This is a genomic window from Saccharothrix sp. ST-888 (genome assembly GCF_000955975.1).
Classification (GTDB): Bacteria; Actinomycetota; Actinomycetes; order Streptomycetales; family Streptomycetaceae; genus Kitasatospora.
In genome coordinates this window covers 1-57,671 of record NZ_JYJF01000033.1, presented here as the reverse complement: position 1 = coordinate 57,671, position 57,671 = coordinate 1, and the positions used below count along the sequence as shown (strand labels likewise).

Sequence of the window (57,671 nt, the reverse complement as noted above, 5' to 3'; positions counted from 1 at the left end):
GCGGAGGCGGTCTGCAGACCGGAGAAGGTCGAGCCGGTGCGCAGCGAGGCGATCTGGGCCTGGCCCTGGCCGCCGTCGGTCGCGGCCCACCAGCCCTTGTCGGCCACGCCCGGGTCGACGCCGACGCCGATCCGGTCACTGCTGGTCACGTCGGAGGACGGCAGGTCGCCCGCGTCGCCGGCCTTCTTGGCGTCGGCCTGGCACTTGGCGATGGCGTCCTTGTTCAGCGGCTTGCCGTCGTTGTAGCAGGTCGGCCCGGCGTGGATGGAGGACCGGCCGACCACCAGGGTGGCCAGCGGGTGCTCGGGCTTGCCCTGGTTGCTGGCGTACGCGACGGAACCGACGACCGTGCCGGCGCCGATCACGACAACGGCGCCGACGGCGGCGATGACACGGGTGCTGAGGCTCATGGGCATGAATCTACCGGGCAGCGCCGATCAAGGTGCGCGCGGGTGGCCAAGTCTCCCCCGCCCGTGTCATGTGCCGCTGGTCGGGCGGCCGAACCGGGGAACGGAGCTCTCCGGAGGCCGACGGGGGCGGTCGGGACACGGCGGAGGCTTCCGTGACGCGCGGGCCCGGGCCACCGGCCGCCTAGGCGACCCTGGGGCGGGCCGCGGGGCCGCGCAGGCCGACCTTGAGGAGCGCCCGTACGGTCCACAGGAGCATCAGGCCGACCAGCCCGGCGGCCACCGAGAGGCCGAGTACGCCGTCCAGCGGCAGCAGGATGCCGACCGCGCCGCCCGCCACCCAGGCGAGCTGGAGCAGCGTCTCGGAGCGGGCGAAGGCCGAGGTCCGCACCGCCTCGGGGACGTCCCGCTGGATCAGCGCGTCCAGGGCCAGTTTGCCGAGCGAGGCGGCCACCCCGGCCGCGCCCGCCACCACGGCGACCGTCGGCAGGCCGTACCAGAGCGCCGCCGCCCCGGCGGCCAGGGCGGCCAGCAGCAGCATCACCGTCACGGTGGCCTCCGAGCCCCTGGTCCGCAGCCAGGAACCGAGGACCGAGCCGAACGCGTTGCCGGTCCCGGCCGCGAGGGCGACGATGCCGAGGCTCACCGTCGGGGCGAGGCCGCCCACCGGGTCCTCGCGCAGCAGGAAGGCCAGGAACATCACCAGGAAGCCGACCAGCGCGCGCAGCGTCGCCATCGCGCGCAGGGCGAGGATCACCGACGGGCCGACGGTCCGCAGGGTCGCCTTCTCCGGCAGCACCGTGATCCCGTCGGGCAGCGCCGGGCACTCCTCGTCGGCGTGCAGGACGGCGCGCTGCTCGCCCTTGGCGGAGTCCACCTCGTGCGGCAGGTGGAAGGCCATCAGGGTGCCGATGACGAAGACCAGGAAGGCCCCGCGCAGCGGCCAGCCGGGCCCGATCAGGTGCAGCAGTCCGCCGAGGCCCGCCGCCAGGCCGGTGGCCAGCAGTCCGGCCAGGGTCACCCGCGAGTTCGCCTTCACCAGCGACAGCCGGCGCGGCAGCAGCCGGGGCACCACCACGCTGCGCACCACCCCGTACGCCTTGGAGGCCACCAGGACGCCGAGGGCCTCCGGGTAGAGCGCGAGGCCGCCGTCGGCGACCGTGCCGGCCATGGTCCACGCCAGGACGGCGCGGACCAGCATCGACATCGCCATCGCGGTGCGGCGGCCGTGCGGCATCCGGTCGAGGAGCGGGCCGATCACCGGGGCCAGCAGGGCGAACGGGGCCATGGTGATCAGCAGGTAGAGCGCCACCCGGCCGCGGGCCTCGCCGGTCGGGACCGAGAAGAAGATGGTCGAGGCCAGCGCGATGGTGATCAGCATGTCGCCGAAGGAGTTCAGCGCGTGCAGCTCGATCAGCTTCGCCAGTCCCGACTCGCCCGCCCCCTCGGCGGCCGTCGCCCGGCGGATCCGGCGGCCGGTGCCGTGCACCAGCCGACCGGTGCGCAGCCCGGCGGCGGAGGCGCCACGGACCAGCAGGCTGCGGCGCCGGTCGAATCCCGCGAAGGGCTCGTCCTCGCCGGCGAACGGCTCGCCCGCGAACGGCTCGCCCGCGAACGGCTCGCCCGCGAACGGCTCGCCCGCGAACGGCTCGCCCGCGAACGGCTCGCCCGCGAACGGCACCGGCGCGGGCGGCTCGGGCGCGGGCGGCTCAGGTACGACCGGGGTAGCGGCGGGCGGCGAGGGCGGGAGATCTACTGCGGGCGGGGCGGATCCGTCCTCCGGCTGCGGCTCGGCGCCGTCCGCAGGGGGGACCTGGAGCTGCTGTCGCGGCACGCCGGCCGGCTCCGGGGCCCGGCCCGGGGTGCCGTTGGCCTGCTGGTCGTGCAGTGCGTGCTGCGACGGGGTCTCGTCCGCCACGTACGTCATCCTGCCCGACAAACCCCCACCGTACGAGGGAACCGGTGCCAATCGGCGCGGCTCTGTCAGGAGCTGGGCACCGGACTGTCGGAGGGGGCCGACCGGCGGGTAGCCTGCACATCGCGGGTGCGCAACCCGGTGGGCGGCGCGGTCGGTCCCCACGAGGGTGCCGAGTCGCGCAGAATGGGAGCACGGTACCCAGCGGGGCCGGAACTCGCGGCATGGTCCGGTGAAGGTTCTCGGAGCCTTCTTTCGGGAGCATCTCCCGGAGAGCTCTCCGAATCCGACCGCGACCGACGACCGCGACGGACGACCGCGCGGAGCGGGCGACGGAACGCTGGCAAGGGACCGACGGCCATGGACCGTCGGCCATGGACCGCAGGCAACAGAACTGGGAGAGAATCGACGCCGTGAGTGCTGCGATGCGAAGCCGTACCCCCGACCGGCTCTGTGCCGAGGCCGTCGAACTCGCCCGCCAGGCCGCTGACGACGCCGTCGGCGCCGAGATCGTGGGCGCACACCTCGGGGCCCAGGCGGACGCCGACCGGGTGGTGACCCACACCTTCGAGTGCCTGGACGCCGCCTACCGCGGCTGGCACTGGGCCGTCACCGTGGCCCGCGCGCCGCGCGCCAAGAACGTCACCCTGGACGAGGTCGTCCTGCTGCCCGGCCAGGACGCGGTGCTCGCCCCGCAGTGGGTGCCGTGGAGCGAGCGGCTGCGCCCCGGCGACCTCGGCCCCGGCGACCTGCTGCCGACCGGCGCCGACGACCTGCGCCTGGAGCCCGGCTGGACCGGCGAGGACGAGCCCGCCCCGAACTCCGCGGTCGCGCTGGCCGCCGAGGAGGACGTGGTGGTCGCCGACACCGGCGTCCAGCCCGCGCCCGCCCGGGCCGAGATCGGCGCGGTCGCGGAGGAGCTCGGCATGGGCCGCCCGCGCGTGCTGTCCCGGTTCGGCCTGCACCTGGCCGCGGACCGCTGGGAGACCGCGTACGGTCCGCAGACGCCGATGGCACAGGCCGCACCGGCGCACTGCAGCAGCTGCGGCTTCCTGGTGCCGATCGGCGGTTCGCTCGGGCAGGCGTTCGGCATCTGCGGCAACGAGTTCGGTCCGGCGGACGGCCAGGTGGTCTCGCTCGCCTACGGCTGCGGCGGGCACTCGGAGGCCGCCGTGCTGCCGGCTCCGCCGGTGCCGTCCGAGCTGATCCTGGACGAGCTGAAGGTCGAGCCGCTCCAGCTGCACCCCGACCGCTCCAGCGGCTCGGTCGAGCCGGACGCCCCGGCCGAGGAGCTCGGCCACTCCTGAGCCCGGCTTCCGAGGTGAGCCGACAGGGGCGCGGGGAACTGCACGGAGGGGAACCGCGCGAATTCGGAAGGCTGCTGCCGTGAACCGCGCCCGGTGGGCAGAGCTGCACCCCGCTCGCGTCCGGTGGGGCGGTGCACCGTGCTCCCCGAGGTCCGGTACGGGTCCGTGTCGTCCGTTTCGCGCAGTTCCTTGCGCCCCTGGGGGCGTTGCCCCGTTGCGCTGAGGGAGCCCTGGTCGGTGGGAGGGGGCTGGGCGGGGGAGAATGCCCACCGTACGCAGGGCAGGGTGCAGACGGCGGAAGGCGGCAAGGCCAGTGGAGCCTCGGATCATCGGCAGCGGTACGGACGAACAGGCCCCCGATGTCTTCGACACGGCCGGGCTGCGCCACCGGGTCCTGCAGGCGTGGACGGCCGCACCCGCACGGTTCCGGGAGGACGCCAACGCGGAGGAGGAGCTGGCCCTCGGCGGCTACCGCGACCGGCTGATCGTCGAGCTGGCGCAGAACGCCGCCGACGCCGCCGCACGGGCCGGTGCCGCCCCCGGACGGCTGCGGCTGACCCTGCGCGACGGCACCCTCGCCGCCGCCAACACCGGCGCGCCGCTGGACGCCACTGCGGTCGAGTCGCTCTCCACCCTGCGGGCCTCCGCCAAGCGCGCCGAGCGCCCCGAGGACTCCTCCACCGTCGGCCGGTTCGGCGTCGGCTTCTCCGCCGTGCTCGCCGTCACCGACGAGCCCGCCGTGCTGGGTGCCCACGGCGGCGTCCGCTGGTCGCTGGCCGAGGCGTACGCGCTCAGCGAGGCCAGGACCGAGCTGGCCGAGGAGCTGCGCCGCCGCGAGGGCCATGTCCCGCTGCTGCGGCTGCCGTTCCCCGCCGAGGGGGCCGCGCCCGCCGGGTACGACACGGTGGTGGTGCTGCCGCTGCGCGACACCGCCGCCGAGGACCTGACCCGCCGGCTGCTCGCCGAGATCGACGACGCCCTGCTGCTCACCCTCCCGGGTCTGGCCGAGGTGGTGGTCGAGACCCCGGACGGCACCCGTACGCTCACCCGGGCCGCCGCCCCGCAGCGGCCCGACGGCATCACCACCGTCACCCTCACCGACAACGGCGCCGAGACCGTCTGGCAGACCGTCACCCTCGCCGGGGCCACCGCCCCCGAGCTGCTGGCCGACCGGCCCACCGAGGAACGGGCCCGCCCGTACTGGACGGTGACCTGGGCGGTCCCGGTCGGCGCGGACGGGGCCCCGCAGCCGCTGCGCACCCTGCCGGTGGTGCACGCCCCCACCCCGAGCGACGAGCCCCTCGGCGTGCCCGCCCTGCTGATCGCCGGGTACCCGCTGGACCCGACCCGGCGGCATGTCGCGCCGGGACCGCTGACCGACTTCCTCACCGAGCGGGCCGCCGACGCGTACACCGACCTGCTGCGCGCCCGGGGCGCGGACCTCGGTTCGCTCTCGCTGGTGCCGGGGCCGCTCGGGCAGGGCGCGCTGGACAACGCGCTGCGCTCGGCGATCATCGGGCGTCTCCCCGGTACGCCGTTCCTGCCGCACCCGGCGCCGGTGGAGGAGGGCACGCCCGCGCTCCGTCCGCGCGACGCGACGCTGCTGGAGGGCGCGGACCACTCGGTGGTCGAGGCGCTCGCCCCGATCTTCCCCGGGCTGCTCCCGGCCGGGCTGGAGCGCCGCAGCGAGCTGCGGGTGCTGGGGGTGCGCCGGGTGCCGCTGGCCGAGGTGGTGGACCAACTCGGCGGCCTGGAGCGGGAACCCGCCTGGTGGCGCAACCTGTACGCGGCGCTCGCCGGGGCCGATCCGGAGGCGCTCGGCGCGCTGCCGGTCCCGCTCGCCGACGGCCGTACGATCACCGGGCCGCGCCGCGTCCTGCTGCCGTCCGACGCCGCCGACTGGGCCGGGTACGAGGGCTACCCCGACGCCCTCGCCGACGCCCTCGGCATGCTCGACCTGCGCCTCGCCCACCCCGAGGCCGCCCACCCGCTGCTGGCCCGGCTCGGCGCCGGAACCGCAACCCCCGCAGGGGTGTTGGACACCCCCGAGGTGCGGGCCGCCGTCGCCCGTTCGCTGGAACTCGGCGAGGACGACTTCGACGCCGCCGTCGATCTCGCGGACGCCGTCCTGGCCCTGGTCAAGGCTGCCGAGGCGACGCCCGGCGAGCACCCCTGGCTGGCCCGGCTCGCCCTCCCCGACGACGAGGGCGAACTCACCCGCGCCGGTGAGCTGATCCTCCCCGACAGCCCGCTCGCCGCCCTGGCCCGCGAGGACGACGCCGGGTACGTGGACGAGGACCTGCTGGAGCGCTGGGGAGCCGAAGTTCTCGCCGCAGCAGGCGCGTTGAGCACCTTCGTGCTGGTCCGTGCCGAGGACGTGGTGCTCGACCCGGACGACCTGGAGCGGCTCGACCCCACCGCCCCCGCCGACCGCGCCGCCGGCGGCCGTCCCACCGGCCTGCTGGACGAGGCCCCGGACGGTCTCGCCGAATGGTGCGAGGACGCCCTGGAGGCCCTGCACATCGACGACGGCGGGGAGTTGGGCGTACCGCCGGTCGCCGCCGAGCTGCTGGCCGTCCGCGACCTGGACCTGATCGACGACGACGCCTGGCCCGAGGCGCTCGCGCTGCTGGCCCGTCCGCCGTACCGCGACGCGGTGGTCAACCCGGTGCGCACCCTGCTGCCGGACGGCTCGTACACCGACCTGCCGCCGTACACCGCCTGGTGGCTGCGCGACCACCCGGTGCTCGGCGGCCGCGAGCCCGCCGGGCTGCGCGCGGCCGGGGCCGACCCGCTGCTGCGCGGCCTCTACGAGGAGGCCCGCACCGGCCTGGACGAGCCCTTCCTGCACGCGCTGGGCGTACGCACCACGCTGGCCGCGCTGCTCGCCGAGCCGCACGGGCCGGACGAGCTGCTGGACCGCCTCGTCGACCCGTCCTCGCGCGTCTCGCACCGCCAACTGCACGGCGTCTACAGTGCGTTGGCCGCGCTTCCGGCCGATCGGGTCGAGCCGCTGGACGAGGTACGGGCCGTTCCGCCGCTGGACGCGGACACCGGCCGCCGCCCCGACGGCACGGTGATCGTGGACGCCGCCGACGCGGTCGTCGCGGACGCCCCCGACCTGGTCGAGCTCCTGCACGACCACCCGGTGCTGCCCGTCGCCCCCGAGCGGGCCGCCGAGCTGGCCGAGCGCCTGCACGTCTCGCTGGCCAGCGAGGTCGCGGGCGGCCGGGTCCTCTCCGAGGGCACCCTGCACCGAACCCCGGCCGTGGTACGGGAGTTGCTGCCCGGCTGCCCCGCCGTGTACGAGGAGCACGAGGACCTGCTGGTGGTCGGCCCGGACGGCGAGGAGGCCGCGATCGGCTGGCGCTGGGACACCGCCGCCACCGCACCCGAGCTCCCGTACGACCCCGAGGACACCGAAGCGGCCGACGAGGACGACGAGTTCGAGGTGCCGCCGGTGCCCGGACTGCTGCACGCCGCCACCCCCGAGGGCCTGGCCGCCGGGCTGGCCTGGTCGGTCGGGCAGTGGCACCGCCGCTTCGAGATCCTGGCCGCCCTCGCCGAGCCCGACCGGGCCTACGAGCTGCTGGCCGCCCGGGACTTCGAGTCCTGAGCCGCGCGCTGGGCTCGGAGCCGGTGGTACGTCAGTACCGTGGTCCCGAGCCCGGCGGCGGCCGCCAGCACCAGCCACCACCTCGGCTCGCTGGTCTCCGACCCGCCGGCCACCAGCCACAGGCTGAGCAGCACCAGCAGCGTCACCACCAGCCCGCCGCAGAAGGCGATGAACGCCTCCAGGTCCCCGTCCCGCTCCGCCATCGCGCCCCCTTGTTCCCACAGGATCCTTCCAATCCGGGGCGAGGGGTAACCCTCGGGAGCGTGGGGAACTGCGCGAACGGGGGCTGGGTTGGGTCCGGTTGATGTTTAGTGGGATGCCGGCGGGGGTCAGGGCGCGTCGGTCCGGCGGACGATGAAGCGCCAGACGACTTCCAGCAGGATCCCCGCGATCACGGCGATGCCCACGCCGACGAACGGGTCCCGGGTGCCCACCAGGGAGAGCTCGAAGAAGCCGGACAGCCACGGCACCCACAGGACCAGCGCGAAGGCCGCCGCCATCGTGCCGATCAGCGTCAGCCGCCACCAGTTGTAGGGCCGGGCCACCATCGCCAGTACCCACATCGCCACCAGGAAGAGGGTCAGGGTGGCCACACTGGTGTCGGCCTTCAGACCGGTCGCGTGGTCGGCCCGCGCCAGCATGTACGCGGTGAAGGTGGCCGTACCGGCGATCACGCCGCCCGGCACCGCCAGCCGCAGCACCCGCCGGACGAATCCGGTCCTGGCCCGCTCGTTGTTGGGCGCCAGGGCCAGGAAGAAGGCGGGGATGCCGATGGTCAGCGAGCTGAGCACGGTGGAGTGCCGGGGCAGGAACGGGTACGGCACGTGGCAGATCACCACCAGCAGGGCCAGCAGCACCGAGTAGACGGTCTTCACCAGGAAGAGGTTGGCCACCCGCTCGATGTTGCCGATCACCCGGCGGCCCTCGGCGACCACCGAGGGCAGGGTGGCGAAGCTGTCGTCGAGCAGCACGATCTGGGCCACCGCCCGGGTCGCCTCGCTGCCCGACCCCATGGCCACACCGATGTCGGCGTCCTTGAGCGCCAGCACGTCGTTGACGCCGTCGCCGGTCATCGCCACCGTGCGCCCGCGCGCCTGGAGCGCGCCGACCAGGTCGCGCTTCTGCTGCGGGGTGACCCGGCCGAAGACCGTGGTCCGGTCGGCGACCTCGGCCAGCTCGGCGGACCCGCTCGGCAGCGTACGGGCGTCCACCGGGTGCTCGGCGCCCGGCAGACCCAGGTGGGAGGCGACCGCGCCGACCGAGACCGCGCTGTCGCCGGAGATCACCTTGGCCTCGACCCGCTGGCTCTCGAAGTACCGCAGGGTGGCGGACGCGTCCTCGCGCAGCCGCTGCTGGAGCACCACCAGGGCGAGCGGGTCCAGCTGCCCCGCCGGGTCGGGCGCGTCCAGCGGGAGCGGTGAGCGGCCGAGCAGCAGGACCCGCAGGCCCTTGGCACCCAGCTCGTCCACCTCGCCCAGGGCGGGGTGGTCCGCAGGCAGCAGGACGTCGGGCGCGCCGAGCAGCCAGCTGGCCTCGGTGCCCTGCGGCTCCAGGAACTGCACCCCGCTCCACTTGCGGGCCGAGGAGAACGGCACGGCCTCCAGCACCCGCCAGCCGTCCTCCCCGTCCGGGCCGCCGTAGGCGTCGATCACGGCCCGCATGGACGGATTCGGACGGGCGTCCGCGCGGCCCATCGCGCCGAGCGCCTGCCGCAGTGCGGCCGGTTCGGCCGGGGCGCGCCGGAGCCGGGATTCGTCGGGGGCGGCGGTGCCCGGGGCAGCGGTGCCCGGAGCGGAACTGCCCGGGTCGGCGGCGGCCGGCGCCGGGGCGAGCGGGCGCAGCTCGACCACGTCCATGCCGCCCTCGGTGAGGGTGCCGGTCTTGTCCAGGCAGACGGTGTCCACCCGGGCCAGGCCCTCGATCGCGGGCAGTTCCTGCACCAGGCACTTCCGGCGCCCCAGCCGGACCACGCCGATCGCGAAGGCCACCGAGGTCAGCAGCACCAGGCCCTCGGGCACCATCGGCACGATGCCGGCCACCATCCGGCGGACGGCCTCCCGCCAGTCGTGCCGCTCCACCGCCAGCTGGCTGACGATCAGGCCGATCGCCGCCGGGACCAGCAGATAGGTGATGAACCGCAGGATGCTGTTGATGCCGCTGCGCAGCTCGGAGCGGACCAGGGTGAACCGGGTCGCCTCCTCGGCCAGCTGCGCCGCGTACGCCTGGCGGCCGACCTTGGTCGCGGTGAAGGCGCCGGCCCCGGCCACCACGAAGCTGCCGGACATCACCGGGTCGCCCGGGTGCTTCAGTACGGCGTCGGGTTCGCCGGTGAGCAGGGACTCGTCGATCTCCAGACCGTCCGCCTCGGTGACCAGGCCGTCCACCACGACCTTGTCTCCGGTGCCGAGCAGCACGGTGTCGTCCAGCACGATCTCGGCCACCGCGATCTGCCGGGCGGCGCCGTCCCGGCGGACCTGCGGTCTGGCCTCGCCGATCAGCGCCAGGCTGTCCAGCGTCTTCTTGGCGCGCAGTTCCTGGATGATGCCGATCCCGGTGTTGGCGACGATCACCAGGCCGAACAGCCCGTCCTGGATCGGCCCGACGACCAGGATGATCGCGAACATGATGCCGATGATCGCGTTGAAGCGGGTGAACACATTGGCCCGGACGATCTCGCGGACCGAGCGGCTGGACCGGACCGGTACGTCGTTCACCTGGCCGCGCGCGACCCGGTCGGCGACCTCCGCCGCCGTCAACCCGCTCCGGTGGCGGGGGCCGAGACCGGAGGAGTGGGCGCCCGGGGCTGTCTGACCCTGGCCGGTCGGGTCCGCTGTCTCGTCCGCCGGATGCGTCATGGGACCGACTGTAGGCGGGCGATTTGTCCGATGCGCCCCCCTGTGGGGCGATTCAGTCCAACCGAGTGGCGGGGGGCTCGGTGTCCTGGGCGGCCGCCTCGCTGCGCCTGATGGCGTCCCGGCGGGCGCGGCAGTACCAGAGCCCGATCAGCCCGAGACAGCCGCCGGCCAGGCAGATCCAGGGCCAGTTGCCGTGCCCGTTCCGGTCCAGCGTGCTGTGGAACGGCAGCAGCACCAGGAAGGCGACGAACCACAGCACCGTGCCACTGCCGACGATCATGACGTCGTTCGCTTCGAGCGGCGGAGGAGAGGGGCGCAGCGGGGTCTTGGGCATGGCCCCAAGCGTACGGGGGAGGCGGTCGGGAGGAGGAGAGGCGGGTGGGCGGTCCGATCTTCGGCCAGCCGGTCACCGGTGATCGGCTGCCTGGCCACCGGTGACCGGCTGCCGACCGGCCGGTGATCGTAAGGGATGCCTTCTACGCGCGAAGATGGCGCGTGCACGACCGAGGAACACATACTTGAGGCTCCGGTTAGCTCCGGCGTGTTGCCTTGACCGCGCGGCGCTCCCGGCGGACCCGGCCACCGTCGCACCGGGTACCCCTCCTCCTCCGCCCCCACCCGATGAGGACCACCCGTATGTCTCCGCTGGCCCAGCCGACCTCCAAGTCGCCCGAGCCTCCCCAGGACGCCGCGCTCTCCCCCAAGGGCGCCGTGGACCGCTACTTCCGGATCTCCGAGCGGGGCTCCAGCCTGCCGCGCGAGATCCGCGGCGGTGTCGCCACCTTCTTCACCATGGCGTACATCCTGGTGCTGAACCCGATCATTCTCGCCAGTGCCACGGACCTCAACGGCACCCATCTGAGCAGTGGCCAGCTGGTCACGGCGACCGCCCTCACCGCCGGTCTCACCACCCTGCTGATGGGTGTCATCGGCAACGTCCCGATCGGCCTGGCCGCCGGACTCGGCGTCAACACCATCGTCGCCCTCCAGCTCGCACCGAAGATGACCTGGCCCGACGCCATGGGCATGGTCGTGCTGGCCGGTTTCGCGATCATGCTGCTGGTGGCCACCGGCCTGCGCGAGCGGGTGATGAGTGCGGTACCGCTCGGCCTGCGGAAGGCCATCGCGATCGGTATCGGCCTGTTCATCGCCCTGGTCGGCCTGGTCGACTCCGGCTTCGTCAGCCGGATGCCGGACGCCGCCCACACCACCGTCCCGCTCCAGCTCGGCGGTAACGGTCACCTCAACGGCTGGCCGGTGCTGATCTTCATCCTGGGCCTGCTGCTCACCCTGGTGCTGCTGATCCGCAAGGTGCCCGGCGCCATCCTGATCTCCATCGCCACCATGACGCTGGTCGCGGTCGTCATCGACAGGATCGCGACGATCCCGGCCCTGCACTGGGGTCTCACCGTCCCGGCCTGGCCGGGGAACCCGGTCGCCGCGCCGGACTTCGGCCTGGTCGGCAAGGTCAGCCTGTTCGGCGGCTTCCACCAGGTCGGTGTGCTGACCGGGGTGCTCTTCGTCTTCACCGTGCTGATGTCCTGCTTCTTCGACGCGATGGGCACCATCCTCGGTGTCGCCGACGAGGCGCACCTGCTGGACGAGAAGGGCGACCTGCCCGGGATCAACAAGATCCTGATGGTCGACGGCGTCGCCACCGCCCTCGGCGGGGCCACCTCCTCCTCCGCCAACACCTGCTTCGTGGAGTCCACGGCGGGCGTCGGCGAGGGCGCCCGTACCGGCTTCGCCTCGATCGTCACGGGCGGGCTCTTCCTGGTCGCCCTGTTCCTCACCCCGCTGGCCACCATGGTCCCCGCCCAGGCGGCCACCCCGGCGCTCGTCACGGTCGGCTTCCTGATCCTGGCGAACTCCATCCGGGAGATCGACTGGAGCGACTTCACCATCGCCATCCCGGCCTTCCTGACCATGGTGATGATGCCGTTCACGTACTCGATCACCAACGGCATCGGCTTCGGCTTCATCACCTTCTGCATCCTGCGCCTGGCCGCCGGTCGCGGACGGTCGGTGCCGGTCGCGCTGTACGCGGTGGCGGCGGTGTTCGCCTTCTACTACCTGATGCCGGCCCTCGGTCTCTCCTGACCGAACCCGCGTCCGCAACGTTCGAGCCCTCCTCCGAGATCCGGGGGAGGGCTCGAACGTTCCCGGGCAGCTACGGCTGAGCTACCCCAGATAAGGGTGTTCCCGATGGTCGAGGAAGTGGTCCAGCCGGAGTCGTTGCGTGTGGTGGATGGGCAGGTCGTCGAGCTGGCCGACCGCGACGAATCGGAGGTCCGTTGACTCGTCCGAGATCGCCAGTGATCCGCCTGTCACTCGGGCCGTGAAGCAGATGTTGAACTGCTGGCGTACTTCACCGTCGGTGTAGGCGATCACGTGCCCTGGGTCGGTGTAGGTGCCGACGACCCCGGTGATCTCGACCTCCAGCCCGGTCTCCTCGCGGACCTCCCGGACGGCCGTCTGCGGCAGCGACTCGCCGAGATCCATGGTTCCGCCCGGAAGTGCGTAGTTCCCGCTGTCCCCCCGGCGTTGCAGCAGGATGCGTCCGCTGTCGTCCGTGACGACCGCGCTTGCCGCGACCACCAGGGAGTTCGGTTTCGGGGCCTGGGGATCGTCGTAGTACTCGGCGCGTGCCACGTTCATGCCTCCTCGACCGGCCGGGTCTCGGCCCCTACGGCGCGACGCCTGGCCCATGCGCTGAACTGCCTTCCTCCGGCGGGAATCGAGGAGAAGTGAGGGTGATCAGGCGGCCCCGGGTGGGCAGGTTGCGGTGTTACTACTGCGGCCCGGCTTTGGCCAAGGCTCTGGCGCGGTTCATCGTGGTCGGCCGTGAGGTGGTGGCGGTGCACCGGCATCACCCCCGGCGGCCGGGTGAGGTGTCGGCGTGAGTGCGGAGGATCGGCGGTCGGACTTCTTCGGGCCAGGCGCGGAGAAGCGGGTGGCTGAGTTCCTGAAGCGGGATGGGCGGTTGGAGCTGACGTTCACCATGTCGGGCGAGCCGCATGCGGTGCGCGTGCGCCCGGCTGAGAGGGCGGTGGGCTGAGTGCTGGTGGCCTGAGTGAAGCCAACTGAAGACTTGCCGGACCACCCCTTTTCCTTGGCGGGTGCGGGGTGGCCCGGTGGGCGTCAGCCCGGTGACGATGGTGCCGGGGCTGTCGGCATGTCCGTACACGGATTCCCGTTCTGGGCCTGTGACCAAGGGGAGTTGACGGTCAGTTGGACGGGGATGGTGACTTCTTCGGGGAGCCGGTGGAGGGCCTGGCGCCGGATGTGTGGCTGTGGGTGCGGGGGCTATGTGGCTGGCCGGCGTGAAGCGCTCGGTGCGGCACGGGAGTTGAACGGGCTGCTGGCCGGGTACGGGGTGGAGCGGTGGCAGTTGGAGCTCCCGCCCGGCGACCTGGGAATCCGGCTGCCAGAACGTTCGGTAGTACGGTGCGTTCGCCGGGTCCGGGACTTCCAGCAGGGGGACGCCGCGCCGCTCCGGCAGGCGCTTCAGCTTCTCGAACCGAAGCCTGGGGCGAATCGCCCGTAGCGGGTGCGCAGCGTCTTGTCGGCGAGCGTGCGGTTCCGGTGGGCGAGCCTGTGGACCTGCAAGGTGAAGTGGTGGCCCGACCAGGGGTGGTCGGCGGAGGCGCGATCCCAGAAGAACTCGGTCAGGCCGTAGTCGCGGACCATGTTGTGATCGTCGAGGACGGCCTCACCGAAGTCCGGGCCCAGGATGGCGGTGACGCGATCGGGAGAGTCCGTCGGGCGCGCGCCGAGCACGGTGCCGGTGGCGACGACGTCCATGTAGAACGCCAGGGAGTACGGGGTCAACCGCTGTTCCTCGATGCAGGTCGGTCGAATGCGGTGTGCGGGGGCGTCCCCCGGTCACGGGCGTCGCCTGGGACCTGCCGTGAGACCCGGTCCTCAATGTTCCGGAGCCCTCGTCCCGGCCGGCCTGGCGCGAACGCTACTCCACCCTGCGGACGGAGGTCCCCGGCACTGCTTCACGTCCGGTGGCCGACCGGCGCCGGTGGTCCGGTGATCGTCGCGCGGGGTGGGGGTCGGGTGGGTATCGGGCGGATATCGCAGGGGTGATCGTTCTGGGGATCGGACGGGCGATTGGTCGGAGATTTGTGCGAACCCGGTGAGAGTCCGGGAGTTGGGGCCATCCGGGGGCTGTTGCGTGTGCATGACCATGGTTGGATGAGCCGGCCCGGGGTCGGGCGGGTGTCCTGTGCTGCGCGCCCCGGTGATGTGAAGTCGACGTGATGCCGGGATGTGCGTACTGCCGTCGGGGCCCGCGTGCACCATGGGACGGACAGATCCGGGGGACTTCACAGCACTGCTGACACCACTGTCGGAGGGCACCTTGCGCATCCTGCTGATCGCCAGCGCGTTCAACAGCCTCACCCAGCGCGTTCACACCGAACTGCGGGACCGGGGCCATGCCGTCGGCGTCGAACTCGCTCTCGGAGAAGAGGCGGTGCGGGCCGGGGTGGCCCGGTTCCGGCCCGAGCTGATCCTGGCGCCGATGCTCACCCGGGCGATACCGGAGGACGTCTGGTCGCAGCACACCGTGCTGATCGTGCATCCCGGTCCCAAGGGCGACCGGGGCCCGTCCTCGCTGGACTGGGCGATCCACGAGGAGGCGTCCCAGTGGGGCGTCACGGTGCTGCAGGCCGTCGCCGAGATGGACGCCGGGCCGATCTGGGCCTCGGTGCCGTACTCCGTACCGCGCTGCGGGAAGAGCGAGTTGTACCGCAACGAGGTCTCCGACGCGGCCCTCGAAGCGGTCCTGCTGGCGGTCGAGCGCTTCGAGATCGGATGGTTCGCCCCCGAGCCGCTGGACTACGGACGCTGGGACGTCCAGGGGCGGCTGCGCCCGTACCACGCCCAGGAGTTCAGGCGGATCGACTGGGCGGTGGACGACACCAGGACGGTGCTGCGCAAGCTGCGGGCCGCGGACTCGCAGCCCGGCGTGCTGGACGAGCTGTACGGGCGTGAGTACTTCCTGCACGGCGGGCACGCCGAGGACGAACTGCGCGGCGTACCGGGCACCGTGCTCGCCACCCGGGACGGCGCGATCTGCCGGGCCACCGTGGACGGGGCCGTCTGGATCCCGCAGCTGCGCCCGCGCCGCACCCCCGGCGGGCCCGCGACCTTCAAGCTGCCGGCCGCCCAGGTGCTGGGCGGACTGCTCTCGGAGGTGCCGGAGCTGCCGCTGTCGCCGGTGGCGGCGGCCTGGCGGGACACCTGGTCGGAGATCCGCTACCGGGAGGAGGGGCGGGTCGGCTACCTCGAATTCGCCTTCCCGAGCGGGGCGATGAGCACGGAGCAGTGCCGCCGCCTGCTGGCCGCGTACCGGGAGGCGGTGGACCGGCCGACCTCCGTCCTGGTGCTCGGGCCTGGCCGGGACTTCTTCTCCAACGGCATCCATCTGAACGTGATCGAGGCCGCCGCCGACCCCGCCGAGGAGTCCTGGCAGAACATCAACGCCATGGACGACCTGGTCGAGGCGATCCTCACCACCGGCGACAAGCTCACCGTCGCGGCGCTGGCCGGGAACGCGGCGGCCGGCGGCCTGATGCTGGCGATCGCGGCGGACGAGGTGTGGTGCCGGGAGTCGGCGGTGCTCAACCCGCACTACCGGCTGATGGGGTTGTACGGCTCCGAGTACTGGACGTACACCCTGCCGCGCCGGGTGGGCGGCGAGTGGGCGGCCCGGCTGGCCACGGCCGCGCTGCCGGTCGGCACCCGGCAGGCCCGGCTGCTCGGCCTGGTGGACCGGACGAAGTCCGGCAGCGCGGCCGAGTTCCGGTCCTGGACCGTGCGGCAGGCCGAAGCGCTGGCGGTCGGGCCGGAGTTGGAGGCGCGGCTGCTGGAGAAGAAGCGGCAGCGCGCGGAGGACGAGGCGGCGAAGCCGCTCGCGGCCTACCGGAAGGAGGAGCTGGCCGAGATGCGGCGCAACTTCTGGGCCCCGGACGAGCCCTACCACGCGCTCCGCCGGGCCTTCGTGCACAAGGTCTGCCCGGTTGCCACGCCGGAGCACCTCCGGGGCTGACGGAGCGAGGGGCGCGGGGAACCGCGCGGGACGGAGGACGGCCGGCGGTAGCGCCCTGCGTGGGCCGGTACCGGTCGGCGCCTTCCGCCTCGCGCGGTTCCCCGCGCCCCTGATCGCTTCCTGCCGTTGCGGGACTACCTGCGGAGCGGCGCGGCCCGGCCGGTGAGGACGGGCTGCCGCTTCGCGCTCTTGCTGGGGGCGACGGCGAAGGCGAGTGCGCTGGCGAAGACGTACGTGCCGAGTCCCACCGCGAGCGGGAAGATGAACTCCAGCGCCACGACGCCGCTGGCTGCGGAGTCCTGGCCGGGGTCGAGGTGCACCGAGACGGCTGCCATGCCGGTGTAGTGCATCGCGCAGACCGCCACGCCCATCACGGGGGCGGCGGCCGCCACGGCGAGCGTGCCCTCGATGTTCAGCGCGGCCCAGAGCGCGGCGGTGGCCGCGACGACCGCGATGGCGACCGAGGCCCCGACCGTGACGTGGTCGTACGAGAGCGAGCCGGGCAGCCGCATGGCCGCCATCCCCAGATAGTGCATCGCCGCGACCCCGAGGCCGGTGAACACCCCGCCCGCCAGCACGGCGCCGAGCGGGCGCTTGCTGTAGCCGATGGTGAAGATGCCCACGCCGACCACGCCGACCGCCACCAGCAGGCTGAGCGTGGTCAGCGGCACGTTGTAGCGGATCTGGACGCCGGAGACGGTGAAACCGAGCATGGCGATGAAGTGCATGCTCCAGATGCCGAGCCCCAGCGAGAACGAGGCGAACGTGAGCCAGTTCCGGCGGGTCGACCCTTCGGTGAGCAGAGCCCAGCGGGTACTGCGTAGCGCCAACAGCGAGCCGATACAGGCGACGACGTACGAGATCGCCGGTGTCAGCCAGCCGTAGACAGCATGGTTGATGTGACCCAAGAGGAACTCCCTGGACGGGGGTGCATGCCGGTGTGCCGTGTTCCTGACAGCGGGCACAGTAACGACGCGTCCGGATGTGGGCAAGGTTGGTGTTTTCGGTGAACTCCCAGTTCAGAGGGGTTACTTCACGATCAGCACACGAGCCGTGGGCGAAGCTCCACGGGATTCCCAGGCTTGCCCCGTGAGGTAAAGGCCCGGCGGGGGAGTCGTGCCGCAGCCCGTAGGGCGGCCTGGGCGGCAGGGCGGACGGCAGGGCGGGGACGGGTGGCCGGGCGGTCGTTCGCGCCGTAATCAATTTTCTTTAGCGAGGGTAATGACGTAGGCTAAGGACATGCCCGAGATGTCCGAGGAGGACCTCGCAGCTGTGAGCCAGCTGCGGTCGTCCGCGATGCGCCTTGCCCGACGACTGCGACACCAGCGTGTCGAGGAGTCGCTGAGCCCTACCGAGATGGGGGTGCTCGGCACCCTGGGGCGGTGCGGCCGGGCCACGCCCGGCGAGCTCGCCAGGCGTGAGCACGTGCAGCCGCCGTCCATGACCAGGATCATCGCGATGCTGGAGGAGAAGGGGCTGGTGCAGCGCGAGCCGCACCCGGAGGACCGCCGCCAGGTGGTCGTCAGCAGTACCGAGCAGGCCGACGCGATCCTCGCGGAGAGCCGTCGCCGCCGGAACGCCTGGCTGGCCGAGCTGGCCGAGGGGCTCAGCGAGGAGGAGTGGGCGGTGCTCAAGGGGGCCGCTCCGGTGCTCTACAAGCTGGCCCACCTCTGAGCGGGCCCGGCGCCCGGCCCGGGGGCCGGGGCTGAGCCGCGTCGACATCGACACATCGGGACCGAACGAAGGAGCACCGCATCACCGCAGGACCGAAACCTGACACCAGCCGCGCGGCGATCGTCCTGCCGACCGCCGCGCACCGAGGGGAGACCACCGTGACACCGCCGGCCGCAGTCAGCGCCGCCGCCATCCGAATCGACGACTCCACCACCGACCAGGCGGCCGCCACCGCTGCCTCCGCCGAGAGCCAGGCTCCCACGCCCGTGGGACTGCCCGGCACCGGCGACGACGACCCCGACGAACGCACCGCGGCGGCCTCCACCGCCGCGCCGAGCCCCGCCGACGCCGCCGCTTCGAGCGGCCGCACCGGTTCGACCGGCCACGAAGGCCCGACCGGCCCGACCGGGGCGCGTTTCACCCGGCCCGGAGGGATGTTCTCCTCCCTGCGGATCCGCAACTACCGCTACTACTTCGCCGGCCAGGTGGTCTCCAACACCGGCACCTGGATGCAGCGCATCGCCCAGGACTGGCTGGTGCTGAGCCTGACCGGCAGCCCGTTCGCGGTCGGTGTGACCACTGCGATGCAGTTCCTGCCCATGCTGCTGTTCGGCATCTACGGCGGTGTGCTCGCCGACCGGATGCCCAAGCGGCGCCTGCTGGTCGTCACCCAGGGTGTGATGGGCCTGCTGGCCGCCGGACTGGCCGTGATGACCGTCAGCGGTACCGTCACGCCCTACTACGTCTACGCCTTCGCGCTGCTGCTCGGCCTGGTGACCGTGGTGGACAACCCGACCAGGCAGGCGTTCGTGAGTGAGATGGTCGGTCCCAAGGACCTGGCCAACGCGGTCAGCCTGAACGCGGCCAACTTCCAGACCGCGCGGCTGGTCGGCCCGGCGGTGGCCGGTCTGCTGATCGCCGCCGTGGGCAGCGGCTGGGCCTTCGCGGTCAACGCGCTCTCCTTCGTGGCCGTGATCGGCGGCCTGCTGGCGATGCGCGGCAGTGAGCTGCGGCCGGTCGCGCCGATCGCCCGCGAGAAGGGCCAACTCCGGGAGGGGCTCCGGTATGTGAAGGAGCGTCCGGAGCTGCTCTGGCCGATGGTGCTGGCCGGTTTCATCGGGACCTTCGGGTTCAACTTCGCGACCGTGCTGTCGGGTTTCGCGTACGACGTGTTCAAGGTGGGCGCGGGCGAGTACGGCCTGCTGAACACCGGGATGGCGGTCGGCTCGCTGGTCGGCGCGCTGCTGGCCGCGCGGCGTGGCGCGCCCAGGCTGCGGAGGCTGGTCCTGGCGGCGCTGCTGTTCGGCGCGCTGGAGGTGCTGGCGGCCTTCGCGCCCGGGTACTGGACCTTCGCGGCGCTGCTGCCGCTGATCGGCGTCTTCGGCCTGACCTTCAACACCTCGGTGAACTCGATGCTCCAGCTCGCCACCGAACCCGAGATGCGGGGACGCGTGATGGGCCTGCTGGTCCTGGTGTTCACGGGCGGTACGCCGATCGGCGCCCCGCTGGTCGGCTGGGTCACCGCTGCGTACGGGCCCCGGCTGGGCCTGCTGGCCTGTGGTGTGGTGTCGGCGGCGGCCGCCGCCGTGGTCGGCCTGGTGCTGGCGCGGGTGGCCGACCTCCGGGTGCGGGTGGACCTGCACCCGGGGCGCGGTGGGAGAGTCGTCGCGGTGGTTCCGCGTACCATCCCGAAGCAGCGCCTGGCGACTGCCTGCTGACGGTGAGTCGGATGTGAGGTGGCCTCCGGTGCCGGATCAGACCCTGATCTCCAGGATCTGCCCGCGCCAGAGGCCGCTCGGCTGTTCGACCTCGAAGGTTTCGGTCGGCGTGAAGCCCAACTCCAGGTACTGGCCGACCAGTCGGCGATCCCCGTCGGCGTAGCAGTCCACCCGGACCAGCCCGATCCCCCGGCGCCGGGCCTCCGCCAGGGCGTCCGCGATCAGGGCCGCGCCGATGCCAGACCCCTTGCGGCTGCGGTCGGTGACCAGGTTGCGCACGTACAGCTCGCGCTCGTCGGCCACGGTGGCGTGCTTGTTGGCCTGCTCGGAGACCACGCAGCAGCCGATCACGGTGCCCTCCTCGTCCTCGGCCAGCCGGACCAGGAAGGTGTCGGCGTCGCCGGTGTAGGCGTGCACCCGCTCGACGGCGGCGGGAAGGCTGGACCACGGCTGGTCGCCCCACTGGCCGGTGCGGCCGAGCGAGACCAGCCAGGCCACGGCGCCGTCGAGCAGGTTCAGTACGTCGGCCGTGTCGTCGGGGCCACCGGTGCGAATCTTCATGCGAACGTTTCTACCCGTTCGGGGGCGGTGCACGGAAGAACTTTCGGGTCGGGGTCGGGGCCGGGCCGTCGGCCGAGGTGGGGCCGAGGTGGGGACCGCTCAGGGGTGTCGGGGGCGGGGAGCGCCGGTCCGGCGGGGAGGATGAGGCCATGAGGCTCTTTGTGGCAGTGGATCCGCCGGTGTCGGCGGTGCAGGAACTGGCGGACGCCGTGGCGCCGTTGCGGGAGTTGCCCGGTGCGGACCGGCTGCGCTGGACGGGTGTCGACGGCTGGCACCTGACCCTGGCCTTCCTCGGCGAGGTCCCGGTGACGGAGGTCCCGCAGCTGGAGGAGGTGCTCGCGCGGGCGGCGGCCGTGAACGGTGCGCACCGGTTGCGGATCGCGGGCGGCGGCTGCTTCGGCGACCGGGTGCTCTGGGCCGGGATGGACGGCGAGACCTGGGCCCTGCGCAGGCTCGCGGAGTCCGTCCGGGAGGGGATCGGCGAGCTCGGCCTGCAGACCGACGAGCGCGGCTTCCACCCGCACCTGACGCTGGCCCGCGCCGGGTCCAGCCACGGGCGCAGCCGGGCGGTACGGCGCTCCGCCCCCGGGGAACTGCAGGGCATGGCGGCGGCCCTGGAGGACTTCCGGGGGAGCGAGTGGGAGGCGGGCGAGCTGCGGCTGATGCACAGCACCCTCGGCTACGGGCCGACCAGGTACGAGCAGGTACGGGCCTGGCCACTGGCCCGGTGGGAGGCCTCCTCATAGCGGCGCAGGGGGCCACAGGGGCAGCGGGTTGTCTTCAGGGGCGCGGGGAACTGCGCGAATCCGGAAGGCGACTGCCTTGGGCCGGACCCCGCGGGTCAGTTGCACCCTGCCCCCGAGTGTGGCGGTGCAACTGATCCACCGGAGGTGTGTGCGGGCCCGTGCCTTCCGTTTCGCGCAGTTCCCCGCGCCCCTGAAGACACCCCCGCGCCCCTGAGAACGACCCGGCCCTCAGGGAGTCAGGGGATCGCCGCGCAGTTCGATGGACTGTGGTGCGGTGTCGCCGAGTTCGAGCAGGATCAGCTCGTTGCGGCCGGTCCGCAGCAGCGGCTGCGGGCAGTACAGGGCGCGTTGCGGGCCTCGTTCGTCGTACCGGCCGAGCAGGAAGCCGTTCACCCAGAGGTAGCCGCGCTGCCCGCCGGGAACGGCCAGGTAGGTGTCCCCGGTGGCGGCCAGCTCCAGGATGCCGCGGGCCAGCCCCGACTCGTCGGTGTCGAAGGCGAGTTCGGGCAGCGGCGCGGCCAGGTCGAAGACCTCCGCCCGGCAGCCGTGCAGGTACTGCCGTTCGTGCCGGACACCGCCGGTGATGCCCTTGCACTCCCCGCCGCGTGGGCCGTAGTTCACCCGGCCGAGCGAGTCCACCAGCAGCTCGACGAGGGCTCCGCCCGCCACCCGGACCGGCTCCTGCGCCACCCCGCGCGCCAGCTCGGCGACCCGCTCGCCGTCCACCAGCAGTACCGCCCGATCGTGCAGTCCCTCGACGGTGAGCGGGAGTTCGGGCCGTGGGGCGGGGGTGCGGAAGCTGTACCTGACCAGGCCGTGCTCGATCCCGAGCTCCTCGAAGGAGGGCGGGACGGCGGACTCCACCGGCGCGCCGAACGGGATCGCGGCCCGCCCGGTCAGCGGGACCGTCGCCGGCTCCAACAGGTCGGGCAGCGCCGGGAGGTGGGGCGGGACGGCGGAGCGGAACCGGGCCTGTTCGGGGTGCTCCGCCGCGAACTCCGCCAGGACCCGGCGGAACAGTTCGTACTTCGGCGTCGGCGCACCGCGTTCGTCCAGCGGGGCGTCGTAGTCGTACGAGGTGGTGACCGGCTGGTACGGCGACTGCGTCCAGTCGGTGGAGTTGAACGGCGGGTCGGCGTGGTTGGCCCCGGCGCCGGTCCCGAAGTTGCTGCCGCCGTGCGCCAGATAGAGGTTGACCGAGGCGCCCGCCGCCAGGATCCGGCGCAGCGTGTCGGCGGCGTCGGCGGCGTCCCTGGTGTGGTGCGGCTCGCCCCAGTGGTCGAACCAGCCGTTCCAGTACTCCATGCAGAACGGCGGGTCCTGCGGCCGGTGGCGGCGCAGCGTCTCGAAGGCCGCCTCGGGTTCGGACCCGAAGTTCACGGTGGCGAGGACCCCGGGCACGGTGCCCCCGGTCAGCATGTGGTCCTCGGGACCGTCCGAGGTGAACAGCGGTACGGTGACGCCCCGCCGCCGCAGCCCGTCGGCCAGCTGCCGCAGATAGCCGGCGTCGCTGCCGTAGGAGCCGTACTCGTTCTCCACCTGCACCATGAGCACGTTGCCGCCCCGGTCCACCTGCCGTGCCACGACGGCGGGCAGCACGGCGTCGAAGAAGCCGTCCACGGCGGACAGGAACTCCGGGTCACTGGTCCTGGCCCGCCGTCCGACCCGGGCGGTCAGCCAGCCGGGCAGGCCGCCGTTGTCCCACTCGGCGCAGATGTACGGGCCGGGCCGGACGATGGCCCAGAGCCCTTGGCGGTCGGCCTCGTCCAGGAAGCCGGCGAGTTCGGCCAGCCGCCGGAACTCGCCGGGCCTCGGTTCGTGCAGGTTCCACGGGACGTAGGTCTCGACCGTGTTGAGGCCCATCGCGCGCAGGGCCGCCAGCCGCTGCGGCCACTGCTCGGGTCGGGTGCGGAAGTAGTGCAGGGCGCCGGAGAGGATCCGCAGCGGACGGCCGCCGAGGCGGAAACCTGCGGAGTCGTAGGTGAGCATGCGCCCAGCCTGCGGGAGCGGCGGGCCGGAAGCCATGGACAAAGCCCCGGGGCGTGTTGGACTGTCGAGGCCGACCGCATCGGCGGGAAGGGCGGCAGCACGAAGGGCGGCGACGCGAAGGGCGGCGACGTGGAGCGGTGGTGGCAGTACCTGACGCCGGGGCCGGCCCAACTCTCCACCGGCCTGGCCTGCCTGGGCGTCGGAAGGCAGCACGGCCGGCTGCCGGTGGTCGGCCCGCGCACGCTGGACCACTGGGTGGCCGTGGTGGTGACCGGCGGCCGGGGCTGGTTCGCGGGCGGCGACGGCGTACGCCAGCCGGTGCGCGCCCCGGCTGTGCTCTGGTTGCGCCCCGGCGTGAGCCACCACTACGCGCCGGACGGGGACGGCTGGTCCGAGTCCTTCGTCGACTTCACCGGCAGCGCCACTGCGGGCTACGCCGAACTGGGCCTGCTGCCCGATGTCCAGGTCACCCCGCTGACCGGGGTGGCGGCGGCTCAGCGGGTGATCGGCAGGATCGCGGCCGCCTGCCGGCGCGGCGGGCCGCTGGCCGGGGTGGAGGCGGGCGCCGGGGTGCACGAGCTGCTGGTCGAACTGGGCCGCCGGCGGGCCGACCTGGACCCGGACAGCGAGCCGGTGCTGGAGCTGCTGCGCCGCAACGCCTGCCTGCCGCTGTCGGTCGCCCAGCACGCCCGCCGTGCCGGGCTGACCGTCGCCGAGCTGCGGCGCGCGGTGCAGGCGGGCGGCGGGGTCGGACCGAAGGAGTACCTGCTGACCGTCCGGCTGGACGAGGCCAAGGAACTGCTGGCCGCCGGCGAGCTCCCGGTCGCGGCGGTGGCCCGCCGGGTCGGCTACGAGGACCCGGCCTACTTCACCCGGATCTTCACCCGCCGGGTCGGCCTGCCGCCCTCGGTGTTCCGGGCCCGGCGGTACCGGGGGGACGGCGAGCTGCGGGCGGTACGGCGCCGGGAGCCGGCCGAGGAGCCCGCGCGGTCGTCCGGGCCGGAGCGGGGGAGTGCCGAGGCTCCCGGAGCCACCCGGTAACCTCGATGAACGTGGACCCCAAGACTCGTATGCGGATCGTGTCCGGCGCGCTCGTACTGCTGCTGGCAGTGGTGCTGATCAGGTCGCTGGTGAACTGGTAACCCTCAGCACACCCCCCCCCGGGGCCGGCCGCGCACGGCCGGAGTCGCCCGGGGCAGGAGACGACCGGACGGCGGCGCGGTTCCCCGCGCCGCCGTCCGGCTACCCGTGGCAGGGCAGTGGTTACAGCTTGCCGACCACGTAGTCGATGCAGGTGGTGAGGGCCTGGACGTCCGCCGGGTCGATCGCCGGGAACATCGCGATGCGCAGCTGGTTGCGGCCCAGCTTGCGGTACGGCTCGGTGTCCACGATGCCGTTGGCGCGCAGCGCCTTGGCGATCGCGGCGGCGTCGATCGACTCGTCGAAGTCGATGGTGCCGACCACCTGCGAGCGCTCCTCGGGCTTGGCCACGAAGGGCTGCGCGAAGGGGGACTTCTCCGCCCAGGTGTACAGGATCGAGGAGGACTCGGCGGTCCTGGCCACGGCCCAGTCCAGGCCGCCCTGGCCGTTCAGCCACTCCAGCTGGTCGGCCAGCAGGAAGAGGGTGGAGAGCGACGGGGTGTTGTAGGTCTGGTCCTTCGACGAGTTGTCGATCGCCGTCGGCAGGTCGAAGAACGGCGGGATGTACCGGCCGGAGGCGGCGATCTCGGCGGCACGCTCCAGGGCGGCCGGGGAGAAGGTCGCCAGCCAGAGCCCGCCCTCGGAGGCGAACGACTTCTGCGGGGCGAAGTAGTAGACGTCGGTCTCGGTGATGTCGACCGGCAGGCCGCCGGCGCCCGAGGTGGCGTCCACCAGGACCAGCGAGCCCTCGTCCGCACCCGCCGGGCGGCGGATCGGCATGGCGACACCGGTCGAGGTCTCGTTGTGGGTGAGCGCGTACACGTCCACCCCGGGCTCGGCGGTGGCGGTCGGGTGGGTGCCGGGATCGGTCTTGATCACCGACGGCTCGGCCAGCCACGGCGCGGCCTTCACCGAGGAGGCGAACTTGGAGGAGAACTCACCGAAGTTGAGGTGCTGGGACTTCTCGCGGACCAGCCCGAAGGCCGCGATGTCCCAGAACGCGGTGGAGCCGCCGTTGCCGAGCACGACCTGGTACCCCTCGGGGAGGGAGAACAGGCTGCTCACGCCTTCGCGGACGCGCTTGACCAGGTTCTTGACCGGGGCCTGGCGGTGCGAAGTGCCCAGCAGGGAGGTTCCGGTGGCGGCGAGGGCACTCAGTGCCTCGGGGCGCACCTTGGACGGGCCGCAGCCGAATCGGCCGTCAGCGGGCAGATGTTCAGCGGGGATCTGGATCTGAGCCACGGGCGCAGCCTAGTGCTTCGCCCTGGGCGCGCAAGGCGCTTGTCCGCCCGCTGAGATGTGATCTTTCCCTGGTCGGGCGGGTCCGGAAGGCACTTCCGAACCCGCCCGAACGAGTGATATGCCGTCAGCAGACCGGCGACCCGTCAGTGGGCGATCGACTCCCAGCCCTCGATCTCGCGCGGGCTGCGCGGGCCGGGGCCGATGTAGCGCGCGGAGGGGCGCACGAGGCGTCCGGTGCGCTTCTGCTCCAGGATGTGCGCCGACCAGCCGGCCGTGCGGGCGCAGGTGAACATCGAGGTGAACATGTGCGCGGGGACCTCGGCGAAGTCCAGCATGATCGCGGCCCAGAACTCCACGTTGGTGGCCAGCACGCGGTCGGGGCGGCGGTTGTGCAGCTCCTCCAGTGCGGCCTTCTCCAGCGCCTCGGCGATCTCGAAGCGCGGCGCGCCGAGCTCCTTGGCGGTACGGCGCAGCACCCGGGCGCGCGGGTCCTCGGCGCGGTAGACGCGGTGGCCGAATCCCATCAGGCGCTCGCCCTTGTCCAGCGCCTGGCGCACGTAGCCGGCGGCATCGCCGGTGCGCTCGATCTCCTCGATCATGCCCAGCACGCGCGAGGGCGCACCGCCGTGCAGCGGGCCGGACATCGCGCCGACGGCGCCCGACAGGGCCGCCGCCACATCCGCGCCGGTCGAGGCGATGACCCGGGCGGTGAAGGTGGAGGCGTTCATGCCGTGCTCGGCGGCGGAGGTCCAGTACGCGTCCACGGCCTTGACGTGCTTGGGGTCCGGCTCGCCCCGCCAGCGGATCATGAACCGCTCGACCACGGTCTCGGCCTTGTCGATCTCGCGCTGCGGCACCATCGGCAGGCCCTGGCCGCGCGCGGACTGCGCGACGTACGAGAGCGCCATCACCGCGGCCCGGGCGAGGTCGTCGCGGGCCTGCTCGGCGGAGATGTCCAGCAGCGGCTTGAGGCCCCAGACCGGGGCGAGCATGGCCAGCGCGGACTGCACGTCGACCCGGATGTCACCGGAGTGCACCGGGATCGGGAACGGCTCGGCGGCCGGCAGGCCCGGGTTGAACTTGCCGTCCACCAGCAGGCCCCAGACGTGCCCGAAGGAGACATGACCGACCAGGTCGTCGATGTCCACGCCTCGGTAGCGCAGTGCGCCGCCTTCACGGTCGGGCTCGGCGATCTCGCTCTCGAAGGCGACTACTCCCTCAAGCCCGGGTACGAAATCGGACATCAGACGGCTCCCTCAGTGATCCGGTCCGACGGACGCCATGGTGGGGCGGTCCCGTCGGGTGACCGATGGTGGTTGGCACTCGGTGCCAGGGTGGCAGGCACGGAGTGCATTACGCCATACACCACCACGGTGATGTTTCCCCTAGGGCCACATCCAACCCGGTTCCGGGGCTGATATCGCCAGCGGACATTCCGGAGAGTTCCGGACGATTCCGGACATACTCCCTGAGTGGCAGGCGGCGCCGAGACGGCGAGACACCTTATCTCCCACCCGGGTTTCCCCGGACGTAGCGGTACCCGGCGCTTGTCGTACGGGATGATGTTGGCGTGCCTACCGCGGAACGCCACCCGACATCCCTGACCACGCCGAGCGAGGACCGGCCGGGTCCGGACCTGACCGTGATGCGCAAGCATTACCAGCACGAGGGCCTGGGCGAGGAACAGCTCGCCGCCGACCCGGTCACCCAGTTCACCCGGTGGTTCCACGAGGCCGACGAGGCCGGTGTGGTGGAGCCGAACGCCATGGTGCTCTCCACCGCGGACGCCCAGGGCCGCCCGAGCTCGCGGACCGTCCTGCTCAAGGGCTACGACCGGCGCGGCTTCGTCTTCTTCACCAACTACGGTTCGCAGAAGGGAAGTGAACTGTCCGTCAATCCCCATGCGGCGCTGCTCTTCCCGTGGGTCGCGATCGCCCGCCAGGTGCAGGTGGCCGGCCGGGTGGAGAAGGTCGGCCGGGACGAGACGGCGGCCTACTTCCGTACCAGGCCGCACGGTTCGCAGCTCGGCGCCTGGGCCAGCGAGCAGTCCAGCCCGGTGGGCAGCCGGGAGGTGCTGGAGCAGCGATACGCCGAACTGGAGCGCCGCTACCCGGAGGGTGAGGGCGTGCCCGTTCCGCCGTTCTGGGGCGGGTACCGGGTGGTCCCCGAGCGGGTGGAGTTCTGGCAGGGCCGGGAGAACCGGCTGCACGACCGGCTGCGGTACGTCGCCGAGGGCGGCGGCTGGCGGGTCGAGCGGCTCTGTCCGTAGCCCGTCGGCAGGCCGCTGCCGACCGCTGCCGTGATCATGGCTGGTCTACGCCAGTTGCAGTAGCCCGGTGGTCCGCCGATGCGATGGAACGGCCGGTCGGGCCGGTGTTTCTCCCGGCCTTTCCCCTAGGCTCGGATGCCGGCGGCCCGGGCGCGCGGCTATAGCTGATGCCGTCAGTCGCAGTAGTGCGATTCGCTCGACATACTGAACCAATTCACTCGGACGGGTTAATTACGGGGAAACCGCAGGCGCCTCTCGGGATACTCGCCGTTGGGTGGACCAGGGCGAGGGGAGGGCTTCTGTGTTTAACCCGACCCCTCACCGTTCCACTCGCAGAAACGAGACATCACATGGTCGCCGCACTCGTCACCGGGCCAGCTGACCGCGAGGCCGTCGAGGAGCCAGCCCCACGGGCCTCGCTCGCCTCCCTCGCCGCTCTGGGTACCGACAGGCTCACCTCCGATCTGCACCGGGTGCTGCCCGGCGGTGATTCGGGCCGACTCGCCGTGGCGGCCTTCAACTCCTCGATCTGACGGGCTGATACGGCCGGCAGACGCTGATGTCCCCCTTGACGGTCCCGTTCTCCCAGTTCGTCCTCAAAGTGCACAGCCGGTGCGATCTCGCCTGCGACCACTGTTATGTGTACGAACACGCCGACACCAGCTGGCGCGGCAAACCGCGCGCGGTCTCCGAGCGAGTGCTGGTGGCAGCGGCCGAACGGATCGCCGAACACGCCAGGGTGCACCGTCTGCCGGCTGTCCACGTGGTCCTGCACGGCGGCGAACCCCTGCTGGCAGGCCCGGCCCTGCTGCGCCGGGCCGCCGAGGAACTCCGCCGGGCCCTCCCGCCCGGCTGCGCCCTGGATCTGCGGATCCACACCAACGGCGTGCTGCTCAGCCGGGCCTTCTGCGACCTCTTCGCCGAGCTGGAGATCAAGGTCGGGATCTCGCTCGACGGCGACCGGGCCGCCAACGACCGGCACCGCAGGTTCGCGGACGGGCGCAGCAGCCACGCCAAGGTGATCGCGGCGGTCGAGCTGCTCCGGCTCCCCGAGTACCGGCACCTCTACGCCGGGCTGCTCTGCACCATCGACGTGGAGAACGACCCGGTCGCCGTCCATGACGCACTGGTCGCGCTCGAACCGCCCCGGATCGACTTCCTCCTCCCGCACGCCACCTGGGACCAGCCGCCGAAGCGGCCGTCCGGCGCGGGCCGAGTGCCCTACGCAGACTGGCTGATGGCCGTCTACGACCGCTGGACGGCCCAGGGCTGTCCCGTCCCGGTGCGCACCTTCGACTCCGTGCACCGCACCCTGCGGGGGCAGTCCAGCCTCACCGAGTCGCTCGGACTCGACCCGGCCGACCTGGTCGTGATCGAGACGGACGGCACGCTGGAGCAGGCGGACAGCCTCAAGACCGCCTACGACGGCGCACCGGCCACCGGCTTCGACCTCTTCACCCACACCCTGGACGAGGTGGCCGCCCATCCCGGGATGGTGGAGCGCCAGTCCGGGCTGGCCGGGCTGTGCGAGGAGTGCCGTTCCTGTCCCGTGGTCCGCTCCTGCGGCGGTGGCCTCTACGCGCACCGCTACCGCAGCGGACGGGGCTTCGCCAATCCCTCCGTCTTCTGCGGGGACCTGATGAGACTGATCACCACCATCCGGGACCGGGTGGCGACCCGCGCCGTCGTACCCGCCCAGAGCGCACCGGTCGAACCGGTGCTCACCGAGCGCCAGTTGGACGAGCTGGCCGGCGGACACGGCAGCGCGTCGACGGTGGCCGCCCTGGCCGGCGCCCAACTCGGCGTCACCCGGCGGCTGCTGGCGGCGCTCGCGGGCGAGCCCGGCGAACCCTGGTCGCTGCTGACCGAGTTGGACGCCCGTGCCCCCGAGGCACTGGACGCGGTGCTCGCCCACCCCTATGTCCGCGCCTGGGCGGTGCGCTGCCTGAGCGGCGAGCCGGGCGCCGACCTCGGATCGCTCGCCGAGATCGCGGCCGCCGCGGCGCTGCGGGCCGGCCTGGACTTCGAGCTGCCGGTGCCGGTCCGCGGCGGCGCGGTGCACCTGCCGACGCTCGGCCGGGTGCTCACCGTCGGTGCGGGCCGGGCCGAACTGCGCGGCACCGCGGACGGGTTCACCGTGCGCGGGGTCCGGGTCGGCTGGGACTCGGCGGGCGGCGCGCAGTGGCAGCCGGTCCGGCGGCTCGCGCTGGCCGGCGGCTGGACGGTCGCGCTGGAGGACACCGACCCCCAGCGCGACAGCCACCAGTGGCCGGTCGAGGACCGCCTGGGAGAGGCCGAACTGCTCGGCTGGACGGGTGCGCTGCGCGAGGCCTGGGAGCTGATCCTGCGCGATCTGCCCGGTCACGCCGCCGGCCTGCGGGTCGGACTCGGCACCATCACGCCGCTCCGCTCCGCCCCGGCGGGCCGGGACGTCAGCGCGGCCGCCCGGCAGGCGTTCGGCGCCGTCGGCATCGCCAGGCCCGCCACCGCGCCGACCCTGGCGCTGCTGATCGCGCACGAGTTCCAGCACGTCAAGCTGGGCGCGGTGCTGGACTTCCACGACCTGTACGACCCGGCGGACGAGGGCCGCTACTACGCGCCCTGGCGGCCCGACGCGCGCCCGCTGGAGGGGCTGCTGCAGGGGACGTACGCGCACCTGGCGGTCACCGAGTACTGGGCCACCCGGGTCCGGGCCTACGACGGGCTGCCGGGCGAACCGGCCGACCACGCGCGGGTGGAACTCGCGACCTGGCGGGCGCACACCGCGCAGGCCCTGGAGACGCTGGCGGGCTCCGGTGCGCTGACGGCGGCCGGGGCGTGTTTCGTCGAGGGGATGCACGCCGGGCTCACGCCCTGGCTCCGACTGCCGCTCCCGGCCGAGGCCGAGAGCGCCGCACGCCGGGCCGCGGAGCAGAACCTCGCCGAGTGGCGCGCCCGCGCCGCGCTGGCCGGCTCCTGACCTCGGACTCCGCGGGAGGGGGCGGCGATGCACGGCGTGGACCGGCTGACGGCGGATCTGGGCCGACTGGGCGTCGAGCGGGGCGAGACGCTGCTGGTGCAGTCCTCGCTCCGCTCGATCGGGCCGATGGCGGACGGCGCCGCCACCCTGCTGGAGGCCCTGCTGCGGGCACTCGGCCCCGACGGCACGCTGGTGGTCTACACGGCGACGCCGGAGAACTCCAACACCTCCCGGCTGGCCCTGGCGCCCACCGACGGGATGACCCCCGGACAGCGCCAGGCGTACTGGGACGCCAGACCGCCGTTCGATCCCGCGCGGACGCCCACATCGAAGATTCTCGGCCACTTTTCCGAGCTGGTCCGCAGCCATCCGAAGGCGGTGCGCAGCAGCCATCCGCAGACCTCCTTCACCGCGCTCGGCAGTCGGGCAAGGGAGTTGATGCGCGGTCACCGCTGGGCCGGACACCTGGGTCAGCACTCGCCGGTCCAGAAGCTGTACGACCGGGGGGCCCGGGCCCTGCTGATCGGGGTGCCCGTCTGGTGCTGCACCGCCTTCCACCTGGCCGAGTACCGGCAGGACGAGCCGCCCATGCAGCGCTACGGCTGTGTGGTCACCGACCGCAGGGGGCAGCGGCGCTGGGTGCACTTCGAGGCCGTCCACCTGCGGGACGAGCACTTCGAACCGATGACCGCCGCGCTGGAGGCGGGCATGCCGAGCCTGCTCGCGGGTACTCTCGGTGATGCGAGCTGCTACCTCCTGCGGATCGCCGAGGGAGTGGACGTGGCGGACAAGTTCCTCCGCGATCACCGCAGTTGAATCTTCGCAGCCCAGCCACCCTGGTTGACGCGAGCACGTACGGTCGGCCGGTGTCGCCCTATTCCCTTGGGGAAGCCCGGGTTCCTAGACTGACAGCCCCTCCGTGGGGGAACGACGTAACTGGGAACTGGACGTAGTACCGGCTACGTCCAGTGCGGTACACCACCATCACACACCGGACGGTCTCGGGGGAGGCGCGTGTGTACGACGACCCTGGGGGTTGGGACGAGGACGCGGCACGGCCGTACTTCTTCCTCAGCTACGCGCACACTCCGCGTGCGGGTACCAGAGGAGCGGGAGACCCCAACCACTGGGTGAGCAAGCTGTACGACGACCTCTGCGAGGCCGTGCTCCAGCTCACCGACCTGCCGGACGGCGCGCCGGTCGGTTTCATGGACCAGTCCATGCACCAGGGGACGTTGTGGGCGAAACGACTCTCCCAGGAGCTGGCCACCTGCCGGGTCTTCGTCCCGCTCTACTCCCCGCGCTACTTCAACAGCCTGGCCTGCGGCCAGGAGTGGTACTCCTTCACCCAGCGCCCGGTCTACCCGGAGCGCTCCACCTCGGAGCAGAGCAGCGGCATCGTTCCGGTGCTCTGGGTGGCCATGGGCAACTACCAGCTGCCCGAGGTGGCCAGCCAACTCCAGTTCAACCACAGCAGTTTCGGCCCCGACTACGCGGCCGAGGGCCTGTACGCGCTGATGAAGCTGAGCTACTTCCGCACCTCGTACGAGCTGGCCGTGCACCGCTTGGCGAAACGTATCGTGGACGTCGCCGAGGCGACGGTGATCCCGGTCGGGCGCCCGCTCGACTTCCAGGCCCAGCCCAGTGCGTTCAAGGCGCTCGCACCCACCAAGCAGCTGCGGATCTCGGTGTTCTCCTACCGGCAGTCGGAGCTGCCCGAGGGGCGCAACCCCGACTACTACGGGCCGCGCCGGGTCGACTGGCACCCCTACCAACCGCAGTCCGCACGGCCGTTGGCCGAGCACGCGATGCGGCTCGCCAAGCAGCTGGGCTTCCATCCGAGCATCCACGAATTCGACCAGGAGGCCGAGGAGATCCTCTCGAACGGCGAGCCGGCCGCGCCCGGCCTGGTCCTGCTGGACCGCTGGGCGCTGCGGGACGAGGAGCGGCGGGAAATCGTCGCCCGATTCGATCGCACCAACCCGCCCTGGGTGAGCGTGCTGGAACCGTGGAACACCTCTGATGCGGACTGTGTCGAGCAGGACCGTCCGCTGTCCGAACTCAGCGCCACCACATTGAAGTTCAAACGCCGCGAAGCCAAACCGAGTTTCCAGGAGGACGCCGCAGGGCTGGCCACGCTGGAGGACTTCGAGGACGCACTGCCACGGGCCGCGATGCGGGCCAAGTACGCCTTCGAGGACCGGTCCAGAGGCGGCCAGACCAGGCCGGGTGCACCCAAGCCCAGCCTGCGGGAGGCCTTCGGCGGGGAGCCCAGACCGTGGCGGCCCGGGACGGGACGCAGCGAGCCGGGCAGTCAGGAGGCGGCCCGTGTCGAGGAGGACGGTCTTCCCCCGGGGGCCGGTCTCGGGGGAGGAGAAGCATGACCGAGAACCCGACCAGGAACCTCCGGCTGCGCGCGCAGAGCGCCATCGTGCCGGAGACCGAGCCGCAGGCGAACGAGGACCGGCAGGGCCGGATCGTCACCTTCTACTCGTACAAGGGCGGCACCGGGCGCACCATGGCACTGGCCAACACGGCCTGGATCCTGGCCGCCAACGGCTTCCGGGTGCTCACCGTCGACTGGGACCTGGAGGCACCGGGTCTGGCCCGCTTCTTCCATCCCTTCCTGGATCCGGCGGCGCTCGCCGGGACCACCGGGATGATGGACCTGATCACCGAGTACCGGGAGGAGGCGCTGCGCGAGGTCGACCACGCCCCCAACTGGCACGAGGACTTCGCCCGGGTCCACCCGCACGCCCTCTCGCTCTCCTGGCCCGGCTTCCCGGCCGGCGGCAGCCTGGACTTCCTCTCGGCCGGCCAGCCCAACCGGGACTACTCCGAGACCGTCGGCCGGCTGGACTGGGACCTGTTCTACGAGCGGTTCGACGGCGGGCAGTTCTTCGACGCACTGCGCCGGGACATGAGCCGCCGCTACGACTACGTCCTGATCGACAGCCGGACCGGGCTCTCCGACATCGCCGAGATCTGCACCGTGCAGATGCCCGACGACCTGGTGGTCTGCTTCACCCTCAGCGACCAGAGCATCGAGGGCGCCTCCAAGATCGCCCAGCACATCAACGACCGGTACCGGGAGCGCGGCATCCGGATCCTGCCGGTGCCGATGCGGATCGACGAGGGCGAGAAGGAGAAGGCCGATGCCGGGCGGGCGCTGGCCCGACTGCGGTTCGGCGGCCTGCCCGAGGGCCTGGCGGACGAGGAACTCGCCCAGTACTGGGGCTCGGTGGAGGTCCCGTACCGGCCCTTCTACGCCTACGAGGAGATCCTGGCCACCTTCGGCGACCAGGTCGGGACGCCCACCTCGATGCTGGCCGCCTGCGAGCGGATCACCTCGGTGATCACCAAGGGCCGGGTCACCGGCCTGCCTCCGGTGGACGAGGAGGTCCGGCTGCGCTTCGTGGACGCCTACACCCGGCGCCGTCCGACCGTCCCGGCCGACCTGTACCTGTCGTACGTGCCCGAGGACCGGATGTGGGCGGACTGGATCGCCGCGGTGCTGGAGAACGCCGGGTTCCGGGTGGTGCCGCGGGACTTGGGCGCGGGGGCGGACTCGCGCTCGGAGACCGAGCGGGGCATCGACGCCGCCTTCCGGACGGTCGCCGTGTTCTCGGCCGCCTATCTGCGCTCACCGCAGGCCAAGGCGCTGTGGGACTCGATGGCGGGCTTCGATCCGGCGGGCACCCGGCGCCAGCTGGTCCCGGTCCGGGTCGGCGACGTCCGGCTCGCCGCACCGTTCAACAACCGCAACCCCGTCGACCTGGTGGGCCGCGACGAGGACCAGGCGGCGGCGATCCTGCTGCGCGCGCTCGGCCGGGGCGACACCGCCGGCGAGAACGTCGGGGCGGTCCCGCGCTTCCCCGGCACCAAGCCCGCGTACTGGTCCGTGCCGCAGCGCAACCCCTCGTTCACCGGCCGCGCCAAGGTCCTCGACGAGCTGCGCGACCAACTGGTCGGCGGCCCCACGGTGGTGCTGCCCACGCCGCAGACGCTCTACGGGCTCGGCGGCGTCGGCAAGACCCAGCTCGCGCTGGAGTACGCCCACCGGTACATGTCGCACTACGACCTGGTCTGGTGGATCGACGCCGAGCAGACCGAACTCGTCCCCTCCACGCTCGCGGACCTCGCCTCCCGGCTCGGACTCAGGGTCGGCGACAGCGTCAACGAGGCCGCCGAGGCCGCCCGGGAGGCGCTGCGCCGGGGCACCCCGACCTCCCGCTGGCTGCTGATCTTCGACAACGCCGACGAGCCCTCCGAGATCCGCCGGTACTTCCCCGGCGGCTCCGGGCACATCCTGGTGACCTCGCGCAACCAGGCGTGGTCCGGACAGGCCGGGGTGCTCGGCGTCGACGTCTTCACCCGCGGCGAGAGCATCGAGCACCTGACCCGCCGTACCCGCGGCCTCTCCCGGCAGGACGCCGACCGGGTGGCCGACGCGGTCGGCGACCTGCCGCTGGCCGTCGAGGTGGCGGCCGCCTGGCTGGACACCACCCGGACCCCGGTGGACACCTACGTCGCCCAGCTGCACGCCGAGGCCACCAAAGCCCTCGCGGTCGGCCGCCCCGCCGACTACCCCAGCCAGGTCGGTGCCACCTGGAACGTGTCCATCGCCCGGCTGCGCGAGCAGTCCCCGGCGGCGGTACGGCTGTTGCAGCTCTGCGCGTTCTTCGCGCCGGAGCCGATCTCGATGGACCTCTTCTACAGCGACCAGATGATCCGCGCCCTGGTCCGGTACGACGAGGACCTCAGCGACACCTTCATGCTCGGCAAGGTGATCCAGGCGGTCGGCCGGTACGCGCTGGCCAAGGTGGACGCGGCCAGCAACAGCTTCCAGGTGCACCGCCTGGTCCAGGCCGTGGTCCGCTCCGAGATGAGCGAGGACGACCGGCTGAACGCCATGCACGAGGTGCACCGCATCCTGGTGGGCGCCCGCCCGGTGCTCGGCGACACCGACAACCCGGCCAACTGGCCTCGCTTCGAACGGATCTGGCCGCACCTGACACCCTCCCGCGCCCAGGACTGCGACGAGCGCGAGACCCGTGAACTGCTCATCGACCGCGTCCGCTACCTGTGGAAGCGCACCGACCTCGACCGGGCCCGCGCGCTGGCCGAGCAGCTGGACGCCACCTGGGTCGAGCGGCTGTCCGGCGAGGGCGACGACCTCGAACGCCGCAACCTCCGCCGCCAGATCCTCAGCCTCAACTTCCAGCTCGCCAACGTGGTCCGCTCGCAGGGGAACTACTCCGACGCACTGCAGCTCGACGAGTCCACCCTGGCCGGGCAGCGGGAGCTGCTCGGCGAGCACAACCCGTACACCCTGATGACCGCCGGTTCGCTCGGCGCCGACCTGCGGGCGCTCGGGCGGTTCCAGGACGCGCTCGACCTCGACCTCGAAACCTACAGCCAGTTCCGGGAGTTGTTCGGCGACGAGAACGCCCGCACGCTCTCCATCGCCAACAACCTGGCCATCGACTACCGCCTGGTGGGCGACAGCGAGGCCGCCCGCGACCTCGACCAGGAGACCTTCGACCGCCGCCTCGCCGTCCTCGGCCCCAGGCACCCGTACACCCTCTCCAGCAAGTCCAACCTGGCCCGCGACCTGCGCGAGGTCGGCGACTACAAGGGCTCGATCGAACTCCTGCGGGAGGTCACCGAGGAGCTCGCCGACGTCCTGCAGCCGGACCTGCCGGAGAACCTGCGCAACGCCAAGTCCCTTGCGGTGTCGCTGCGCCGGGAGGGGCATCTGCGGGAGGCCCGCCAACTCACCATGCAGACCTACGAGCGCTACCTCGACCGCTACGGCGCGGAGGCGGCGGACACCCTGGCCTGCGCGCTCAACCTGGCGGCCGACCACTCCGCCTCCGGCGACAAGGAGGCCGCCCGGGACCTCGCCACCACGGTCTTCGAGGGCCACCGGCGGCTGTTCGGCGACGAGCACCCGTTCACCCTGGCCTGCGAGAACAACCTCGGCATCTACCTGCGCGGCAGCGGCGAGGTCGAGGAGGCGATCCGGCGCGGCCGGCACACCGTGGCCGGTCTCGAGCGGGTGCTCGGCCCCGACCACCCGTTCACCCTCAACGCGATGATCAACCTGGCCAACGCGTACGGGGAGGACGGCCAGCTAGCCAAGGCGGAGGAGCTGGAGCGTACGGCGTTCGCGGGCCTGTGCAACCGGTACAGCCCCACCCATCCGGACGCCATCGCCTGCGAGGCCAACCTCGGGGTCACCCTGCGCAAGGCGGGCCGGCTCTCCCAGGCCACCGAACTGCGCGACCACGCGGTGGCCGAACTGATCCGTCTCTTCGGCGAGGAGCACCCCAACACGGTCTCCGCCCGGGGCTGGAAGCGGATCAACCGCGATCTGGAACCCCAGCCCGTGTAACGGAGGCGGCAACTTCCCGGGGCAAGGGTGAGCAAGTCAGGGGCGCGGGGAACTGTGCGACCAGCCCGCTACGGCGGTGCGGGGTCGGCGGCGCAGTTCCCCGCGCCCCTGGCGGCAGACCCAACTGCGTCGGCGAGCGGCGGGTACGCTGCCGAGCTGTGACCGAGACCTCGCCGCTGCCTCCCGTCCTTGTCACCCGCCGACTCGCACCGGGGGTGCTGGAACGGCTCACGCCGTTCTGCGCCGTCACCCTGCACGACGACGATCTGCCCATGAGCCGGGCCGAGCTGCTCAAGGCCGTGGCGGGCAAGGCGGCGGTCGTCACCACCCTGGACGACGTGGTGGACGCCGAGTTCCTGGACGCGGCCGGCCCCGGCCTGCGACTGGTCGCCAACCACGCGGTGGGCACCCACAACGTGGACCTCGCCGCCTGCGCCGCCCGCGCGGTCCCGGTCAGCAACACCCCCGGCGTGCTCACCGAAGCCACCGCCGACATGGCCTGGGCCCTGCTGCTGGCCGCCACCCGGCGGCTCGGCGAGGGGGAGCGGTGGCTGCGCTCCGGGCGGCCCTGGGCCTGGGCGCCCAACTTCCTGCTGGGCATGGAACTCTCCGGTACCCCGCTGGGCATCCTCGGCCTGGGCCGGATCGGCCAGGCCGTGGCGCGCCGCGCCGCCGCCTTCGGCATGCCGGTCGGCTACCACAACCGCACCCGGCCGGCCGTCGCCGCCGAGGACGGTCCGCGCTGGCTCCCGCTGGAGGAACTGCTCGCGCAGTCCCAGGTGCTGGTGGTCACCTGCCCGCTCAACGCCGGCACCCGGCACCTGCTCGACGCCGAGCGCCTCGCCCGGCTGCCCGCCGGTGCGGTCGTGGTCAGCATGACCGCAGGAGTGGTGGACGAGGAGGCGCTGGCCGCCGCGCTGGACTCCGGTGCGCTGTTCGCCGCCGCCGTGGACAACTTCGAGTGCGAACCCGCCGTCCCGGCCGCCCTGCTGGCGCAGGAACGCGCGGTACTGGCACCGCACCTGGGCAGTTCCACCGTCCGCACCCGGCAGGCCATGGGCGGCCTGGCCGTCGACAACGTGCTCGCCGTCCTGGCCGGCCGGGACCCGCTCACCCCGGTCGGCCCGGCCGGGGCACGGGGGTAGCCCGCCGGGGTCCGGGCCACTGCGGGGCCCCGGAAGGCTGCTCCCTGCCAGCAGGGGTCACCTGGCCGAGCCCGCCGCCCATCTGAGTTCTTCGGCCATCACCCGCAGGGACCCGAAGTGGGCGGCGCCGGGCTCCAGGTAGAGCTCGGCGCCGGGGATGTGGTCGGCGAGCCACTGGGAGTGCCCGACCGGGGAGAACTGGTCGTCGGCGCCGTGCCAGAGCCTGGTCGGGACACCGATGTCCTCCACCTTGAAACCCCAGTGGCTGATGAAGGCCAGGGCGTCGTCGATCCAGCCGTACGCGCCGTACCGGAACGCCTCGCGATAGGTGTTCAGCAGCATCCGGCGGATGCCCGCGTCGGTGACCACCGTCCGGTCCGTGGGCGGGAGTTCGGGGACCAGACCCTTGATCAGGGCGGCCGGGTCGTCCTTGATCTTCCGGGACCTGACCTGGAAGGTGTCGACGAAGCGGTGCGGGCCGCGCTCGACCTCGCTGTAGCCGTGCCGGTTGGCCTCGGTCATCCCGGCGTACCAGTCGAGCCCCTCGGCGTGCCGGGGCGCCAGGCTGACCAGCGCGGACACCCTGGTCACCCGGTCGGGCAGCAGGGCCGCACAGGCCAGCGCGTGCGGCCCGCCGCCGGAGCGGCCCAGGACGGCGAATTCGCCGATGCCCAGCGCGTCCGCGATGGCCGTCACGTCGGCGGCCGCCGAGCTCACCCGGCGGCCGGGCAGCCGGGTGGAGTCCCCGTACCCGGGACGGTCGAAGGAGATCAGCCGGACGCTCAGCCGGTACAGCACCGAGGCGCGCGGCAGCGGGCCGACCCGGCTGCCGGGGGTGCCGTGCAGCAGGAAGACCGGACGGCCCTGCATGTGTCCGTGGGTGTCCACCGCCAGCCTGCGGCCGTCGGCGACCTGGACCAGGAGTTCCGCCACCGGTCTCTCCTTCGTCAGCGGGCAAGGATCCTGAAGGCGCCTCCTGGGGGCGTAGTCGGGTCCGCCGGATGTTCCGGCGGCCGCCCGCGGCGCTGGCGCGGTGCCCCGTGCCTCCGAGGAAGTGCTGTCCGGTACATGCCCACTGCGGGGGTTCGTCACCCTGCCACGTCCAGGTTGCGGACCTCGCGGCGCGCCTGCCAGGTGGTGTGCTCCCGCGAGATCGCGTCCTCGGCGTCCCTGGCGAGGCGGGCCCAGACCTCCTCGGCCTCCCCGGACTCCAGCTCCAGGCCGCTCAACTGGGCCTCGACCACGGCAAGTTCGGAGGCGGCCAAGGCGTAAGCGGCGGCCTGTGGCCGGTACTGGCGCAGCTGCGCCCAGGCGGCGATCGAGGCGGCGACGGCGGAGACCGTGCCGAGTGCGTCGTAGCTGAAGTACCCGAGTGCCCGCAGGACCGCCAGCCCGAGGCCGAGCAGCGGCAGCGCGATGCCGAGCAGGTTGGCCCAGCGGCTGGCGTTGGCGCACTGCCGGGCCTTGGCCCGGTACCAGTCGCGCTGGGTCTGCACCCGCTCCCGCAGGTAGACCTCGCGGCGGACCGCCAGCGGCTGCTCGCGCAGCGCCGCCATGGTCTCGGTGATCTGCGGGTGGTGGGCCGGGCGGCCGAGAAGGGGCCCGCGCCAGGCGGACAGCTCGGCCTGCACCCGGTCGAACTGCGGGATCGCCCGGGTGGTGCCGAACTGGCCGACGATCCCCCCGAGTTGCGCGTCGTACAGCCGCTCGGCATCCGGCAGGGTGCGCGGCGGTGGCTGATAGGCGTCGGCGCGCACGGCGTACTTCCAGGAGAGTGTCTTCACCGACTCGGCGGCGGCCCGGCCCTCGTACCAGAGGCCCTGCGGGTTCTGGCGGCTGACCACGGCGGCCATGACGACGGTGCACAGGTAGGCGAGGGCCGCGATCCAGGCCCAGAGCCTGCCGTCCGCCGAACCGGCGGCTGCCGCCGCGACCAGCAGCAGCAGCTCCCAACGGGAGAGCGCGACGGCCCGCCGCTGCCCCTGCAAGGAGGAGGAGTCGGCCGTCCAGAACAGCTCGGGCAGCAGTTCGCGCTCCTCGAAGCGCCGGTTCGACCGCCCTGACCCCGCTGCCATGTCGGCCCCCACCGCCTCCTCGCCGTGACCTCAGCAGGTACGTACTGCCCCGGACGGGAGGTCGGTACGCGTCCTGTCCGGCCAATCTCCGCAACCCGGCGCGGGCCTTCGGCTCACCCCTGTCCGGACGGGCCCGCCGGGTACGCGTAGTAGATCCGGTCGGCGTTCTCGGCCATCATCCGGGCGTTCCACTCGGTGCCGCCGTCCACGTTGCCGGAGCGGAAGAGCGGCGGGGTGATGCCCTTGTCGGCCAGCTTGCCGACCGCCGAGGCCACCACGGCCTGCATCAGCGCGCTGGTCACCACGGTGGAGACGGACCCGAAGCCGGTCCCGGCGTCGGGGTGGGACAGCTCGCCGTCGCCGACCGCGATCTTGCTGTCCAGCACCACGTCGCAGTGGTCCTTGAGATAGCTCCCGGAGGGGTGCTGGGAGGAGACCGCACCCGGGTATGCCAGCGAGGTGACCCCGATCACCCGCAGTCCGCGGGACCTGGCGTGCTGGGCGAGCTCGATCGGCATGACCTGGCGGCCGGAGAGCGAGATGACGAAGAGAAGATCTCCTTCGCGGGCGGGGGTGAGGTCGAGCGTCGCCGGAGCGAGGCCGGAGACCCGCTCCAGCGCGCTGCCGAGCGGGGCGGGCATCACGTTGACCCCGATCATGCCGGGCACGTTCAGCAGATTGATCACCACGAGCCCGCCGGACCGGTAGACCACGTCCTGGGCGGGCAGGGAGGAGTGCCCGGCGCCGAAGGTGAAGATCCGCCGGCCCTCCGCCACCGCGTCTGCCAGCAGCGATGCGGCCTGCTCGATGGCCCCGGCCTCCTCGGTACGGATTCGCTGGAGGTGGGCCACCGCGGCATCGAAGTACTGCCCGACCAGGTCGCTCATCAGATCTCCGTACCGTGCTGTGCGGTCGGGACGGTCCGGACCGCAGTTCGGGAAAAGCAATGGAGAAAGCTACGGCGAGCACCGTGCGGCCTGCGGTGGCCTGCTGTCAACAGGGACGAAATGCCCTGGGCACAGGGTCCGGGCGGCTCTGGTTGTCCCCGCAGTACGTCAGAATTGGCGTGAGGACACCGATGAACGGAGCCGGCTGCGATGTCTGGGCTGATCGACACCACTGAGATGTACCTTCGGACCATCCTGGAGCTGGAGGAAGAGGGCATCACCCCGATGCGCGCCAGGATCGCGGAGCGCCTGGAGCAGAGCGGCCCCACGGTGAGCCAGACCGTGGGCCGGATGGAGCGCGACGGCCTGCTGCAGGTCGCCGGTGACCGCCACCTCGAGCTGACCGAGGAGGGCCGCCGGCTCGCCGTCCGGGTCATGCGCAAGCACCGCATCGCCGAGTGCCTACTGGTCGACGTGATCGGCCTGGAGTGGGAGCAGGTGCACGAGGAGGCCTGCCGCTGGGAGCACGTGATGAGCGAGACCGTGGAGCGCAAGGTGCTCGCCATGCTCGGCCACCCCAACCAGTCCCCGTACGGCAACCCGATCCCCGGCCTGGACGAGCTGGGTGACCCCAAGGCGGAGGGCGAGGGCTTCGACGCCGCCCTGGTCACCCTGGACGCGGTGCAGCCCGGCGAGGGCGGGACCAGCGTCGTGGTCCGCCGGATCGGCGAGCCGATCCAGACCGACGAGGACCTGATGCGCACGCTGCGCCGGGCCGGTGTCCGTCCGGGCGCGACGGTGCAGGTCGCGACCGGGATCGGCGGCCTGCTGGTCGGCAGCGGCGAGAGCCCGGCCGAGCTGGGCAAGGACATCACGGCCCACGTCTTCGTCACCCAGTCGTAGGTTCCAGCAGTCGTAGGTTCCGGCGGCACCCTCGGGGCGGTCCGGTGGCTGCCCCGCATGCCCTGCCTGTGCGGCCACCCCGTCGCCCGGGACGAATGCCTGCGAGCCCGGTGCATCCCCGTGCACCGGGCTCCGCGGCCCTCCCCGCTTCCCTCCCTGATCCCCCGGCCCGTGCCACCCGACCGCCCCGAGCGCGATCCGTGTCACGGCCCCCCGGCTTCTCCCCGTTCACCACGCTCGGCTTCCCCGTCCGAGCGCCCTCCCGGTGATCCCCCGGTCCTGCTGCCCCCTGGTGCCTGATCCGGCCCCGGTGTCCCGCTGCTGCGCCGCCTTCCTGTTCTCTCGGACCGCCCCTCTCGTCGGAATTCCTCCCCTCGGCAGATCACCGCAATCCTTGAGCGCTGTCACTCGTACGAGGGGCTTTCGCGATGGGCGATCGGGTACACCGATCTCTTATCCGCACATGCGTCTGACGGGCCCTGTCTCCGGTGGGAGACAAGGCCCGTCAGGTGCGCGCGTGGTGTCGCGCAGCGCCGCCCCTCACCCGATAGGCGTAGGGCGGTGGTCCACGTGCGGCCGGACGGCCGACCGGGGAGGTCTCAGCGCACCGCCACCGGCTGGGTCCGCGGCGCGGCCGGTGCCGCCCCGCCCCGCCCGCAGGCGTACGCCAGTGGGCTGATCAGCTCGGTGGCGTCCGGCAGCCAGCGGTTCAGCGCGGACGGCGGCCGGGCCCACTGGGCGAACCGGTACGCGCCGACCCGGGACGGCGGGGCGACGATGAAGTCGCCCTCGCCGCGGGCCACCAGGTCGAGCCGGCCGGCGGCCCAGCCCTGCTTGCGAAGCAGCTCCGGCAGCTTGCTCTGCACCCCGGGCAGCACCAGGAAGTGCAGCCGTCGCCCGGTCTGCCCGGCCGCCGCCGGTACGGCCACCACCGGCCCCAGCTGCAGGCCCATCCGCTCCATCCGGGCCAGCGCCAGGCAGCCGGCCACCTCAGGGGCGTCCAGGACGTCGAAGGCGCGCCCGGTGGGCAGCAGGATCGAGGCCGACGGGTTCTCCGTCCACCACCGCCTGACCACGCCGGGGCCCGCGCTGGCCCGGCGGCGCCAGTCGGCGCTGGTGGGATGTGCGCCGGGGAGCGCACAGTTCGGCTCACCGCACGAGCAGCGCGTCGCACCGTCGCCCTCGATCAGCCATGCGCCGGGGGCGACTTCCCAGTGACGGTCCTCTGCGTATCTGACGGCTTCGATGAGCAGTGGGGGCAGATCCTGCTCCTGGGTTCCTGGGGTGTCTTCCACGTGCTGCTCAACTACCGTCTGTGAGTGGGGTTACGGCTGGGGCCGGGGAGGTCAGCGTGCCGCACGCGATGTCACCCGTACCGGTGAGAGCTCCCAACCTCGGTAGGGCGCAGTGCAGTCGAATGGGGGTCGCGCCCGGCGCAGCAGGGGGCGCACAGGGGCATTTGGCAGGGCGCGCGGGGAGTGGGGTCGTCACCGTGGGTATCCCGCAGGTGTTGCTGATCGCTAATCTGGGGTCAGAAGCCTTAACCGGTCGGCACGTCGGCACCAGAGCATGCAGAATCGTCGCCCGCCGGTCAGGGCCGGGGGCGTGGGGAGGCGAAACCCATGGCCGCGAGACCACTTGTCGCACGACAGCCCAACGAGCGCTTGCAGCAGCTGATCCAGGAGGCGAGCTGCTCGAACGCCGGCCTTGCCCGGCGGGTGAATCTCTGCGGCGCCGAGCACGGGCTCGATCTGCGCTACGACAAGACCTCGGTCGCCCGGTGGCTGCGTGGTCAGCAGCCGCGCGGCCAGGCACCCGCCGTGATCGCCGAGGCGCTGGGCCGCAAGCTCGGCCGGAGCGTCACGGTGGACGAGATCGGTATGGCGGACGGCAAGAACCTCAGCTCCGGCGTCGGGCTCCAGTTCGCGCCCACCCTGAGCGCCGCGCTGGAGCAGGTCTGCGAGCTCTGGCGCAGTGACGTCGGCCGCCGCGAGTTCCTGACCGGGGCGACGGTGGCCGCCTCCGCGCTGGTCGAGCCCAGCCGGGACTGGCTGATCACCCCGCCCGACCCGGTGGTGGCCAGGGCCGGCGGTCCCCGGGTCGGCCCGGCGGACGTGGCGGCGATCCGGGCGACCACCCAGATGCTGGTCGAGCTGGACCACCGCTTCGGCAGCGGCCACGTCCGTCCGGTGGTGGTGCACTACCTCAACAGCGTGGTCTCCGGCCTGATCGGCGGTGCGTACCGGGAGGAGACCGGGCGTCAGCTCTTCGCGGCGGTCGCCCGACTCACCGAGCTGGCGGGCTACATGGCGGTGGACACCGGCCAACCCGGCCTCGCCCAGCGGTACTACATCCAGGCGCTGCGGCTCGCCCAGGCGGCGGACGACCGCGGGTACGGCGGCTATGTGCTCGCCGCCTCGATGAGCCACCTGGCGGCGACCCTCGGCAACCCGCGCGAGATCGCCCAACTCGCCCGCGCCGCACAGGAGGGCGCCCGCTCGGTGGCCACCCCGACGGCGATGGCGATGTTCTACGCGGCGGAGGCCAGGGGGCACGCCCTGCTCGGCGACGCCCGCTCCTGCGAGGCGGTGGCCACCAAGGCGCTGGCCGCCATGGAGCAGCGCAACCCGGAGGACGACCCCGACTGGATCGTCCACTTCGACGAGGCGTACCTGGCGGACGAGCTGGCGCACTGTCACCGGGACTTGGAGCAGGCCGCCCAGGCCGAGCGCTACGCCCGCACCGCCCTCGAACTCCACCCGCCGACCCGGGTCCGGCGCCGGGCGGTGGACCTGGTGCTGCTGGCGACCGCCCAACTCCAGCAGCGCGATGTGGAACGGGCCTGTGAGACCGGGGCGCAGGCCGTCCGGCTGCTCAGCGGGCTGCGGTCGAACCGGGGGGTGGAGTACCTGGACGACTTCCGGCGCAGGCTCGAACCGTACCGGGACAACCGGGTGGTCAGGGAGTTCCAGGCCCGTGTCGACGTGGAGGCCGCGTGAGAGAAGACCGGCCCGCGTAGTCACCCGTGCCGGTGAACAGGTAGCGTGGGCCCGATATTCGGCGTGAGAAGCGTCGTCCGGCGTCGTCAGCGCCGCCGAGCGTGCCGAGTAGTCGTGGTCCGCCGTCAGCGAGCGCGCGGAAGAACCGAGGAAGGCCCGGGTGCAGACGCGGTTGAGACGGTGCGGGCGGCAGGGTGCCGCCCGGCTGCCGTCGCCTGCCCGCGCATGCCAGGTGCCACGCACAGGTGAGGAATCGCGTTGAGCCAGCGCCGCTCGTACTCCAGCTCCAACGACTTCAACCTGGACGACCTGTTCCGCCCCGAGCCGGGCGGTGCGCAGGGCGCGCCGCCACCGCAGCAGCAGGACGTACCCACCGAGCAGTTCCAGGGCGGTCCCGAGTACCTGGGGGGCGGCGGGGTGCCGCACCAGGGCGGGCAGCTGCCGCAGCCCGACACGGCCGCGGCGACGCAGTACCTGCCGCCGTACCCGGCCGGCGACCCGGCGGCCGGTGGCGGGCTGCCCCAGCAGCCGATGCCGGGCCAGCCCCCGATGGGCGGTCCGGCGGCCGGGCAGCCCTCGTACGGCGGGCAGCAGCAGTTCGGTGCCCAGCAGCCGTCCTTCGGCGGGCAGCAGCAGTTCGGTGCTCCGGAGCAGTTCGGCGCTCCTGAGCAGTTCGGCGGCCCGGGGCAGTCGTTCGGCGGGCAGCAGGGCGTGCCCGGCCAGCCGCCGATGGGCGGTCCGGCGGGCGGCCAGCCCTCGTACGGCGGGCAGCAGACCTTCGGTGGCCAGCAGTTCGGGCCGCCGCAGCAGCCGTACGCGGGTGCGCCCGCGCAGGGCTTCCCGCCCCCGCCCCCGGCGTACGCGCCCAGCGTGGAGGACGGCGGCGGGCGTCGTTCCAACAAGCTGCTGATCGGTGGGGCAGCCGTCGCCGGAGTGGCGGTGGTGGCCGTGGTGGCCGCCCTGCTGATGAGCGGCGGTGACAACACGACCGGTGGTACCGGCGCCAAGACGACGCCGGTGGCCAAGGTCGCCGACAGCTCGGCGAGGCCGTCCGCCGGTGGCAGCGCCGCGGCGGCCGACCCGGCGCTGAAGGCCCAGGCCCAGGCGCTCTCCGACCTGCTGGGCAAGGCCAGTTCCAGCCGCCAGGCCGTCATCGGGGCGGTGGACGCGGTCGGCAAGTGCCAGCAGCTGCCGGACTCGCAGCAGGCGCTCACCCAGGCGGCCGCCCAGCGTGACCAGTTGGTCGCCGGGCTGAACGGGCTGAAGGTCGACAAGCTCCCGAGCGGCGCGCAACTGGTCGAGCAGCTGCAGAAGGCCTGGCAGGCGTCCGCCACCGCCGACCGCGAGTACGCGGGCTGGGCCGGTGACTCGATCGCCTCCTGCGACCCGTCCAAGAAGGACAACCCGCACCTCAAGGCGGCCAACGACGCCAGCGGTACGGCGACCACGGCCAAGACCCAGGCCGCCACCCTCTGGAACGCCGTCGCGTCCCAGACCGGCCTGCCCACCAAGGACAAGAGCGAGCTCTGAGCCCGGGGCCGGCGAGGCCGTTCCGGGGACGGCGGCGGTCCGGCCGGACGGGTGCCTAGGCCGGCGGCTTGTCGCCGGCGAGGACCCAGCGGACGTCGACGAAGCCCGGGTGCGGCTCGGTCAGGCGTCCGTCCTTGACCTGCTGGTAGGTGACCGAGGTGTTCACCAGCCGGGGCGAGTCCGCGCTGGCCAGCATGCTGGTCGTGCCCCAGGCGAGCGGCGGGGTGGCACCGGCGGTGTCGATCGGCTCGCCGCCGTCCAGGACGTTGCGGAGCGTCTTCGTGGTGAGCGGCTTCCCGTCGCCGATCCGTGCGGCGGCCTGCCGGACGACCTCATACGCGACCCAGGTGGTCTGCACGCCGGGGTCGGAGACGTCGATCGGGGCGTCGCTGCTGCCGTACCCGTGCACGGTCGCCCGCAGCGCGTCCCAGACGTGCGAGCTCTCGGGCGGGTACCAGCCGGTCGCGTAGGCGCCGCCGAGCGGCCCGCTGTCGCCGCCGGTGGAGTCGACCACCGACTGCTGGAAGCTGCCGATCACCGAGGCCAGCACGGTGTTCCTGGGCCCGAGCCGCCGGTACGGGTCGAGCAGGTTGGAGGTGGCTTCGGCGCCGAGTGCGCTGGTGATGCAGCTGCCTGGCCTGTCCCCGCCGATGGCCTTGGCCGCGATGGCGGCGTAGTCGCTGGACTGCTCGGGCGCCCTGAGGTCGACCAGCTTGACGTTGGCGGACTTGAGCGCCCCGGCGAGGTAGCCGAGCAGGGTGTCGCCCGCCCGGGTGTCGGGGCGGATCAGGGTGACCGTCCGGCAGCCCGCCTCGACCAGTTGGAGTCCGCTGCCCGCGATCAGCGCGGGCAGCCCGCCGTCCACGGGGTAGGAGAGCGGGCTGCTGAACTCCGGGGTGGAGAGCCCGTACCCGCCGATGTACGGGATCCCGGCGGCCTCCAGTGCGGGGATGAAGTTGCTGCCGTACTGGCTGTACGAACCGACCACGGCGACGGCGTGGGCGGTGACCGCCTGCTGGGCACAGGCGGTGGCGCCGTCGGCGGTGTTGTGCTCGTTGCAGGTCAGGATGGTGACCGGGTGGCCGGCCAGGCCGCCCGTGGCGTTGAGTTCGCGGCCGATCGCCTGGGCGAGTGCGGTCATACCGGGCCGGTCGGCGGAACCGGTGTCGGCGGGCGCCCAGGTCATCAGGGTCACCGGCCGGTCGGCGTTGGCGACGGCGTCGGCGGGGCCACCGCAGGCCGAGGCGGTGAGGAGCGCGGGCAGCAGCGCGGCGGTCGCGGCCAGCGCCCTTAAGGTGCGCCGGGGGTGGCGCACGGACCGCCGGGCACCGGTCGAGTGCCGCTGTTCGGGATGTCCGCTCGGTTCCATGCTGGTGTGCCCCTTCCCGGGTCACTCGCGTACGGCGCCGTTCAGCCTTGACCGGGCCGGGTGCAGGGAGAGGGACGTCGGGTGAATGCCGGACCAACTGACCAGGAACTCCAGGTGTGATCATGGAACGACGCGTGTAGAGCGCGTGTAGAGGGCTAACCGTGGGGGAACGTACGATCGTTGCTCATGTCCGCCACTTCAGATTCTTCGTACCGGTCTGCCCGAAACTCTTCTCGTGGCGCGCACCGCTCCAGCACGATGGGCGGCATGCCGCTCAACGACCTGCCCTGGTGGCGCTGGCGATCCCGACTCCGCTCCGCGCTGCACATGCTGTCCGACCCCGCCTTCCAGCAGCAGACCTGGCTGGCCGGGCACGGCGGCTACGGCGATGTGACCGACGCCGTCTACCGGCTGGTGGAGGACACCTGGCTGGACCGCTGGTCGGCCGAGAAGTACGTCGGCACCATCTTCCGGGACGCCGCCGAGGCGGCGCTGGTGGACCATGCGGTCCTCCGGGTGCTGCGCATCCTGCACGCCGTCGGCGCGGACGCCCCCGCCGCGAGCTACCTGGCCCACCCGGACTGGCCGGAGGCCGTCCGGGCGGCCCGTGAGGCGCATGTGGCGCTGGCGGTGAGCGACGGCGACGACCCGGACGCGGCGCCGCGTTCGCTGGAGGTGCTCCGCATCCTCACCAGGATCGTCTAGCCGCCGGGGGCGGCCGTCCAGGGGCGGTGCCCGGCAGGGCGCGGGCAGCCGCTCGCGGGGCGGGCGCCGACCGTCCCCGCTCTCCGGCCCGCACGGGGTCCCGCGCCCCGGCGGGGAGCGCGTTCCGGATGACGGGCAGTGCGACGAGCGGCGTCCGATATGTGACACCCTGGACCGCCTGCGCACCCACCGACCTCAGAACGGGAACCCCACACCGTGGAACAGCAGCCGGCCAGCACCCAGTACGTCCTCACGCTGTCCTGCCCCGACAAGCAGGGGATCGTGCACGCGGTCTCCAGCTACCTCTTCATGACCGGCTGCAACATCATCGACAGCCAGCAGTTCGGCGACGGCGACAGCGGACTGTTCTTCATGCGGGTGCACTTCTCGGCCGAACAGCCGGTCAACACCGAGAAGCTGCGCGCCAGCTTCGCCGCGATCGGCGCCTCGTTCCGGATGGACTGGCAGATCCACCCGACCGACGAGCGGATGCGCGTCATCCTGATGGTCAGCAAGTTCGGCCACTGCCTGAACGACCTGCTGTTCCGCACCCGGATCGGCGCCCTCCCGATCGAGATCGCGGCCGTGGTCTCCAACCACACCGACTTCCGTGAGCTCACCGAGTCGTACGGCGTCCCGTTCCACCACATCCCGGTCACCAAGGACACCAAGGCCGAGGCCGAGCAGCAGCTGCTCGACCTGGTCGCGGAGGAGCGGGTGGACCTGGTCGTGCTGGCCCGCTACATGCAGGTGCTCTCGGACGACCTGTGCAAGGCGCTCTCCGGCCGCGTGATCAACATTCACCACTCCTTCCTGCCGAGCTTCAAGGGCGCCAAGCCGTACCACCAGGCGCACGCCCGGGGCGTGAAGCTGATCGGTGCGACCGCGCACTACGTCACCGCCGACCTGGACGAGGGCCCGATCATCGAGCAGGAGGTGGCCCGGGTCACCCACGACGTGACACCGGACCAGCTGGTGGCGCTCGGCCGGGACGTCGAGTGCCAGGCGCTGGCCCGCGCGGTGAAGTGGCACAGCGAGCGCCGGGTGCTGCTCAACGGCAGCCGCACCGTCGTCCTCGGCTGACCGCCGGCCGACCGCCCCGGACGGGACGGACCCTACGGCCGGGAGAGCAGCAGGGTGGCCCGGAGGACCTCCCGGATCGCGGCCCGGTCGCCGAACTCCCCGACCATCAGGTGGTCGGGGTCGTGGTGGGCGGCCGCCAGGCGGCAGAAGTCCAGGCCGTCCAGGACCATCGAGGCGACCGGGTCGGCCCGGCCCGGCGGTGACTCGAGGCCGTCCAACGGGATGAGCCACTCCCCGCCGCCCGGCCCGTCGGCGACCATCCGGACCACCCGCCCGGGTACCGGCGACCCGCCGGCCTCGGCCGGTGGCGGCTCGGGCCGGCGCAGCGCGGCCAGCGCGAACGGGAGCATCCGGGCGGCCAGGTCGATCATGGACCGCAGGTGCTTCGGGACCGGTGGCGGATAGGGGTAGTCCACCGCGCGGGCGATGTCGTCCCCGTGGATCCAGCACTCGAAGGCCCGGTCGAGGAAGGCGTCGCGCAGCGGCACGGTGGCGAAGCCGAAGTCGACCGGAGCGGCCCCGTCGGCCTTCAACGCGGCGCTGCGGACCAGGGCGTGGCTCTGCCGCCGCCACATCGAGCGGACGGCCGAAGGCTCATACCCGGCCCGGTCGGCCATCAGCCGCTCACTGCGTTCCAGCACCCCGAGCCGCCCGCCGTCCTGCGGCGGCGCCTGCGCCGGACCGGCCGGTCCGCTCGGCAGCGGCACCAGGTCCGCAGCGGAGGCGGTCTCGGCCGCCCCCGCCACCGGGTCGGGCAGTCCGAGGGCGGGGGCCAGCAGGCCGTCAACCGCCGTGAGGTGACAGAGCACCTCGGCCGGACGCCAGCGCTGCAGCCCGCCGTGCCAGGGGAGTTCGGCGACCTCCTGCCACTCCTCGGGGCCCAGGTCGCGCAGCAACGCGTCCAGCTTGGCGGTCTCGGTCGCGTACGGCGCGGCCCAGGCCGGGACGGGCAGTCCGGCGGGCCGCCGGGCCAGGCACCAGTCGAGCACCTGCTGGCGGAGCGACCCGGGCGGGTCGAGCGGGTCGTCGGCGGAGAGCCGGGCGGCGGCGTCCCGCAGCCGGGCGGCCTCCTCGGCGCACTCCGGGCAGAGCGTCAGGTGCTGGGCGACCTCGGCGGCCTCCCGGCGCGGGCAGGCGTCCAACGCCCAGGCACCGAGCAGGGAGCGCAGGGCCTCGTGCTGCGCGCCGTCGACGCTCATGTGCTCGCCCCCGCCGCGTCCGTCCGCCTGCGCTCCGCATGTGCGCGCACCGGGCACGCAGGCTCCGCGCCGGTGCGCCCGGCGTCCGGACCTACCGGTTCGGTGCGCCCGGCGCGTTCGCGTGCCACCGCGCTCCCGGGCACTCCGCCACTGCTCCCGTCCGCGCTCCTGCCCGCGCCGGTCTCCTCGCTGTCGCCCTCGCTGGCGCCCTCGCCGTCGTCCCGGCCGAGTGCGCCGGCCAGCAGCTGCAACCCGAGCCGGATGCGCTGCTTGGCGTCCTGCTCGCTGATGCCCAGCCGCAGGGCCGTCTCCTGGTAGGTGCGGCCGTCGAAGTACGTCACCGCGAGGGTCTCGCGCAGCGGGTCGGGCAGGGACTCGACGACGTACTGCGTCCGGGCCGCACCGGCCCGGGCCTGGAGCTCGCGGTCGTCGGTGTGCAGCAGGCGCAGCCGGTCGAGGGCCCGACGGCGGGTCAGCGCGCCCAGCCAGGAGCGCAGTGAGCCCTGCGCGGGGTCGAAGGACTCGGGGTGTTCCCAGAGGTGGGCGAAGACCTCGCGGGTGAGCTGCTGGGCGGCCTTGCGGTCCTCCAGAATGCAGCCGGCCAGGCCGTGCACCAGCGGTGCGAAGCGGTCGTACAGCTCGCCGAGGGCGGTCTCCTCGCCGCGCGCGAGGCGCCACCGGATCTGCTCGTCCCACTCCGGGGCGGTCCGACGCGGGCTGGACGCGGCAGCGGCCATGGCCCCTCCCTCGTCCGTGGATCGGGTCCGGTCTGCTGGGCCGGTGCCCTGCGGCTGGGTGTTTCTCTGCGCCTTCGGCCCCACGTTATCCCGGAGCCTTTCCGGGCCGTGGGGGAATCCTCGGAAGAAGAGGAGGAAATGTGTCTGATCGTCAGATAGTGATAATGCAGTCGATGTCGATGTTCGACGGACCGTGGACAGATGTAGGAAGGGTGGTTCGCTCGTGGCGATCACCGGATCCGGGGCTGGTGGCGGTACGTTCGTTACGCTCGTGCACAGGGTGTGAACCGGGCCTCGTCGGTCCACCGGACGAGCGCCGGTGCGAAGCTCGTCAGAGTGAGCGGGACAGTATGCACTGCACTGTCCCTCGATCGCTGGAATATGCCCGAAGCGCTTGCTGCGTCCGATCTGCCGGATCATCCTGAGGCGTATTCGTGACGAAGCCATGGGCGGTTCGAGCCATGGGCAGTCCGATCGGGCCTCGGGACGCTCGTGGCCTGCCGGACCGGCGTGATCAAGTGCCCTGCTGCCCGGGTCGGGCAGCCGGGAGAGTGGCCGAACTGCGAGTGCGGGTGGTGGAGCGGTGCAGGTACTTCAGGTACAGCTGGCGGTCCAGGCGGACCCGGCAGAGGTGGGCCGGGCGCGCCGATGGGTGCGCTCGCGCCTCCAGGGCCAGGGAGTGGAGCCGGACGAGCAGCTCGCCGAGACCATCGTCCTGGTGGTGTCGGAGCTGGTGACCAACGCCGTGGTGCACACCGGCTGTCCGGCGGTGCTCAGGCTCTCCATGCCGCTCTGCTGTCCGGGTGTGGACGGCATGGAGGCGCCGCGAGTCGTCGCGGTGCGGGTCGAGGTGGCGGACGCCAGCCGGACCGCCCCGGCGCCCCGGCACGCGCCCGGGGACGCGACCAACGGCCGGGGGCTCGAACTGGTCGAGATGCTCTGCGACCGCTGGGGCTGGTACCCGGACGGTTCGGGCAAGCGGGTCTGGTGCGAGATCGGGCCGACCCCGGCGGCCGACCACGCGGCCGAGCAGGCCCCGGCGGCCGGCGCGTACGCCCGCTGATCCGAGCGCCGCTCCGGCCACCGGGCCGGCCGCCGTGGCGCTCCTCGGTGCGGCACTCTGACGCCGCGTCATGATCGTTGCCTCGCAGCAGGCGCGCGAGGTGCGGCGGGTGCCATCCGCGCCTCCGTCGCGCGGACCGCGCACCACCCGGTCGGGAAATGCGCCGCAACCATTCCGAATTTCAGACAACCCATTGACGTGACGTATCCGACTGATCACTCTTGGGTGCAGCTCTCCGTTGCGAGGGGACGTCGAGGGAGCATCCGAGCCGGGTCAGCAGGGGGATATCTGTGGCTGCCGGTCGCCCGGGTGTGCTCCTCGGCGAGTGCGGAGCGCGCGTGCGCGGGTTCAGGGCCCGCGCCCCGGAGGGATGGCGGCCCGTGCCGTGCTCGGGGTGCGTACGACGTGCCGCCATCCGCTCCGGCTTCCGCACCCGTCCGGGAGACTCCGCCACCGTCGGCCGGTGCCGGTCGAAGCGGGCCCGTAACGGCACTGTCGTAATGGGTGGTTAGGCTCTGGACCCATGACGCTGACCTTCACTCTGGATCCCGACCTGACCCCCGGGCTGCAGGCCGACATCGTCAGTCTCTGGACGGAGGTGAGCAACGCCGGCGGCGCGGTCGGCTTCGTGCCGCCGGTCACCGAGGACGAGGTCCGGGTCAGGGCGCAGAGGCAGTTCGCCGGGGTCGGCCCGGGCCGGCCCGACCGGCTGCTGGTCGCCCATGAGACCGGGACGGGGATGCTCGCCGGAGTCCTGTTCTTCAAGGACATGCGCTTCGAGCTGATGGACCACTGGCGGATGCTGAAGCGGGTCATGGTGCACCCGAAGCTCCAGGGCCGCGGCTACGGCGCCGACCTGATGGCCGAGGCCGAGCGGATCGCGCGGAGCTGGGGCCTGGACGGCCTGCGGCTCACCCTGCGCGGCGGGCTCGGACTGGAGAAGTTCTACGGCTGCTGCGGGTACGTCGAGGTCGGCCGGGTACCGGGCGCGATCCGGGTCGCGCCCGGCGACGACCGCGACGACGTCACCATGTGGCTCGACCTCCGCTGATCCGGCACCGGCCGGGCCCGCCCGCCGGCCTCCGGCGGCGGGCGGGCCCGGCCGGGGTGGCCCTGCGGGGCCGACTGTGAGGCATGCTTCACTGGAAGACCGGCGCGTACACCGCGCCGCCCCGACCGGCCGGCCGCACCCACGCAGTAAGGACGTCAACCGTGAGCAGCAACGTGAGCAGCAGGAAGCACGCCACGCTCCGCTACACCTCCATGCGGGCCAGCATCTTCCTCGGCTGCCTGATGGTCGCCCTGCTGCTGGGCCACTTCCAGGTGATCCCGGTGGCCGGCGCCACCGGAATCGTCTTCCTGGTGCTGCTCGCCGCACTGGTGTCCGCCCCGCTCAGCTATGTGCTGCTCAGCAGGCAGCGGGACGAGATGTCGGCCCAGATCTCCGAGAAGGTCTCCGGCATGCGCAGCCGCACCGCCGAGCGGATCGCCGCGCAGAACGCCGAGGAGGACGCGGCGGACGAGGCCGCCCGCTCGGTGACCGCGCAGGCCTGACAGCCGGCTGCCGTACCGCCGACCCGATCAGCACCGTGACCGCCGCAGACCCGACCTCGGATCCCGCCGCCCTCGACCCCGCAGGGTCGGAGGGCGGATCTCCCGTGCCCGGGCGCAGGCCCACCGGGCGGGACGTGGCACGCCTGGCCGGTGTCTCGCAGGCGACCGTCTCGCTGGTCTTCTCCGGCTCCGAGTCCGGCCACCGGGTCTCCGAGGCCACCCGGGAGCGGGTCCGCGAGGCCGCCCGCAGCCTCGGGTACCGGCCGCAGGCGGCGGGGCGCCAACTGCGGCTCGGCCGTAGCGGGATGATCCTGCTCGCCGTACCCAACATCCTCGGGCCGTTCTTCGGCCGGGTGCTGGTCGGCGTCCACGAGGAGGCCGGGAAGCACGGCCTGGCCGTGGTGGTCAGCTCCGGCTGGGGCAGTGCGACGCTCGCCGAAGCGGCCACCACCAGCCGCTTCGACGGTCTGCTGATCTGCTCGCCCGACGACAGCCAACTCGGCGAACTGCCCGCCGACACCCCCGCCGTGTTCCTCGACGCCGACCCCTCGGGTCTGCTGGGCAGCCGGGCCAGGCCCACCGTCGAACTCGACGTGGCGGGCGGCATGCGGGCCGCCGTCGAACACCTCGTCGGCCTCGGCCACCGGCGGATCGGCCATCTGCGCTCGACCCACTCCGCGTACACCTTCCGGGTCCGGCAGGCCGCATTCGAGGCCGCCGCCAAGGGACTTGAGGTGGTCGAGGTCGGGGTCACCCTCAACGAGGGGCAGCGGGCCGCCCGTTCAGCCGCGTACCAGCTGCTCGGCGCGCCCGACCGGCCGCGCGCGGTGATCTGCGACGACGACGTGGTGGCCTCCGGCCTCTACCAGGCCGCCGCCGACCTCGGCCTGCGCATCCCGGCCGACATCTCCGTGGTCGGCATCGACAACATCCCGGTGGCCGACCTTCTCGCCCCGCCCCTCACCACCGTCGACCTCCCCGGCGAGGCGCTCGGCCGGGTGGGCGTGGCCGCGCTGGCCGCCCTGCTGCGCGGCGAGGAAGCTCCGGCGACCGGGCCCCTGGCCACCACTCTGGTCGTGCGCAGCTCCACGGCGGCGGCCGGAGGCTGAGTCAGCTCCGGTACCGGGGGAGGGCGCTGGTCGAGAGGGTCAGACCGTCCAGCGTGGGCAGGGTGATGTCCTCGCCGTACCGACCGGGCACGGCCGACCGGTAGGTGCCGTCGCGCGGATCGCCGTGCAGGATCCAGGTGCCGTTCCTGGGATCGATCAGGAGGTAGGCCGGGACGCCTGCGGCCGCGTACCAGTCGACCATGTCGTCGGTGTCCTTGCGGCTGTTGCCCTTGGAGACCACCTCGACGACGAGCTCGGCGTCGGCGGGGTCGGCCAGCCAGTCGTCTGCTTCGCCGAACGCTACCGGCAGGACCGTGATGTCCGGTGTCGCGTAGTCGTTCGGGTCTTCGGGCATCGCAATCGAGACCACCTCGAAGGCGCCGAGTTCGTTGTCGAGTTGCGCCTCAAGCTGGTTGCGCAGCAGGCGGGTGACCCCGGCATGAGCCCCGCGGGGCGTGGGCGACATCATCAGGACCCCTCGGATGATCTCGGCGCGCAGGCCGGTCGCCTGCTCGGCCTGCTCGGCAAGCCGGCGAAGCGACGTCATCTGCTGCTCGGGGTGGGTGAGAGTCATGCCGGTCCTCCTTCGCTCGTCACCCATGCTAGGTGTCCCGGGCGGTCAGGGGACCGGCACCGGCTCGTTCGCCGGATCGGGTGAGCTCGGCAGCGCAGGGTGGAAGAGCCGGCGGGTGCCGAGCAGCAGCAGGCCGCCGAGGCAGATGCCGGCGGTGGCGCAGAGCGCGACGGTGCGCAGGGAGTCGGCGACCAGGGCGCCCGAGACCGCGTAGCCCGCCGCGTTGCCGGTGGCGAAGAGGGTGACCAGCCAGGCGAAGGCCTCGGTGACGGTGCCGGTGGGGGCGAGCTCGGCGACCAGGACGAAGGCGGCGGCGAGCAGCGGGGCCAGTCCGATGCCGGAGAGGAAGGCCAGGGCGGCCATCGGGATCGGGCCGGGGAGCAGGAGCAGGGGCAAATAAGAAGCGCCCATGGCGAGGGCGATCACCCAGGTGCGGGTGGCGGTGGTGCTGCGCCACCTGACCGCGCCGTAGGCGAGCGCGCCGAGCAGTCCGCCGAGTGCGGCCAGGGCGAGCAGGGTCCCGGCGCCGCCGGGCAGGCCGCCGCGGTGGTTCTCGGCGTACGCGATGAACAGGACGTTCTGCGAGCCGACGGCCCAGCCGGCGCCGGCGAGGCCGATCAGCAGCACGACCAGGCCGGGGGAGCGCAGCGGCCCGAGCAGTCCGGCGGAGGACTCCCGGACGGGGGCCCGCCAGGCGCGGGCGGGTGCGGCGGTGGCGACCACCAGGACGCCGATCAGGCCGAGCGCGGCGGCCGTCCACAGGGCTGTGGACGGCCCGAAGAGCGCGGAGATCCCGGCCACCGCGAGCGGGCCCGCGACGTAGAGGATCTGCTGGGAGGCGGAGTCGAAGGCGTACGCGGTGTCGAGCTGCTCCTCCTCGACCACGGCGGGCCACAGGGCGCGCAGGCAGGGTTCGAGCGGCGGCATGGCGAGTCCGGCTATCGCGGCGCCGGCGGGAGCGGCGATCGGCGACCCGGGGGCGAGGGCGAGCAGGGCGTAGCCGAGTCCGGCGACCACGGCGGAGCCGAGCAGGACCCGGGGCTGTCCGGTGCGGTCGACGATCCGGCCGAGGACGGGGCCGCCGATCGCGGCGGCGATCGCGTACGCGGCGGTGGCCAGGCCGATCCTGCTGTACGGGGTGTGCGCCTCGCGCAGGGCCAGGGCGATGACCAGGGCGGTCATGCCGGCGGGGAGGCGGCCGAGCAGGGTGCCGAACAGGAGGCGGGTCACATGGGGTGCGCGGAGCAGGGCGAGGTAGCCCATGGCGGATGGTTCTCCCGTTCGGGGCGGCAGGGGAAAGCGGCAGGGGGAAGGGTGGGATCGTCTGCCAAGTTATACGTATAACCCGAATCGGGTCAATCGGCGGCGGGCCGACGCCACCCGTGGCCGGGCCGGGTGTGGCGCTGGTCGCATCGGGAACTGGGGCGCGGGCACCGGGCGTCCGTCTGTCCGGAAGACGCGAATTCGCCAGGCCGCCTGGGACCGACGGCCGTGACCAGGCCGCCGTCCACGAGCCCGGCTCGGCGGCCGTACAGGATACGGATGAAGACCCCGACCCCCCGTGACGCCATGCAGCGGCCGCTGCGCCGCGCCGCCACCTTCTGCCTGCTGCTGGTGCTGGCCCTGATGGCGCGCGCCACCTGGCTGACCGTCGCCAAGGCGGACTCGTACGACAGCAATCCAGCGAACGCCCGGCTGGCGATCGAGCGGTACGGCAAGCCGCTGGGGAACATCCTGGCCGGCGGCCGGCCCGTGACCGGCTCCACCCCGACCGGCGGTGAACTCGCCTACAAGCGCAGCTACCTCGACGGCCCGCTGTACGCGCCGGTGACCGGCTACAGCTCGCAGGCGTACGGGTCGACGCAGTTGGAGAGTCTCTACTC

45 protein-coding genes and 1 pseudogene (1 of these 46 running past the window's edge) are annotated in these 57,671 nt (G+C 72.8%); 25 read left to right on the top strand and 21 right to left on the bottom strand.

What is annotated here, in order from left to right; translation table 11 throughout:
• Nucleotides 1-410 carry the 5' portion of a hypothetical protein gene (locus UK12_RS36575; protein ID WP_052681858.1) on the bottom strand. It extends 127 nt beyond the left edge of the window, so 410 of the gene's 537 nt are visible here — the first part of the coding sequence; it begins with the start codon at nucleotides 408-410; its stop codon lies off the left edge, out of view.
• 181 nt (nucleotides 411-591) lie between these two features.
• The gene (locus UK12_RS13685) at nucleotides 592-2,325 is read right to left on the bottom strand and encodes an MFS transporter (RefSeq protein ID WP_197084832.1); all 1,734 of its coding nucleotides are present in this window, start codon (nucleotides 2,323-2,325) and stop codon (nucleotides 592-594) included.
• 410 nt (nucleotides 2,326-2,735) lie between these two features.
• Here UK12_RS13685 and UK12_RS13680 point away from each other — a divergent pair, with 410 nt between their 5' ends.
• Both UK12_RS13680 and UK12_RS13675 read left to right on the top strand, forming a co-directional pair.
• Nucleotides 2,736-3,629, top strand: coding sequence for a DUF3027 domain-containing protein (locus tag UK12_RS13680; protein ID WP_231591190.1), 894 nt, complete (start codon nucleotides 2,736-2,738; stop codon nucleotides 3,627-3,629).
• 313 nt (nucleotides 3,630-3,942) lie between these two features.
• Nucleotides 3,943-7,245, top strand: coding sequence for a sacsin N-terminal ATP-binding-like domain-containing protein (locus tag UK12_RS13675; RefSeq protein WP_082119585.1), 3,303 nt, complete (start codon nucleotides 3,943-3,945; stop codon nucleotides 7,243-7,245).
• On the opposite strand, the gene UK12_RS13670 is transcribed toward UK12_RS13675, so the two are convergent.
• The 3 genes from UK12_RS13670 to UK12_RS13660 all read right to left on the bottom strand — a co-directional run bounded on the left by UK12_RS13670 (nucleotide 7,209) and on the right by UK12_RS13660 (nucleotide 10,434).
• Nucleotides 7,209-7,448 carry a hypothetical protein gene (locus tag UK12_RS13670; RefSeq protein ID WP_045303187.1) on the bottom strand — a complete coding sequence of 80 codons (240 nt, stop codon included), beginning with the start codon at nucleotides 7,446-7,448 and terminating at the stop codon, nucleotides 7,209-7,211. The two genes, UK12_RS13675 and UK12_RS13670, sit on opposite strands and share 37 nt — an antisense overlap.
• A 126-nt stretch (nucleotides 7,449-7,574) precedes the next feature.
• The gene (locus tag UK12_RS13665; protein WP_082119584.1) at nucleotides 7,575-10,100 is read right to left on the bottom strand and encodes an HAD-IC family P-type ATPase; all 2,526 of its coding nucleotides are present in this window, start codon (nucleotides 10,098-10,100) and stop codon (nucleotides 7,575-7,577) included.
• Nucleotides 10,101-10,152: 52 nt separating this feature from the next.
• Nucleotides 10,153-10,434 carry a DUF2530 domain-containing protein gene (locus tag UK12_RS13660; RefSeq protein ID WP_045303185.1) on the bottom strand — a complete coding sequence of 94 codons (282 nt, stop codon included), beginning with the start codon at nucleotides 10,432-10,434 and terminating at the stop codon, nucleotides 10,153-10,155.
• A gap of 302 nt (nucleotides 10,435-10,736) precedes the next feature.
• On the opposite strand from UK12_RS13660, the gene UK12_RS13655 reads away from it, so the two are divergent.
• Nucleotides 10,737-12,200, top strand: a complete 1,464-nt coding sequence (locus UK12_RS13655) for an NCS2 family permease (RefSeq protein ID WP_045303184.1) — start codon at nucleotides 10,737-10,739, stop codon at nucleotides 12,198-12,200.
• 81 nt (nucleotides 12,201-12,281) lie between these two features.
• Here the strand turns inward: UK12_RS13655 and UK12_RS13650 are convergent, their stop codons facing one another.
• Entirely contained in the window at nucleotides 12,282-12,758 is a 477-nt protein-coding gene (locus UK12_RS13650) for an NUDIX domain-containing protein (RefSeq protein WP_331386648.1), read from the bottom strand.
• 849 nt (nucleotides 12,759-13,607) lie between these two features.
• Complete coding sequence (locus tag UK12_RS13645; RefSeq protein ID WP_197084830.1) at nucleotides 13,608-13,931, bottom strand: hypothetical protein; 324 nt, start codon at nucleotides 13,929-13,931, stop codon at nucleotides 13,608-13,610.
• 538 nt (nucleotides 13,932-14,469) lie between these two features.
• Between UK12_RS13645 and UK12_RS13640 the strand changes: the two genes are divergently transcribed.
• A complete protein-coding gene (locus UK12_RS13640) occupies nucleotides 14,470-16,161 on the top strand; it encodes a hydrogenase maturation protein (protein WP_045303183.1) in 1,692 nt (563 codons plus the stop codon).
• A gap of 134 nt (nucleotides 16,162-16,295) precedes the next feature.
• On the opposite strand, the gene UK12_RS13635 is transcribed toward UK12_RS13640, so the two are convergent.
• Entirely contained in the window at nucleotides 16,296-17,069 is a 774-nt protein-coding gene (locus UK12_RS13635) for an MHYT domain-containing protein (RefSeq protein ID WP_045303182.1), read from the bottom strand.
• A gap of 331 nt (nucleotides 17,070-17,400) precedes the next feature.
• Here UK12_RS13635 and UK12_RS13630 point away from each other — a divergent pair, with 331 nt between their 5' ends.
• Both UK12_RS13630 and UK12_RS13625 read left to right on the top strand, forming a co-directional pair.
• Complete coding sequence (locus UK12_RS13630) at nucleotides 17,401-17,835, top strand: MarR family winged helix-turn-helix transcriptional regulator (protein ID WP_045303181.1); 435 nt, start codon at nucleotides 17,401-17,403, stop codon at nucleotides 17,833-17,835.
• A 158-nt stretch (nucleotides 17,836-17,993) separates the two neighbouring features.
• Nucleotides 17,994-19,553 carry an MFS transporter gene (locus UK12_RS13625; protein ID WP_197084829.1) on the top strand — a complete coding sequence of 520 codons (1,560 nt, stop codon included), beginning with the start codon at nucleotides 17,994-17,996 and terminating at the stop codon, nucleotides 19,551-19,553.
• A 36-nt stretch (nucleotides 19,554-19,589) separates the two neighbouring features.
• On the opposite strand, the gene UK12_RS13620 is transcribed toward UK12_RS13625, so the two are convergent.
• Nucleotides 19,590-20,114: a GNAT family N-acetyltransferase gene (locus UK12_RS13620; RefSeq protein WP_197084828.1), complete on the bottom strand. Its 525-nt coding sequence runs from the start codon at nucleotides 20,112-20,114 to the stop codon at nucleotides 19,590-19,592.
• Between the two features lie 149 nt (nucleotides 20,115-20,263).
• Between UK12_RS13620 and thpR the strand changes: the two genes are divergently transcribed.
• Nucleotides 20,264-20,860: an RNA 2',3'-cyclic phosphodiesterase gene (gene thpR / locus UK12_RS13615; RefSeq protein ID WP_045303179.1), complete on the top strand. Its 597-nt coding sequence runs from the start codon at nucleotides 20,264-20,266 to the stop codon at nucleotides 20,858-20,860.
• Between the two features lie 228 nt (nucleotides 20,861-21,088).
• Here thpR and UK12_RS13610 read toward each other — a convergent pair whose 3' ends face one another.
• Complete coding sequence (locus tag UK12_RS13610) at nucleotides 21,089-22,849, bottom strand: glycoside hydrolase family 35 protein (RefSeq protein WP_045303178.1); 1,761 nt, start codon at nucleotides 22,847-22,849, stop codon at nucleotides 21,089-21,091.
• A 129-nt stretch (nucleotides 22,850-22,978) separates the two neighbouring features.
• Between UK12_RS13610 and UK12_RS13605 the strand changes: the two genes are divergently transcribed.
• Nucleotides 22,979-23,890: an AraC family transcriptional regulator gene (locus UK12_RS13605; protein ID WP_045303177.1), complete on the top strand. Its 912-nt coding sequence runs from the start codon at nucleotides 22,979-22,981 to the stop codon at nucleotides 23,888-23,890.
• Nucleotides 23,891-24,112: 222 nt separating this feature from the next.
• On the opposite strand, the gene serC is transcribed toward UK12_RS13605, so the two are convergent.
• On the bottom strand, nucleotides 24,113-25,231 hold the full coding sequence (gene serC / locus UK12_RS13600) for a phosphoserine transaminase (protein ID WP_045303176.1): 1,119 nt from the start codon (nucleotides 25,229-25,231) through the stop codon (nucleotides 24,113-24,115).
• A 143-nt stretch (nucleotides 25,232-25,374) separates the two neighbouring features.
• Entirely contained in the window at nucleotides 25,375-26,475 is a 1,101-nt protein-coding gene (locus tag UK12_RS13595) for a citrate synthase 2 (protein WP_045303175.1), read from the bottom strand.
• Between the two features lie 326 nt (nucleotides 26,476-26,801).
• On the opposite strand from UK12_RS13595, the gene pdxH reads away from it, so the two are divergent.
• The 7 genes from pdxH (at nucleotide 26,802) to UK12_RS13560 (ending at nucleotide 38,001) form a co-directional block, all read left to right on the top strand.
• Entirely contained in the window at nucleotides 26,802-27,500 is a 699-nt protein-coding gene (gene pdxH, locus UK12_RS13590; protein ID WP_231591189.1) for a pyridoxamine 5'-phosphate oxidase, read from the top strand.
• Nucleotides 27,501-27,850: 350 nt separating this feature from the next.
• Complete coding sequence (gene fxsA, locus UK12_RS13585) at nucleotides 27,851-28,033, top strand: FxSxx-COOH cyclophane-containing RiPP peptide (RefSeq protein ID WP_045303174.1); 183 nt, start codon at nucleotides 27,851-27,853, stop codon at nucleotides 28,031-28,033.
• Nucleotides 28,034-28,059: 26 nt separating this feature from the next.
• Nucleotides 28,060-30,459: an FxsB family cyclophane-forming radical SAM/SPASM peptide maturase gene (locus UK12_RS13580; protein ID WP_045303173.1), complete on the top strand. Its 2,400-nt coding sequence runs from the start codon at nucleotides 28,060-28,062 to the stop codon at nucleotides 30,457-30,459.
• A gap of 27 nt (nucleotides 30,460-30,486) precedes the next feature.
• Nucleotides 30,487-31,275, top strand: a complete 789-nt coding sequence (locus tag UK12_RS13575) for an aminoglycoside N(3)-acetyltransferase (RefSeq protein WP_045303172.1) — start codon at nucleotides 30,487-30,489, stop codon at nucleotides 31,273-31,275.
• A gap of 200 nt (nucleotides 31,276-31,475) precedes the next feature.
• Nucleotides 31,476-32,843 carry a TIR-like protein FxsC gene (locus UK12_RS13570; protein ID WP_197084827.1) on the top strand — a complete coding sequence of 456 codons (1,368 nt, stop codon included), beginning with the start codon at nucleotides 31,476-31,478 and terminating at the stop codon, nucleotides 32,841-32,843.
• A complete protein-coding gene (fxsT, locus tag UK12_RS13565; protein WP_082119581.1) occupies nucleotides 32,840-36,856 on the top strand; it encodes an FxSxx-COOH system tetratricopeptide repeat protein in 4,017 nt (1,338 codons plus the stop codon). The genes UK12_RS13570 and fxsT overlap by 4 nt, the downstream gene beginning before the upstream one ends.
• Before the next feature lie 158 nt (nucleotides 36,857-37,014).
• The gene (locus tag UK12_RS13560; RefSeq protein ID WP_197084826.1) at nucleotides 37,015-38,001 is read left to right on the top strand and encodes a 2-hydroxyacid dehydrogenase; all 987 of its coding nucleotides are present in this window, start codon (nucleotides 37,015-37,017) and stop codon (nucleotides 37,999-38,001) included.
• Nucleotides 38,002-38,058: 57 nt separating this feature from the next.
• Here the strand turns inward: UK12_RS13560 and UK12_RS13555 are convergent, their stop codons facing one another.
• From UK12_RS13555 to UK12_RS13545, 3 genes are all read right to left on the bottom strand, one after another.
• On the bottom strand, nucleotides 38,059-38,934 hold the full coding sequence (locus UK12_RS13555; RefSeq protein ID WP_063838253.1) for an alpha/beta fold hydrolase: 876 nt from the start codon (nucleotides 38,932-38,934) through the stop codon (nucleotides 38,059-38,061).
• A gap of 155 nt (nucleotides 38,935-39,089) precedes the next feature.
• Nucleotides 39,090-40,076 carry a DUF4231 domain-containing protein gene (locus UK12_RS13550; RefSeq protein WP_045303171.1) on the bottom strand — a complete coding sequence of 329 codons (987 nt, stop codon included), beginning with the start codon at nucleotides 40,074-40,076 and terminating at the stop codon, nucleotides 39,090-39,092.
• Between the two features lie 113 nt (nucleotides 40,077-40,189).
• Nucleotides 40,190-40,963 (bottom strand): sugar isomerase domain-containing protein, encoded by a 774-nt coding sequence (locus tag UK12_RS13545; protein ID WP_045303170.1) that lies wholly within the window; start codon nucleotides 40,961-40,963, stop codon nucleotides 40,190-40,192.
• A gap of 210 nt (nucleotides 40,964-41,173) precedes the next feature.
• Between UK12_RS13545 and UK12_RS13540 the strand changes: the two genes are divergently transcribed.
• Entirely contained in the window at nucleotides 41,174-41,866 is a 693-nt protein-coding gene (locus UK12_RS13540; RefSeq protein ID WP_045303169.1) for a metal-dependent transcriptional regulator, read from the top strand.
• A 599-nt stretch (nucleotides 41,867-42,465) separates the two neighbouring features.
• On the opposite strand, the gene UK12_RS13535 is transcribed toward UK12_RS13540, so the two are convergent.
• A complete protein-coding gene (locus UK12_RS13535) occupies nucleotides 42,466-43,161 on the bottom strand; it encodes a bifunctional DNA primase/polymerase (RefSeq protein ID WP_045303168.1) in 696 nt (231 codons plus the stop codon).
• A 327-nt stretch (nucleotides 43,162-43,488) separates the two neighbouring features.
• Between UK12_RS13535 and UK12_RS13530 the strand changes: the two genes are divergently transcribed.
• Entirely contained in the window at nucleotides 43,489-44,865 is a 1,377-nt protein-coding gene (locus UK12_RS13530) for a hypothetical protein (protein ID WP_045303167.1), read from the top strand.
• A 258-nt stretch (nucleotides 44,866-45,123) separates the two neighbouring features.
• Entirely contained in the window at nucleotides 45,124-46,395 is a 1,272-nt protein-coding gene (locus tag UK12_RS39675; protein WP_052681856.1) for a hypothetical protein, read from the top strand.
• A gap of 55 nt (nucleotides 46,396-46,450) precedes the next feature.
• Here the strand turns inward: UK12_RS39675 and UK12_RS13520 are convergent, their stop codons facing one another.
• Nucleotides 46,451-47,764 carry an ABC transporter substrate-binding protein gene (locus UK12_RS13520; RefSeq protein ID WP_045303166.1) on the bottom strand — a complete coding sequence of 438 codons (1,314 nt, stop codon included), beginning with the start codon at nucleotides 47,762-47,764 and terminating at the stop codon, nucleotides 46,451-46,453.
• A 267-nt stretch (nucleotides 47,765-48,031) separates the two neighbouring features.
• Between UK12_RS13520 and UK12_RS13515 the strand changes: the two genes are divergently transcribed.
• A complete protein-coding gene (locus tag UK12_RS13515; protein ID WP_231591188.1) occupies nucleotides 48,032-48,469 on the top strand; it encodes an SCO4402 family protein in 438 nt (145 codons plus the stop codon).
• A 216-nt stretch (nucleotides 48,470-48,685) separates the two neighbouring features.
• Nucleotides 48,686-49,552 carry a formyltetrahydrofolate deformylase gene (gene purU / locus UK12_RS13510; protein ID WP_045303164.1) on the top strand — a complete coding sequence of 289 codons (867 nt, stop codon included), beginning with the start codon at nucleotides 48,686-48,688 and terminating at the stop codon, nucleotides 49,550-49,552.
• A gap of 32 nt (nucleotides 49,553-49,584) precedes the next feature.
• Here the strand turns inward: purU and UK12_RS13505 are convergent, their stop codons facing one another.
• Nucleotides 49,585-50,751 carry a zf-HC2 domain-containing protein gene (locus UK12_RS13505; protein ID WP_045303163.1) on the bottom strand — a complete coding sequence of 389 codons (1,167 nt, stop codon included), beginning with the start codon at nucleotides 50,749-50,751 and terminating at the stop codon, nucleotides 49,585-49,587.
• Nucleotides 50,748-51,488: a sigma-70 family RNA polymerase sigma factor gene (locus UK12_RS13500; RefSeq protein ID WP_063838252.1), complete on the bottom strand. Its 741-nt coding sequence runs from the start codon at nucleotides 51,486-51,488 to the stop codon at nucleotides 50,748-50,750. Before UK12_RS13500 ends, UK12_RS13505 begins: the two co-directional genes overlap by 4 nt.
• A 583-nt stretch (nucleotides 51,489-52,071) precedes the next feature.
• Here UK12_RS13500 and UK12_RS13495 point away from each other — a divergent pair.
• The 4 genes from UK12_RS13495 to UK12_RS13480 all read left to right on the top strand — a co-directional run bounded on the left by UK12_RS13495 (nucleotide 52,072) and on the right by UK12_RS13480 (nucleotide 55,214).
• Complete coding sequence (locus tag UK12_RS13495) at nucleotides 52,072-52,551, top strand: ATP-binding protein (protein WP_045303162.1); 480 nt, start codon at nucleotides 52,072-52,074, stop codon at nucleotides 52,549-52,551.
• Between the two features lie 523 nt (nucleotides 52,552-53,074).
• Nucleotides 53,075-53,602: a GNAT family N-acetyltransferase gene (locus tag UK12_RS13490; RefSeq protein WP_045303161.1), complete on the top strand. Its 528-nt coding sequence runs from the start codon at nucleotides 53,075-53,077 to the stop codon at nucleotides 53,600-53,602.
• Between the two features lie 161 nt (nucleotides 53,603-53,763).
• Nucleotides 53,764-54,105, top strand: coding sequence for a DUF4229 domain-containing protein (locus UK12_RS13485; RefSeq protein WP_197084825.1), 342 nt, complete (start codon nucleotides 53,764-53,766; stop codon nucleotides 54,103-54,105).
• Nucleotides 54,106-54,140: 35 nt separating this feature from the next.
• Complete coding sequence (locus UK12_RS13480; RefSeq protein ID WP_156178699.1) at nucleotides 54,141-55,214, top strand: LacI family DNA-binding transcriptional regulator; 1,074 nt, start codon at nucleotides 54,141-54,143, stop codon at nucleotides 55,212-55,214.
• Nucleotide 55,215: 1 nt separating this feature from the next.
• Here the strand turns inward: UK12_RS13480 and UK12_RS13475 are convergent, their stop codons facing one another.
• Nucleotides 55,216-55,788, bottom strand: a complete 573-nt coding sequence (locus UK12_RS13475; protein WP_082119576.1) for a Uma2 family endonuclease — start codon at nucleotides 55,786-55,788, stop codon at nucleotides 55,216-55,218.
• A gap of 45 nt (nucleotides 55,789-55,833) precedes the next feature.
• Nucleotides 55,834-57,051 (bottom strand): MFS transporter, encoded by a 1,218-nt coding sequence (locus UK12_RS13470; protein WP_045303158.1) that lies wholly within the window; start codon nucleotides 57,049-57,051, stop codon nucleotides 55,834-55,836.
• 279 nt (nucleotides 57,052-57,330) lie between these two features.
• Between UK12_RS13470 and UK12_RS13465 the strand changes: the two are divergent.
• Nucleotides 57,331-57,671, top strand: a pseudogene (locus UK12_RS13465) (penicillin-binding protein 2); the annotation flags it as partial.

Bases quoted from the DNA above. Each gene is read 5' to 3' on its own strand.
- UK12_RS13670 (WP_045303187.1), bottom strand. From the start codon at position 7,448: ATGGCGGAGCGGGACGGGGACCTGGAGGCGTTCATCGCCTTCTGCGGC.
- UK12_RS13665 (WP_082119584.1), bottom strand. From the start codon at position 10,100: ATGACGCATCCGGCGGACGAGACAGCGGACCCGACCGGCCAGGGTCAG.
- UK12_RS13660 (WP_045303185.1), bottom strand. From the start codon at position 10,434: ATGCCCAAGACCCCGCTGCGCCCCTCTCCTCCGCCGCTCGAAGCGAAC.
- UK12_RS13655 (WP_045303184.1), top strand. From the start codon at position 10,737: ATGTCTCCGCTGGCCCAGCCGACCTCCAAGTCGCCCGAGCCTCCCCAG.
- UK12_RS13650 (WP_331386648.1), bottom strand. From the start codon at position 12,758: ATGAACGTGGCACGCGCCGAGTACTACGACGATCCCCAGGCCCCGAAA.
- UK12_RS13630 (WP_045303181.1), top strand. From the start codon at position 17,401: ATGCCCGAGATGTCCGAGGAGGACCTCGCAGCTGTGAGCCAGCTGCGG.
- UK12_RS13620 (WP_197084828.1), bottom strand. From the start codon at position 20,114: ATGAAGATTCGCACCGGTGGCCCCGACGACACGGCCGACGTACTGAAC.
- thpR (WP_045303179.1), top strand. From the start codon at position 20,264: ATGAGGCTCTTTGTGGCAGTGGATCCGCCGGTGTCGGCGGTGCAGGAA.
- UK12_RS13610 (WP_045303178.1), bottom strand. From the start codon at position 22,849: ATGCTCACCTACGACTCCGCAGGTTTCCGCCTCGGCGGCCGTCCGCTG.
- UK12_RS13595 (WP_045303175.1), bottom strand. From the start codon at position 26,475: ATGTCCGATTTCGTACCCGGGCTTGAGGGAGTAGTCGCCTTCGAGAGC.
- fxsA (WP_045303174.1), top strand. From the start codon at position 27,851: ATGGTCGCCGCACTCGTCACCGGGCCAGCTGACCGCGAGGCCGTCGAG.
- UK12_RS13580 (WP_045303173.1), top strand. From the start codon at position 28,060: ATGTCCCCCTTGACGGTCCCGTTCTCCCAGTTCGTCCTCAAAGTGCAC.
- UK12_RS13575 (WP_045303172.1), top strand. From the start codon at position 30,487: ATGCACGGCGTGGACCGGCTGACGGCGGATCTGGGCCGACTGGGCGTC.
- fxsT (WP_082119581.1), top strand. From the start codon at position 32,840: ATGACCGAGAACCCGACCAGGAACCTCCGGCTGCGCGCGCAGAGCGCC.
- UK12_RS13550 (WP_045303171.1), bottom strand. From the start codon at position 40,076: ATGGCAGCGGGGTCAGGGCGGTCGAACCGGCGCTTCGAGGAGCGCGAA.
- UK12_RS13545 (WP_045303170.1), bottom strand. From the start codon at position 40,963: ATGAGCGACCTGGTCGGGCAGTACTTCGATGCCGCGGTGGCCCACCTC.
- UK12_RS13540 (WP_045303169.1), top strand. From the start codon at position 41,174: ATGTCTGGGCTGATCGACACCACTGAGATGTACCTTCGGACCATCCTG.
- UK12_RS13530 (WP_045303167.1), top strand. From the start codon at position 43,489: ATGGCCGCGAGACCACTTGTCGCACGACAGCCCAACGAGCGCTTGCAG.
- UK12_RS13520 (WP_045303166.1), bottom strand. From the start codon at position 47,764: ATGGAACCGAGCGGACATCCCGAACAGCGGCACTCGACCGGTGCCCGG.
- UK12_RS13515 (WP_231591188.1), top strand. From the start codon at position 48,032: ATGCCGCTCAACGACCTGCCCTGGTGGCGCTGGCGATCCCGACTCCGC.
- UK12_RS13505 (WP_045303163.1), bottom strand. From the start codon at position 50,751: ATGAGCGTCGACGGCGCGCAGCACGAGGCCCTGCGCTCCCTGCTCGGT.
- UK12_RS13500 (WP_063838252.1), bottom strand. From the start codon at position 51,488: ATGGCCGCTGCCGCGTCCAGCCCGCGTCGGACCGCCCCGGAGTGGGAC.
- UK12_RS13490 (WP_045303161.1), top strand. From the start codon at position 53,075: ATGACGCTGACCTTCACTCTGGATCCCGACCTGACCCCCGGGCTGCAG.
- UK12_RS13475 (WP_082119576.1), bottom strand. From the start codon at position 55,788: ATGACTCTCACCCACCCCGAGCAGCAGATGACGTCGCTTCGCCGGCTT.
- UK12_RS13470 (WP_045303158.1), bottom strand. From the start codon at position 57,051: ATGGGCTACCTCGCCCTGCTCCGCGCACCCCATGTGACCCGCCTCCTG.